We start from the raw sequence: 55,793 nt of genomic DNA, 5'->3' as shown, positions 1-55,793 counted from the left end.
ACATCGGGACGGTACGCAAGGGGAACGTCCTCAGCATCGCGTGCAAGGTCGACGCCGTTCCCGTGGACGGCAACCGCCGTTGGTACGCGCTGAATGGCGGCGGCAGCGTTCCGGCCCCGCTGGGTGAAGAACCTGGGCAAGACGCCGGAGTGGTGCGGCGGTCGCTGGTGGTACCAGGGCACGACCACGAAGAAGCCGTCGGTCAACCTGCGTCAGGGGCCGGGCAGTAGCACCAAGCTGGTCGGGAAGCTCGCGTACGGCAAGACGGTCGAGATCATCTGCAAGGTGAACGGCCAGGAGGTCGGCGGCAACCCGCGTTGGTACCAGCTCGAGGACGGCCGCTTCGTCGCCGCCCGCTACGTCAAGAACCTCGTGGGTGACATCCCGCCGTACTGCAACAAGTAGCGACACAAGCGATCGAAAGTCCCCTGGCGAGAATCTCGCCAGGGGACTTTCCCCTTTCGAGGCAACGCTTTCGAGCGAACGAGCATCTCTGTAGATGACACCGCTCACCACAGAAGTGAGCCTGGGGGACAGGGAGCTCGACATGTTCCAGAATCGTCGCGTACGCACCATCGCACTCGCCATCGCCACCGCCGTTGCCGTCCCGGCCGTCGGCCTCACCGCCGCGGGCGTCGCCCAGGCAGACAACGAGACCAAGGCCGCGCCGATCTACAAGGGGAAGGTGATCGCGAAGAAGCTCATGCTCCGCACCCACCCCACGACAGCGTCGGCGACCGAGGGCTTCTACACCAAGGGCGAGGTCGTCAACCTCAGCTGCAAGGTGAAGACGATCTCCGTCGACGGCAACCGTCTCTGGTACCGCCTCGCTTACCTGCAAGGCGGTTGGATCTCCGCCCGCTACGTGACGAACGTCGGCAAGGCGCCCCGGTGGTGTGACCCGGACGCGTACTTCGCCAAGGGCAGCACGACCAAGAAGCCCTCGGTCAACCTGCGCAGCGGCCCGACGAACAAGGCCAAGCTGGCCGGAAAGCTCAAGTACAGCACGAAGGTCCACGTCCTCTGCAAGCTGAACGGACCCAAGGTGGGCGGCAACCCACGTTGGTATCAGCTCACCGACGGTAAGTGGGTCTCGGCCCGTTACGTCAAGAACGTCGGCAAGGCACCGAGGTACTGGGACGAGCCCTGGCTCTGAAGTCCAGCATGAACCACCAGCGAAAGTCCCCGGCGAAATACCGCCGGGGACTTTCCCTTTCGGCCAACCTTTCCTGCCCAGGAGGCGTCTCCCTAAGAGAAGCGCTCACCAGAGGGGGTGAGCCGAGGTCCTGGGAGACCAAGAAATGTTGAAGAACCGTCGATTCCGCGTGGCCGCGCTCGCGATCGCCACCGCCATTGCCGTTCCCGCGGTGGGCTTTGTCGCTACGTCGGCGAACGCCGAGACGTCTGCCGTGAACGCCACGTACAAGGGGAAGACCATCGCGCAGGTGAATGTGCGATCGCACCCCACGACGGCGGCCAAGAAGATCGACAGCCTCAAGAAGAACACGACGTTCGAGATCCAGTGCAAGGTCACGGGACCGAACGTCGACGGCAACCGGCGTTGGTACCTGTTCGAGCGAAGTGGCAAGCCCGCTTACGGTTGGGTCGCCGCCCGCTACGTCAAGAACGTCGGCAAGGCGCCGCAGGAATGCAAGCTGGGCCTCCCCGACAGCAAGGTCGTCGCCAAGCCTTCGGTGATCCTGCGCACCGCGCCGAGCACCAAGGCGAAGAGCGCCGGCACTCTCAAGTACGGCGCCGAGTTCCACACGATCTGCAAGGTGAACGGCACCAAGGTCGGCGGAAACCCGCGCTGGTACCAGCTCTACGACGGCCGCTGGGTCCCCGCTCGTTACGCGAAGAACATCAACAGCATCGTGCCGGAGTTCTGCAAGTAGTCAGTCCCGTTCCGGGCAAAGTCCCTTGGCCAAAGAAATGGCCAAGGGACTTTCTCCTTTCCACCAACTTTTCCGGACGGGTCCGCATCTTTATGGGCAGAAGCGCTCACCGCGAGAGGTGAGCCGGGGGGACCAAGGAGTCCGAGAGATGTTCCAGCACCGTCGCGTCCGCGTCGCCGCACTCGCCATCGCCACCGCCGTCGCCGTTCCAGCCGTCAGCCTGATCGCCACCACCAGCGCCCAAGCCGGCGGCGGATACGAGGAGCATCCCTACAAGGGCAAGGTGATCGCCAAGACGCTCACCATCCGGTCGCACCCGACGACCTACGGGAAGCGCCTGGGTACGTACAAGAAGGGCGAGACCGTCAAGATCTCCTGCAAGGTCGAGGCGGTCCCGGTGGACGGCAACCGCATCTGGTACAGCACGCCGAAGGGTGATGTCGCGGCCCGCTACGTCACGAACATCGGCAAGGCGCCGCAGTGGTGCGGAGGACGCTGGTGGGACTGGGCCAAGGCGGTCGGGAAGCCGTCGGTCAACCTGCGCAAGGCACCGACCAGCAAGTCGAAGCTCGTCGGAAAGGTCAAATACGGCAAGCGAGTCTCCATCATCTGCAAGGTGAACGGCCCGAAGGTCGGCGGCAACCCGCGCTGGTACCAGCTCGAAGACGGCCGCTGGGTCGCCGCGCGATACGTCCAGACCGTTGGCGACTGGATTCCCCAGTACTGCAACAAGTAACCGGCACCACCCAGAGTTGCGGGCTCCTCGGTCGCTCCCGGGGAGCCCGCTTCGCCGTTGCAGCGAACGTCGGCGCGATCTAGCGCAGGCCGAGCACCGCGGCGTCGGTGAGGCCGCGCCAGATCACGCCGACTTCGGCGAATCCGCCAGCCCGCAAGAACTCCTGGTGCCGTTCGACCGAGGGCATCGACTCCGACGAGTGGCTGCCGGAGAAGACCTCGTCCCGCTCGGCCACCGCGTCCGCGAGCTCGGGGTGCTGCCGGAGCTCCGACCACCAGGCGTCCCACGACAGCACCCCGGAGTCGGCGTACAAAGCCTCGCGGCGGATCCGGCGCAGCTCGTCGACGCGCTCGCTCACCGTCGGCAGGCCCGGGTCGACCATGTGGTCGGCGTTGACGAACACGCCACCGGAACGGACGACGCCCGCGAGCTCTCCATACAAGGTCCCGATCCGTTCCTCCGGCAGCCAGTGCAATGCGGTCGCGGTCAGCACCGCGTCGACCTCACCACCGGGAACGGCCTCGCGCACGACCTCCTGCCAGCCCGGGATGCCGAGGTCGGCCGCCACGATCCGCACCCGCGAGTCACCGGAGAACGTGCGCTCCGCGATCCGCAGCAACGCCGGGTCGAGGTCGAGCGCCACGCTCGTCGCGTCCGGTAGCCGCTCGAGCAGCCGCCGGGTGATCGACCCGGTCCCGCAGGCGAGGTCCAACACGCGCGGTTTGGTCCCGCAGACCGCCTCCACCACGTCCAACATCGCGGCGAAGCGTTCCTCCCGATCGGGCAGATAGGCCGCTTGCTGCTCGTCCCAACCGCGCTGGATCTCGTCCCAGTCCGCCGACAAGTCGCCCTCCGTAAGAGTCAGGTCCACATTGATGATGGTTACACGCTAGCGTTGGCAATGTAAGGTGCACAAGTGGACTTTCTCCGTTACGCAGAGTGGGCCGCTGAGTTGATCAACGCGCCGCTCGAGGACGAGGATGACCTGCGGTCCCTGCTGACGAGCCGACCCTGGCTCGCCGAGCGGGTCTCGACCCGAGATGTCGTCGCGCTGCGCAAGCTCCAACGCGAGCTGCGCCCGGTGTTCGAGAGCGGGGTCGTCGCGCACGAGCGACCCGAAGAGGAACGCCAGATGGTGCAGCGGATGAACGAGCTGATGGTGCGACATCCCGTGTCGCCGTTCATTTCCGGCCACGACTCGACGACCTGGCATCTGCACGTCGCCGAACGCGAGTCGTCGGTCTCGGAGACGATCGCGGCCGAGGGCCTGATGGGGATGGCGATCGTGCTCTGCGACCTCGGCGCGGACCGGTTCGGGGTGTGTCAGGCGACACCGTGCACGAACGTTTTCGTTGACACGTCACCCAATCGTTCGCGGCGATACTGCTCCGAGCGCTGCTCGTCCCGGGCGAACGTCGCGGCGTTCCGCGCCCGCCGCCGGGCGGCCCGTGTGGAGGTCGGCGTAGGCGCCGGTTTGCGCGAGGCTGGACACTAGAGGTCTGCGTTCCTTCTGCTTGACCCATCCGACCGGAGTCTGTGTGAACGACGGCCCGCTTATCGTCCAGTCCGACAAGACCCTGTTGCTCGAGGTCGGCCACGCCGACGCCGACGACGCTCGCAAGGCCATCGCGCCGTTCGCCGAGCTCGAACGCGCGCCCGAGCACGTCCACACGTACCGCCTCACTCCACTCGGGCTCTGGAACGCGCGCGCCGCCGGCCACGACGCCGAGCAGGTCGTCGACACGCTGCTGAAGTACTCGCGCTACGCCGTTCCGCACGCGCTGCTCGTCGACGTGGCGGACACGATGGCGCGGTACGGACGACTGCGACTGGAGAACCATCCGCAGCATGGACTCGTGCTCGTCACGACCGACCGCCCGGTGCTCGAAGAGGTCGTGAAGAGCGCGAAGCTCAAGCCGCTCATCGGCGCGCGCGTCGACCCGGACACGGTCGCCGTGCATCCGTCGGAGCGCGGTCACGTCAAGCAGGTGCTGCTGAAGCTCGGCTGGCCGGCGGAGGACGCGGCCGGGTACGTCGACGGCGAGGCCCACCCGATCGCGCTGGACGAGGACGGCTGGACGCTGCGCCCGTACCAGAAGATGGCCGCGGAGTCGTTCTGGCACGGCGGCTCGGGCGTCGTCGTTCTGCCTTGTGGGGCAGGGAAAACGATCGTCGGCGCGGCCGCGATGGCGCACGCGCAGGCGACCACGTTGATCCTCGTCACGAACACCGTCGCTGCGCGGCAGTGGAAGGACGAGCTGATCAAGCGGACGTCGCTGACCGAGGACGAGATCGGCGAGTACTCCGGCGCCCGCAAGGAGATCCGGCCGGTCACGATCGCGACGTACCAGGTCATGACGACGAAGCGGAAGGGTGCGTACGCGCACCTCGAGCTGTTCGGCGCGCGCGACTGGGGACTCGTCCTGTACGACGAGGTGCACCTGCTGCCCGCGCCGATCTTCCGGATGACCGCCGACCTGCAGGCCCGGCGCCGGCTCGGGCTGACCGCGACGCTGGTGCGCGAGGACGGCCGCGAGGGTGACGTGTTCTCGCTGATCGGGCCGAAACGTTACGACGCGCCGTGGAAGGACATCGAGGCCCAGGGCTGGATCGCGCCGGCGGACTGCGTCGAGGTGCGGGTGACGCTGACGGACGCGGAGCGGTTCGCGTACGCGACGGCCGAGCCGGAGGAGCGGTACCGGCTCGCGGCGTCGACCGAAACGAAGGCCCGCGTGGTCGAACGGCTCGCTCGGCAGCACCGCGGCGAGCACACGTTGATCATCGGGCAGTACATCGACCAGCTCGACGACCTGGCCGAACGGCTGGACGTGCCGATCATCAAGGGCGAGACGACCGTTCGCGAACGGCAGCGGCTGTTCGAGGGCTTCCGCTCCGGCGAGATCGACCTGCTGGTCGTGTCGAAGGTCGCGAACTTCTCCGTCGACCTGCCCGAGGCGTCGGTGGCGATCCAGGTGTCCGGAACTTTCGGCTCGCGGCAGGAAGAAGCGCAGCGCCTCGGCCGGTTGTTGCGGCCGAAGCACGACGCGCGAGCGGCGCGCTTCTACTCCGTGGTGGCCCGCGACACGGTCGACCAGGACTTCGCGGCGCACCGGCAACGGTTCCTGGCCGAGCAGGGCTACGCGTACCGCATCGTCGACGCCGACGACGTGCTGACCGACGACCTGCCCACCTAGGCTCGAGCTTTCGTCCAGCGGTTGCTTCGACCGCCCGGCTCGCCCCCGCCCCTGGGCTTTATGTGGGGTGGACGCCAGGAAATGGGGGCACTGGCCGGGTAAGGCGACCACGACGCTTCGCCTGTGGGGGCCGACCCGCGGTCAGGCGGATCGGCCCCATGACCCGCCGGGACCTGAGAGGGATCAGGGCACGTGGAGTTCCGGCGGGAGCATTGGTCAGCCGAGCGCGTCCGCGAGGACGTCGGGCTGGCTGAGATACACCTCGTGGTCGTCCGCGGCCTCGACGATGATCGGCTCGGCGCCGACCTCGGCGGTCAGCCGTTCGGCGATCGCGACGTGCATCGGCGCCGCGTTCTTGCCGATCGCCACGGCGACCTTCCCGGCCGGCAGCGAGCCCGGTGCGAACTCGTGCCTGGTGATGATCCGCGCGTCGTCGCGGACCGCGGCCTCGGCGTTCACCATCTGGGCTTGGACTTCCGGGCTGGACAGGTCGGCCGCGCCACCGGACATCAGCTCGATCAACACGGCGAACGCCGCACGCCAGTCGCCGGGCTGCGCGGCCAGCTGCGCGTCGAGCGGCACCAGTATCGACGCGTGCAGGTCGGCCCCGTCGGGCAGCGCCGTGATCGCGGCCGGCTCCCACGCGATCGCGCGCTCGACGAGCTCGGGGTGACGGGCGGCCAGCTCGAGCGCGATCACGCCGCCGGAGCTGAAGCCGAGGACGGTCGCGGGTACGGCGTCCAACGACCGGAGCAGCTCGGCGGCGTCGGCCACGTGCTGGGCAACGCCGCCCTCCGGCCAGTCCGCCCGCGAGCTGGCGCCGGTGCCGCGGCGGTCGTACCAGATCACCCGGCGACCGCGCGCGGCGAACGCTTCCGCCTGCGGGGCGAGCATCGACGCGTCCTCGGCCGCGCCATGGATCAACAGCAGCGGCGTACCCGTGCCCGCCACGCGGTAGGAGAGCGTCATCGTCTCGCCTTTCGTTTAACTCTAACTATATTGAACATAGGCTAAGGTAGCTCAATGCCATCGCGTGCGCAAGAACGTCGCCCGTACGACGCCACCGGCCGCCGAGCCCAGGCCGAGGCGACCCGGGAGCGGATCCTCGCGACCGCGCGGGACCTGTTCGTCGAACGCGGCTACGCCGGCACCTCGGTCGCGGACATCGCCAAGGCCGCCGGCGTCTCCACTCCCACGGTGTTCGCCGGCTTCAAGTCGAAGGTCAACCTGCTCAAGCTCGCCGTCGAGACCAGCCTCGTCGGCGACGTCGAGTCGACACCGCTGCACGAGCGCACGGAGATGCGGGACGTGCACGCGGGCGCGACCGCGGAGGAGGTGCTCACCCGGCTCGCTGCGTTCATGGTCCTGCGCGGGCCGGCCGTCACGCCGATCTTCATGGTCATGTACGCCGCCGCGGACGCCGATCCGGCGATCGCCGAGCTCGCCGACACCCTCGACGGCCACCGGCTCGCGGGCGCCGAACAGCTGGCGGCGACCGTCGCCGACCGGCTCGGTGACGTGTCCGCGGCGCGGCGGAACGAGATCCGCGACACGATCTGGACCCTGAACTCGCCGCACCTCTATTACCTGCTGGTCCGCCAGCGCGGCTGGACGCCGGAGCGCTACGGCGACTGGATCCGGACCGCCTTCTTGGCCCTCATCGCTTAGTGATCGAATTACACCGTTGTTGTTACTAGTGTGTCGGTTGTTGCATCTGGTGCGTATGTGGTTAATGTGTCAAGATTTTGCACACTGGTCCGTAGCGGACAGTGGCGATCGCGCTACGAACGGCTCGGACCACCGCGAGATGTCGGGTTCTGGAGGTTCGTACCGTGGCCGTTCGATCCACCACCCGACCCCACCGACTGGGCTTCCGCCCCCGCCGGCGCCGGCGGGGGTGGATCGGGGTCGTGGCCCTCGGCGTCACGGCCGCGGTCGCGTCGATGATCGTCACCACCCCGTTCGGCTTCGCCGACCTCGAGCCGGGACTGTCCGAGCCGGACACCTCGGCGATCGGACCCAAGACTCGCGTCGTGGAGTACCGCGACCTTCGGCTGGTCGTTCCGGCCGAATGGCCCGTCCACGATCTCGACGCGCATCCGGACACCTGCGTACGGTTCGACAAGAACGCCGTCTACCTCGGGGCGCCCGGGGATGAGCAGGACTGCCCGGCTCGCGCGATCGGCCGCGCGGACACCGTTCTGGTGGCGCCCGTCAAGGACGCGCCCGGGCTCGCGGCCGCCGGCGCGCTGGCGAGGGTTGGCGAGACCCCCTCGGTGGCGAGCAAGGCCGACGAGAGCGACGAGAACGCCGCGAGTTTCATCCTCTCCGGCACCGCGTTGTCGGTGACCGCGACCTACGCCGACGACCCCACCCGCGTCGACGCGATCGTCAACAGCGCAAGGTACGACGGGCCGACTCGTTCCCTTCCTCGCAAGGACCTCCTCGACCGCGCGCAAGGCCTGGTTGACAGGGCGCTCACGGGGCCGGCGAGCACGTCCACGCGCTTCGGCGGGCAGGGCTTCGACACGTGTACGGCGCCGTCGAAGTCCGCGATGACGGCGTGGCTGAAGTCGTCGTACCGCGTGGTCGGCATCTACATCGGCGGGCTCAACCGCGCCTGCGGCGACGGCAACCTCGACGCCGACTGGGTCAGCTCAGTCACCAAGCAGGGTTGGCGATTGCTGCCGATCTACGTCGGCCGCCAAGCCCCGTGCGCGTTCCAGAAGGGCATGGGCGCGATCAACCCGGCGAAGGCCGCCAAGCAGGGCCGCGACGCCGCCAAGGACGCGGTGAAGAAGGCGCAGAAGTTCGGTCTGTACGCCGGCAGCACGCTCTACAACGACATGGAGGGGTACGACGACCGCAAGAAGTCCTGCAAGGGCGCGGTGCTGACGTTCCTCCGCGAATGGACCAAGCAGCTGCACGATCTCGGCTACCTGTCCGGCGTCTACTCCAGCGCGAGCTCCGGCATCAAGAACCTCGCCCAGCACTATGGCTCGCCCACGTTGGCGATTCCCGACGTGATCTGGACCGCGCGCTGGGACAACAAGAACACGATCTGGAACGAGCGGTACGTCTCCGACGACAAGTGGGCGGTGCACCAGCGCGTGAAGCAGTACCGCGGCCCGCACACCGAGAGCTGGGGCGGCAAGCGGATCAACATCGACAGCAACGTGGTCGACGCGACGCTGGGTTCGGTGATCTACCGCTACAACGTGGTCGCGTCGTCGACACTGCGGGCTCGGACCGGGCCGGGGACCTCCTACGACGACGTCCGGACGTTCGCGCCCGGCGCACCGCTGAAGGTGATGTGCCAGGCGTTCGGCGAGAAGGTCAAGAACGATCCGGTGTGGAACAAGCTCGCCGATGGCACGTACGTGAGCGATGCGTACGTCACGACCAAGAGCAAGACCGGCTTGACGCGGCCGATCCCGTTCTGCACCTATCCGTACCCGATCACCGGCGACGGGCTGCGCATGCGCGACGGGCCGTCGACGACGGGGAAGGCGCGCGGCGTGATCCCCTCGGGCGGGTTGGCGTTCGTGGTGTGCCAGCGCGCCGCGGAGAAGGTCCGCTCGACCGCGGTGTGGAACAAGCTCGACAACGGCACCTGGGTGTCCGACGCCTACGTGCTGAGCCCCGGGCGGCCCGGCTTCAACCCGAAGGTGCCACGCTGCCCCGCCTGGCTGTAGGCAGGTAAACCCTTACGACCGTGCCGGCGGTCTGTGTTACGTTGCTCGGCCCTTCCCGGCACTTCGGAGGTCTCGCCATGCCCACCTACGAGACGACGACTCCCCCCGATCCGGACCTCGCCGCCGAACGCACCCACCTCGCCGACTCCCGCGACGCCCTGCGCGCCATGCGGGAGCGCACCGAGGGGATGCGGGCGGACGGCGGCGACCCGGTCTCCACCGAGTTCCTCAGAGCCAACCTCTACTGGCGCGCGAAGGCGTTGGCCGACGACCCGACCATCGCGCTGTTCTTCGGCCGCCTCGACTACCTGGCCGGCCAGGGCCCGTACGGCATCGCCCAGCAGGAGCAGTACTACGTCGGCCGCCGCCACGTCTCCGACGCCGCGGGCGACCCGATGGTCGTCGACTGGCGCGCGAACGTGTCCCGCCCGTTCTACCGCGCGAGCAAGGCCGAGCCGCTGGGTGTGGAACTGCGCCGGCGGTTCGGGTTCCAGCACGGCGAGCTGACGGCGTACGAGGACGAGCGCCTCGGCGATGTCACCGACGACGCCGACCACGCGAGCGCGATCCTCGAGGCGGAGATCGAGCGGCCGCGCGTCGGGCCGATGCGCGACATCGTCGCGACGATCCAGCCCGAGCAGGACGACATCGTGCGCGCCGACCTGTCCGGGACGGTCGCCGTGCAGGGCGCGCCGGGCACCGGGAAGACGGCGGTCGGACTGCACCGCGCGGCGTTCCTGCTGTACGCGCACCGCGACCAGCTCAGCCGGCAGGGCGTGCTCGTGGTCGGGCCGAACGACTCGTTCCTCCGCTACATCGGCGACGTGCTGCCGGCGCTCGGGGAGATCGACGCGAGGCAGACGACGGTCGCTGAGCTCGTCGGCAAGGGTCGGATCCGCGGTGTCGACGCCGCCGATATCGCCACGCTCAAGGGGGATGCGCGGCTCGCCGAGGTCCTGCGCCGGGCGGTGTGGTCGCACGTGGACACCCCGCGCGAGGGCCTGATCGTGCCGCGGGGGGCGCGGCGGTTCCGCGTTCCGACATACGAGGTCGCGGAGAGCGTCGAGGGGATCCGTTCGCGCGGCGTGCGCTACGGCGCGGGGCGGAACATGCTGCCGCAGTCGCTCGCGCACCGGGTGCTGCTGCGGATGGAGGCGGACGGGGACTCGCCGGACGACCGGGTGCAGGACGCGGTGGCGAAGAGCCGCCCGGTGAAGACGTACGTCGACGCGCTCTGGCCGGCGGTGGACCCGGCGCGGCTGCTGTTCCGGCTGTTCTCCGAGCCGGAGTTCCTGGCCTCGCACGCGGAGGGGATTCTGACCGCGGAGGAGCAGGCGCTGCTGGTGTGGGCGAAGGCGCCGAAGACCCCGGGCGCGGCGCGTTGGTCGGTGGCCGACGCGGTGCTGCTCGACGAGATCGGCGACGTGGTCGACCGGACGCCGAGCCTCGGGCACGTCGTCCTGGACGAGGCGCAGGACCTGTCGCCGATGCAGCTGCGCGCGGTGGGGCGGCGCTGCACGACCGGGTCGGCGACCGTCCTCGGCGACCTCGCGCAGGGCACGACGCCGTGGGCCGTGCGGGACTGGCCGACGGCGCTGACGCACCTGGGGAAGCCGGACGCGCACCTGGAGGAGCTGACGCGCGGGTTCCGCGTGCCGGCAGACGTGATCGAGTTCGCCGCCCGGCTGCTGCCCTCGATCGCTCCGACGCTCGCGCCGCCCTCGTCGGTCCGGCGGACGCGGGGTGACCTGGTCATCCGTGAGCTGCCCCGGCTCGGGCCGTCGATCATCGGGGACATCCGCGAGGTGGTCGAGCGGCCGGGCTCGGTGGGGCTGATCGTCGCGGACGCGCGGATCCGTACGGTGCGCAAGCTGCTCGACGACGCGGCTCTGTCGTACGCGGTGCTGGGGGACGAGGACGACGTGGAGGCCCACCTCGACGTGGTGCCGGCGTCGTTGGCGAAGGGTCTGGAGTTCGACCACGTGCTGGTCCTGGAGCCTGCCGAGATCGTGGCCGCCGAGCCGGACGAGACCACGGGCCTCCGCCGCCTGTATGTGTGCCTGACGAGAGCGGTCACGTCACTGACCGTCCTGCACGCCGAGCCCTTGCCCTCCCAGCTCTCCGCCTGATTCGCCCGTCGGCGAGACTGAGCGGCATGGGGTCGTTGCATCAGCGGGTGGCACGCTCGGCGTTGGCGGATGCGTACGGCGGGTTGGAGCAGGTCGTCACGTCGTTGACCGAGGCCGACTTCGCCCGCGCGAGTCGCTGCACCGGGTGGACGGTGGCGGACGTCTTGTTCCACGTTCTCCTCGACGCACAGCGCGCGCTGGTCGCGTTCGGGACGCCGGCGCGGACCGCGCCGGATCTCGATTACGTCAGCTACTGGCGGAACTGGATGCAGCCGGAGAACGCGTCGTTCGCCGCGGCTCATGCGAGGTTCGTCCGGATCAGCTCCGCCGCGTACGTCGACCCGACCATCCTCGCCCGGCACTGGCAGGGCACCGCGAGCGCCGTCCTGCAGCTCGCGAACGGCACGCCCGGCACGGACCGGATCAGCACCCAGGGCCACGTTCTCACCGTCTCCGACCTGCTCGGAACACTCGCGGTCGAGGTGACGATCCACCATCTCGACCTCCTCCTCGAGCTGCCGGGTCGTGCCCTCCCCCGGCCGTCCGCGACCGAGCTGACCGTGCGGACCCTCGACGAGCTCCTCGGCGAGAACGTCACCAAGCCCCCGTGGAACGACGCCACCTGGATCCTCAAGGCCACCGGCCGCGAGCCCCTCACCACCACCGAACGCAAGGTCCTCGGCGCGCACGCCAATCGAATCCCCCTCCTGGGTTGACGTTTCGTGGACGCGGGGGGAGATCGGACCAGCCGGCTGGTCGCTCGCTTCGGCAGGCACTATGCCGCGTACATCCGTGCCGCGGTCATCGTGCCGACCTGCGCGATCGGTCTGCTGCGCTCGCCCGACGCCGAGCTCGCGCTGGTCACGAGCGCGCTCGTCGGGTGGAGCGCGTTCTACGCCTGGTACCTCCTCCGCCGCGAGGGCACTGTGGCCGTCGCGGTCGACGTCGCGGTGCTCGCGCTGTTGTGCGCCTCGGTCCCCTGGATCGACGCGGTCGAGGAGTCCAACGTCGGCTGGATCCGGTTGCTGGTGACGTTCTCCTGCATCGCCTACCAGTGGCACCTCAGCCCGCTGGCCGGGCTCGGCGCGGTCCTCGTCACGGCGGGACCACTGACCACCGCGGTCGTCCTCGCCGACGCCGACGGGTCCGTGGTCGCCTCGGTGCTGTGGATCGTCGCCGCGGCCGCGTTCTCCCGCGTCGTCTGGCAGCTCATCCAGCGCGGCGCCCACACCGCCGACCGGCTCGCCACGCGGACCGAACGGGCCCGCGAGGCACAGCAGGTCGCGGCGACCGTACGGCTCCGTGAGCAGGAACTGGCGAACGCCCTGCACGACACCTCCGCCACCACGCTGCTCATGGTCGGCAGCGGGCAGGTCGCCCGCGATGCACCGTGGCTCGTTCCTCGTGCCAGGCGCGACCTCGAGCTGCTCGTCGACTTCGGCGACCGCGTTCCGCCGGACGCCGAGCTGGTCGCGTTGCTCCGGGTCGAGCTCAGCGCGGTCCCGTTCGACCGGATCGACGTACGGCTCCCGAGCACTGTCGCGCTCCCGTTCCGCGTGGCGCGAACGCTGGCCGACGCGGCGCGTGAGGCGCTCAACAACGTCGTCCTGCATGCCCATGCGGGCAAGGTCGAGGTCGCGCTCACCGACGACGGCGACCTCGTCCGGATCGCCATCTCCGACGACGGCGTGGGTTTCGACGTCGCCACGAGTCGGTCGCACGGACGAGGGCTGCGGCACTGCGTACGCGGCCGGATGGCCGACCTCGGCGGCGTCGCAACGATCTCCTCGAGCCCAGCCGGGACCACCGTCGTCCTGGAGTGGCGCCGTGGTGTCTGACGGGGACGCGGTCGAGCAGTCGACCCGCACCGAGCTGCTCCTCCGGCTCCGGGTCGGCGTGCTCGTCGTGGCGGGCGGCGCGCTGTTCGTCTCCGGCCTGACGAACCTGACCCGGGCCTGGGACAGCTACGACCTTCCTGGCGTGCAGCTCGCGGCGTTCGCCGTCCTCGTGGCCGTGCTCGCCAGGGAGGCGTACCTGCTGGTGCGTCGTCGCGGGTGGCTTCTTGCGCACCAGCTCCTGGCCGTCGCGGCTGTGCTCGCGGCGAGCGTGATCTCGTACGCCACGCTGCCGACCGGCCACGTGGCGACGTCCGGCGACTGGGTGTACGGCGTGGCGAACTGGGTCGGACTCGCGGTGTTGATCGGCGGGCGACTCCGCCTGCAGCTCGCGTTCCTGGCCGTGCACGGGCTGCTGGGCGTGACCCATCTCCTGCTCACGACCGAGGGCACGGACTCGACCTGGCTGCGGTTCGCCACCGGCTCGCTCGGCGTGCTCGGCTACCCGTTGTGCATCGCGCTGCCGGCGGCCGCGTTCCGCCGGATCGCCACGACGGTGGCGACCAACCGGCGCGAGCTCGAACGGCTGCGGATCGACGAGGCAGCCGCGGCCGAGACCCACCTGCACCGGCAGACCAGGTTCGCCCACCTGACCGACAGCGCGATGCCGCTCCTCGAAGGTCTGGCGAGCGGCGCTCTGGATCCCCAGGACGCGCACGTACGGCGGGACTGCGCGATCGAGGCGGCCCGGATGCGGCGGCTGTTCGCGGAGGTAGACGCCGTTCCGCACCCGCTGCTGCACGAGCTCCGGCACTGCGTCGAGGTTGCCGACCGCAAGGGCGTTCTGGTCGACTTCGAGGCGCGCGGCACCTGGCGGGAGCTCGGTCCGGACGTACGACGCGACCTCACCGACGGCCCGCTGATCGCGCTCGCGACCGCTCGATCGTGGGCCCGCCTCACGGTCGTCGGAGAGCCCGCGCTGGTCTCGGTCAGCGTGGTCGCGGACTGCGGCCCGATCGACGTCCCGGCTCCGGCGACGAACGTCCAGCTGTCCGAGGTTCGCCATGACGAGGTCGTCTGGGTGGAGGTGCGATGGCAGCTCGAACCGTCACCGCGGTGATCGTGGACGACCACGCCGCGATCGCGGCGGGCGTTCGCTACTGGTTCGAACGCGCGGATCCGCCGATCGCGCTGATCGACGCCGAGGACCGGCTGGTCGACGTGTGGACGGGTGCGGGCGCGACCGCGGACGTCGTGATCTTCGACCTCGAGCTCCGGCCCGACCATCGCGAGTTCGGCGGGCTGCGCCGGCTCGTCGAGAGCGGCCGCCGGGTCGTCGTGTACTCCCAGCACGCCGACACCGCGACCGCGATCGCCTGCATCGACCTCGGTGCGTTGGCCTATCTCACCAAGCGCGAGGGCAAGGAGCACCTGGTGCCGGCTGTTCGTGCCGCGGCCGAAGGCAAGCCGTACACCGCGCCCTCGCTCGGCGGTGCCCTGGCCACCAACCGGGCACCGGATCGGCCGCGGTTGTCGCCGCGCGAGATCGAGGTGCTGCGGGCCTGGTTCGCGTCGTCGTCGAAGGTGCTCGTGGCGACCAAGCTCGCGATCAGCGTGAAGACCGTGGACACCTACATCGAGCGCGTTCGGGTGAAGTACGCGAACGTCGGACGCTCCGCTCGTACCAAGAGCGAGCTCGTCGCGCGAGCTCTCGCGGACGGCGTGATCACGCTCGCGGAGCTCGACGCGGCCACTCGGCTGTAGGGGATTCGCCTGACACCAGGGCGGTGCGGACGCTCCTAGCTTGGGCGCGCAGGTGTCGAGTCATCCAGCCGAGGGGGTTTGTCCGTCATGCACGCACGATCACGTCCCACCCGATCCTGGTTCCTGCTCCTGGCCTTGGGCCTGGTGCTCACGTTCGCCCTCCAGACCGTCGGTGCGGCGCCGGCCCAGGCCGCCACGCGCGCCGGCATCGTCGCGACCGCCAACGCCGAGGTGGGCGCGTCACAGGCGAACGGGCGATGCGAGAAGTACGGTCCATGCCAGTCCAGTGCCTGGTGCGCCTACTTCACCACCTGGATCTGGAAGACAGCCGGCGTCAGTCCGTACCCGACGACACCCACCGCGCGGGCGACCGGGTTGTGGGCACAGAGCCGCGGCCTGTGGAAGGCCCGGCCGTCCGGCTCTAAGGGCGATCCGCAGCCCGGCGACATCATCCAGTGGGGTACGCCCGCGCAGGTGCAAGGCGGGCACGTCGGCATCGTCACCGCCGTCCACTCCAACGGCACGATCACCACCGTCGAGGGCAACGTGGGCGACGCCGTTGTCCGGCGGACGATCAATCCGATCACCGACACCCAGGGCAACGACAACCTGCACGTGGCGGGCTACATCACCCCGCCCAACGTGGGGCCGGCCAACCTGGCGGCGGAGAGCAGCAACGGCGACCGGTACGACGAACTGTTCGGCATCGACCCGAGCGGCGTGATGTGGAGCTATCCCGGACTCGCGGCCGGTGGCTTCGGAAGCAGGGACCGCGTGGGTCCGGGCTGGGGAGACTACTCCCGCATCGGGGTCGGCGACTCGAACGGTGACGGCTACGCCGATCTGTGGGCGATCGGGCCGAACGGGTCCATCCACTACTGGCACAACAACGCGGCCGGTGGCTTCAACTCGCTGGTCGAGGAGGGCAACGGCTGGGGCGCCATCGACTACTTCTCGCTCGTCGACGTCAACGGCGACAACAAGGTCGACATCCTGGGCCGGGACGGCACCACGATGTGGTACTACCCGGGGCTCGGCCGGGCGAAGTTCGGGAGTCGGGACGAAGTCGGGCCGGGCTGGACGACGTACCCCCGCCACTTCGGTGGTGACGCGGACGGCGACGGAGACGGCGACATCTGGGCGACCGACACCGGTGGCGGTCTGTGGTTCTGGAAGGGGACCGGACAAGGGACGTTCGCCTCGAAGATCGACGCGGGCGGCGGCTGGACCGGCTTCAACCGGATCGGCGTCCTCGACGCCAACGGCGACAGCCGCGCGGACATCCTCGCGGTCCGGCTGTCGGACTACACGCTGTGGCAGTACAACGGGCTCGGCAACGGCAAGTTCGCCAAGGCCGAGCCGGCGGGGGTCGGCTGGAAGGGCTACGGCATCGCCACGTTCTAGCCTCGATCTTTCGTCCGGCGGTGGGTTCGACCGGTCCACCCGCGCCCTGGGGCAAATGATCATGTTTACATGATCATTTGCCCCTTTACGTGGGGTGGACGCCAGGTAGAGCGGCCACTGGCCGGGTAAGGCGACCACGACACGCTTCACCTACGGGGCCTGGTCGGGCCCCAGCTCCCTTACTTGGTTGCGTAGTCCTTCAGCTCGATGTCGGTCGCGAACTTGTCGGTCAGCTTCAGCATCGCCTTCAGCAGGAAGCCCGAGCGGAAGGTGAGGTTGCGCAGCCACATCTTCCAGCGGGTGGGTGGTGCCAGGAAGGCGCCGGCGCTGGCCTGCTTGGCGATCTTGGAGTAGCGCACCATCTGCTCCTCGTACCCGGCGAACGCGCGGACGTGGTCGCCGCCGGCTTCGGCGAGCTCGCCGGCGAGGACGTACGCGCCGACGATCGCGAGGCCGGTGCCGAAGCCGCCGAGGGTGTTGCCGTACGCCGCGTCGCCGAGCAGGACGATGCGCCCCTTCGCGTAGTGCTCCATGTCGACGCGGGCGAGCGCGTCGAGGTAGAAGTCGTCGGACGCGGGGACCTTCGCGAGCAGCTCGGGAATCCGCCAGCCGGTGTTGTCGCGGTACGCGTCGAGCAGGATCTTCTTCATCTGGTCGCTGTCGTACCGGTCGTACTCGAGCTCCTCGGACTTGAAGACGAAGAACGCCTCGGCTTTCGGGCCTCCGACCGCGACCATCCGGCCCGGCTCGTTGTACATGAGCGCCTTGCCACCGGAACCGAGCTGGGCGATCGCGTAGTAGTGGTCGAGGTGCTTGACGTAGTCGTGCTCGGGCCCGAACGCGAGCCGGCGCACGTTGGAGTGGATGCCGTCGGCGCCGACCACGAGGTCGAAGGTGCGGGGCGCGCCGCGCTGGAAGGTGACGTGCACGCCGTTCGCGGTCTCGGTCAGCGAGGTGATCGAGTCGCCGAACACGTACTCGCACTGGTCCTTGGTCTTCTCGTACAACAGCTGGCCGAGGTCGCCGCGCCGGATCTCGATGTCGCCGCCGGTGAACTCGCCCGGGATGACGGTGAGGGGCTTCTCGTTCGCGTCGATCACGGTCTGGTCGTGGCCGCCGGTCTGCAGGCTGAGGACGTCGTCGAGGATGCCCATCCGCTCGAGGACCTTGTGGTGGGTCGCACCCTTGAAGTCGACCGCCTGACCACCGGAGCGCGGGCCGGACGACCGTTCGACGACGGTCACGGTGCAGCCGTAGCGGGCCAGCCAGAGAGCGAGGGCGGGGCCGGCGATGCTCGCGCCGGAGATGAGGACTGTGGTGTTCTTCATGTCCCGTAGCGTCGCGGCCGGCGCTGACGGCTCGGTGACGGTTGGCTGACAGCTACCGGGTCGAACCGTCCACGACCGTCAGCGCGCGCTCCTTGTCGAGCTCGGCGCCGCGCGCGTACGCCACGGCGAAGGCGCCCGCGCCGATGAGCCCGCGGGCCTCTTCGGTGACCCGCGCGACCTGCGGATCTCCCGCCACCGCGGTGCCGCGCAGGGCGACGGCGACGCCGAGCAGCAGCGCGGCCCGATCGCCCTCGCCGGCCGCGACGACCTCCCCGGCCAGGCCCTCGGTCGCGTCGGCCACGTCCGCGGCGAACGGTGACGTCCGCGCCGCCGCGACCGCCTCGGCGTGCCGGCCGAGTGCGGTGAACACCTGCGCTCGCATCGAGGCGAACCGGAAGCTGCCCGCCTCGACCGCGGCCGACGCCTCGGCCAGCCGCTCTCGGACGGCCTCCGGGTCGTCGCGGCAGCGCGCCACGTTCGCGAGCCCGAGCGGCACGGCTGGCGGGATGCCGGACCCGGCCTTCACGGAGAACTCGGCGGCGCGTGCGAAGTCTTCGGTCGCCGCGTCGAGCTCGCCCTGCCGCAGGAACGCGTTGCCGCGATGACAGAGCAGGTCGGCGCACTCCTCCAGCGCTCCGAGCTCCTCGAACGCCCGCAGCGCGGTCGCCCAGTAACCGTGCGCGCGCTGCCACTCGCCCCGCCAGCCGGCCGCCTGGGCGAGGAAGTCCAGTGCCTGGGCGCTGCCCCAGCGTTCGCCGAGGCTCTGGAACGTCGCGGCCACCTCGACCAGCTCGCGTTCGCCCGCGGCGGGTCGGCCGTCGAGCAGCTGGAACAGCGCCGTGCTGAGCCGGCCGAGCGCGGCGTTCCAGGGGTCGGAGCCCAGCAGGGCCGGCGTCTCCGCGTCGTCCTCGTCGGGCGGGCCCGCGGTCATGCCCCAGATCGCCGCGCCGAACGGGTGCTCGAGTGGTCGGTCGAAGCTCCGCATGATCGCCTTGGCTCGCTCCCAGTGCTCGGGCGCGGCGGTGGGAATCGCGTGCACGACGCAGGCGACGTACTCCTCGTCGAGGTCTTCGGGCTCGTGCTCGAGCAGGGTGGCGGCCGCGGCGCCGGCCTGGCTTCGCCGTCCGGACAGCCAGAGGTAGGCGGCCAGCGCGGCGACCATCCGGTAGCCGGTCTCGGTCTCTTGGTCGTGGGTCGCGGCGTACCGGAGTGCGGTCATCAGGTTGTCGTGCTCGGCCGTCAACGTGGCCAGCCAGTCGAGCTGCTCTGCGCGCCGCAGGTACGGATCCGCTTGCTGGGCGAGCGAAAGGTAGTAGCGGGCGTGGGCCCGGCGGACCTCTTCGGTGAGCCGTTCGGCGCAGAAGAGCCGGATCGTCTCGAGCATCTCGTAGCGGGATCCGTCGCTCCGGACGATCGACTTGTCGACGAGGTCGGCGAGCAACACGTCGGCGTCGGGGACGTCGCAGACCGCCTCGACCGCGGCGAGGCTCGCGCCGCCGGCGAAGACGGCGAACCGGCTGGCGAGCTGGCGCTGCTCGTTGGTCAGCAGGTCCCAACTCCACTCGATCACGGCGGTGAGCGTCTGGTGGCGGGCAGCGGCCGTCCGGTCCCCGCGGGACAGCAGCCGGAACCGTCCGTGCTCGTCCAGCCTCGTTGCGAGCTCGTGGACGTCGAACTCGCGGAGCCGCGCGGCCGCGAGCTCGATCGCGAGCGGCAACCCGTCGAGTGCGGCGCAGAGCTGGGCGACCTCGGCATGGTGCTGACCGGGCGCGTACCCGGGACGTACGGCGGCCGCCCGGTCCTCGAACAGCCGCACCGCGTTGTCGGCGGCCAGCGGCTCGAGCGGGAGCAGGGTCTCGCCGGTCAGCCCGAGTGGCTCGCGGCTGGTCGCGATGACATGCAGGTCTGGGCATTCGTCGAGCAGCGTGCGGACGATTCCGGCTGCAGCGGCGATGACCTGCTCGCAGTTGTCGAGCACGAGCAGCAGGTTGTCGTCGAGGGCGGCGGCGAGCCTTCGTACCGGCTCGACGCCGGCCGGTTGGAAGCCCGCCTCGCGGAGGCCGAGCGCGGCGAGAACGGTGGCGGCCAGCTGGTCCTCGTCGTCGTCGTGCAGGGGCGCGAGGTCGGCGAAGCAGACCTCGCGACCATCTCGTCGTGCCACCTCGATCGCGAGCCGGGTCTTCCCGGTGCCGCCCGGCCCGACGAGCGTGACCAGGCGGGGCAGGTCGGCCAGCCGTTCGAGCTCGGCGTCTCGGCCGACAAAGGTGGTGAGCTGTGCGGGCAGGGCGCGCCTTGTGGGCTTGGCGGCCCCTTCGGCGCGGAGGATCGCGAGGTGGATCGCGGCCAGCTCGGGCGAGGGGTCGACGCCGAGCTCGTCGGCGAGGAGGCGGCGGGCGGCTTCGTACTCCTCGAGCGCCTCGGCCTGGCGGCCGGCTTGCTGGAGCGCGCGCATCAGCTGGCCGCGCAGCCGTTCGCGCAACGGGTGCTCGTCGACGAGGCGGCGCAGCTCGGCGACGTTGGTGCCCTCGGGGAGGGCGAGCTCGGCCTCGACGAGGTCCTCTCTGGCGGCGAGCCGAGCTTCTTCGAGCCTGGTCGCCTGGGCCTCCGCGTTCGGCAGGTCGGCGAGCGGCTGCCCGCGCCAGAGGTCGAGCGCCTCGTGCAGCGTGGTGACGGCCTTGGCGTGCGCGCCGGCGGCGAGCAGGCGGTGGCCCTCGCGGACCAGGCGTTCGAACCGGTGCACGTCGACGTCGTCGGGGTCGACCGCGAGCCGGTAGCCGCTGCCGTGGAACTCGACGAGGCCGTCGGGGAGATCGCGCCGGAGCCTCGAGACCTGAGCCTGCAGGGCGTTCGTGGCGCCCGCGGGCGGGTCGTCGCCGTACTGGCCGGCGATGAGCTGGTCGATGCTGACGACACGGCCGGCGTCGAGCAGCAGCAGGACGAGAAGGGCACGCGGACGTGGCCCGCTCACCGCGACCTCGTCGCCGGTGGCGGACCGGAGCTGGAGTGGTCCGAGTACGCCGAACTGCATGGGCTGGATTCTGCCTCGCCTTACCGACAACGGAAAATGGGAGGGTGACGGAGTTGTGGACAACCCTGTTCTCGCGGTGGACGCGCCTGCTTCCCGGCGCCGACGACGTCGGGCGCGACCTGTTGGAACGGTACGGGGAGGCGCATCGGCGCTACCACGACACCGAGCATCTGGCGGAGGTTCTGGTCGCGATCGACGTTCTCCACAGGCACGCGTCGGACCCGGATGCGGTAAGGATCGCGGCATGGTTCCATGACGCCGTCTACGACCCGCAACGCAAGGACAACGAGGAGGAATCGGCACACCTTGCGGAGTCGGTCCTTCCCGGGGCCGGCGTCGCGGAGTCACGGATATCGCGTGTTGCCGCGCTCGTTCGTTTGACAACTACACATGACCCAGCGGCCTCGGATGTGGACGGGGCGGTGCTGAGTGACGCCGACCTCGCGGTGCTGGCGTCCGAGCCGGAGCGGTACGCGCGGTATGCGTCTGACGTACGTGCGGAGTACGCGTTCGTGCCGGAGGACGCGTTCCGGCACGGGCGGCTGAACGTGCTGGAGGACCTGCTGTCCCACGGCGCGCTGTTCCGGACCCCGACCGGGCATGCGCTGTGGGAGGAACGGGCGCGCCGGAACCTGACCACCGAGGTGGCCCTGCTCCGGATGGCGTGACCTGTCTCAGGCTCGGCGGGAGCGCTTGCGCCGGCGGAGGCCGGAGTGGTGCAGGTGGGCGACGAGCTCACGGCTCGACGCCGGCACAGCGCCGGCGGCGACGATGTCGTCGTAGCGTTCCTGCGGCACGTCGTAGTGGTCCCGGTCGAAGCCCCGCTCCGGGATCCCCAGCCCCCGCGCGAACGCGTGCAGCTCCTCGTACGACGTGTCCGACACGAGGTGCGACCACAGCCGGCCGTGGGCCGACCACGCTGGCGGGTCGACGTACACGGTCACCGCGGCACGTCCGCGGCGCGCGCGACTTCCTCGTCGACGAGCTTGCGCCAGGCGCGGACGTACTTCGCGTCGACGTACGCCTTCCACGAGCTGTCCGGGCGGACCGAGCTGCCCACGTGGAAGGACCGGATCCCGGCCTGTGCGAGCCAGGGGACGTGCTCGGCGCGCAAGCCGCCGCCGGCGAGGACCAGGCCGCCGTCGCCAAGCCGGCCGCGGCGGACGAGCTCGTCGAGGCCGGTGTCGACGCCGCGGACCGAGCCCGCGGTGAGGACCGCGTCGAGGCCGGGCAGGTCGCGGACGACGTTCCAGGCGAGGTCGGACTCGAGCGCGTGGTCGATCGCGCGGTGGAACGTCCACGGGAGTTGCACACCGATGGCATGGTGGATTCCGTCCAGCAAGCTGGAGGTGGCGACGATGTCGACCTCGGTCGACAGGCTGAGGAAGCCGAGCACGAACCCGTCCGCACCGGCGTCGGCGTACTGCTTCGCGAGCGCGGCCAGGCGGCCGAGCTCGGGCGGCGAGGTGGTGAAGCCGTCGGCGAGCCGGAGCATGACCCGCATCGGCAGCCCGCAGCGGCGACGGATCGCGGCGACGGTCTTCGGGTCGGGCGCGAGCCCGTCCTGGTCCATCGCGTCGCACACCTCGAGCCGGTCCGCGCCGCCCTCCTCGGCGGCCGCGGCGTCGGCCGGGCCGAGCGCGATGATCTCGAGCAGGGCCCGGCTGTCCGGGATAGGCTCCGGATTCGCTGACGAGCCCGACGCGGTCATGGCTCCAAGAGTGCCAGGATCGACCCCGTGACGTCCGACGACCCGCTCCTCGCGGCCCGCGCGCTGGTGCTGCACGACCTCACCAGCTACAGCTTCGCCGACCCGCGCGCCGTGTCGATCCTCGAAGACGCCGTGGCCGAACGCCGCTGGTGGGTGCAGGAATGGCCCGAGGGCGCGGCCTACGTGGCCGGCCAGGTCGCCCAGGACGTCCAGGACGCGCTCCTCGACACGATCGGCCGGTGGCCACTGTGCAAGGCCTGCGACCTGGTCGAGCCGCACGAGCTGCGGATCAACCCCGAGCTCGGCCCGGACCCACAGTGGGTGTGCGAACGTTCCGGCATGGCCGTCTCGCCGCTGGGCAAGCTGTGATCGAGCAGTACGAGCTCCCTGGCGACCAGGTCTTCCCCGAAGGCATCGCGGTCGGCGAGGACGGGCGGACGTTCTACGTCTCCGGCGCGAGGAACGGCGCGATCTACCGCGGCCACGTCGACCAGCACCGCCTCGAGGTCTGGCAGGAGCCAGGCGTCGACGGCCGCGACCGGGCCGTCGGCATGACCGTCGACGCACACGGGCGGCTGCTGGTCTGCGGCTGGACGAGCGGGTGCCTGTACGCGTTCGACACCCGCACCGGCGACGCCTGCGGAACCCGCCACGTGCCGGCGAGCGAGGCCGGGCTGAACGACGTCACCGTGCACGACGAGTACGCCTACGTCACCGACTCCGGTGAGCCGCTGATCTGGCGGTTCGCGGTCGGCGACGAGCTCGGCGAGCCGGAGCGCTGGCTGGACCTCGGCGAGCACGGCGCGAGCACGAAGCCGTTCACCGACTTCCTCAACGGCATCGTCGCCACCCCCGACGGCCGGGCGCTGATCGTCGCCGCCCAGGGCGCCGGTGTGCTCTGGCGGGTCGACCTCGCCACGAAGCAGGCTGCCCGGATCCCGCTGGACACCGCGGTCAACGGCGACGGCCTCGCCTACGTGAACGGCACGCTCTACGTTTGTGACAACACCGACGAGCCCGACGGTTCGGTCCGCTACTGGCTCACCGCGGTCGATCCCGACGCCGCCCGCCTGCTGGGCCGCTGGGAGCGCCCGCACGACGACTCGCCGACCACGCTCGCGTCGGTGGAGGGCCGGCTGCTACTGGTCCACTCCCAGTTCGGCGCCGACCGGCTCGGCCGCGCCGGGGCACCGTTCACGGTCGGCGTTCTCGAGGCGCCGCTGTAGCTGGTCGCGGTACCGTGATCAGGTGGAACGGCCGCTCGTCGACCGCGGAACGCTCGTCTGGCTGGAGCAGGCGCGCGAGTTCCTGCGTGCCGAGGCGGACTCCGGCCCGGTGCTGCTCGAGCAGGCCGCGGCGATCGCGTGCATGTCGCCGTTCCACTTCCACCGGCTGTTCGCCCGCGCGTACGGGGAGACGCCGCACACGTTCGTCACCCGGCACCGGATCGACCGCGCCAAGGCGCTGCTCGCCGCGACCGACCTGACCGTGCTGGAGATCTGCCTGCAGGTCGGCTACTCCAGCGTCGGAACGTTCTCCCGCCGGTTCGCCGAGCTCGTCGGCCGCACCCCGTCCGACTTCCGGCGCAGCATCCGCCCGGTCCTGATCGCCGTGCCGCGCAACGCGAAGCTCTGGACGCCGCGGTTCGTCCCGCTCTGCTTCACCAACGGCTGGGCGCGCGAGGCCGCGTAAACGCAAGATCGGAGAGGCACGCGCCGCCCGCGAGGGCATAGCCTGCGACGCATGATTCAACGTCTCACGCACACCAGCGTCTACGTGCTCGACCAGGACTCGGCGTACGACTTCTACGTCAACAAGCTCGGGTTCGAGGTCCGCACCGACGCCAGCTACGGCGAGGGCATGCGCTGGCTCACGGTCGGGCCGAAAGGCCAACCCGACCTGGAGATCTCGCTCATGCACATCGCGCCGGGCGGCCCGTGGAACGAGGAGCAGGCGACGCTCGTCCGCCAGCTCGTCACGTCCGGCGCGTTCGGGGTCGGCGTTCTCGAGACCGACGACGTCGACAAGGAGTACGAGGAGTTGAAGGCGCGCGGTGTGGAGTTCACCCGGGCGCCGCAGGAGCAGTTCTACGGCAAGGAAGCCCTGCTCCGCGACGACTCGGGCAACTGGTTCAGCTTGACGCAGCGGACGACGAGCTGAGCACCTCGCCGTCGGGCGCGCAGCGCGCGAGCGAAGGCGCCAAGCGCTGTTGGAGATCGCGGGCGACGTCCTCGGCGCCGCGCAGCGTGCGCAGCACGTTTCGCCCTGCCAGCTTGGCGATGTCGTCGTCCGACCAGCCGCGGTCGACCAGCGCGGCCAGCAGCCGCGGGTATCCGGACACGTCCTCCATGCCGACGGGGAACGAGTCCGTGCCGTCGTAGTCGCCGCCGAGCCCGACGTGGTCGATGCCCGCGACCTCGCGTACGTGCTCGACGTGCGCCACCACGTCGGCGATCGTCGCGGCAGGCTTGGGATTCTGCGCCTGCCACTTCTCCGTGAACGCGAAGTACGCCGACAGGTCGTGCGGATCCAAACCCTCCTCGCGGGCGGCAGCCTGGGCGGCCAACATCCAGGCGCCGCAAGCGGGTGCCACGAACTCCGGAACGAACGTCACCATGCACACGCCCCCGTTCGCCGGCAGCGAGGCGAGCACGTCGTCCGGCACGTTGCGCGGGATGTCGACCACCGCGCGGGCGGACGAGTGCGAGAAGATCACCGGCGCCTCGGTCGCCCGCAACCCGTCGCGCATCGTGTCGGCCGACACATGCGAGAGGTCCACGAGCATGCCGAGCCGGTTCATCTCCCGCACGACCTCGACACCGAACGGCGACAGCCCGCCGCGCCGCGGCTCGTCGGTCGCCGAGTCCGCCCAGTCGTTGTTGTCGTTGTGCGTCAGCGTCATGTAGCGCGCACCGAGGGAGTACATCGTCCGGAGCGTCGCCATCGAGTTGTTGATCGAGTGGCCGCCCTCCATGCCCATCAGCGAGGCGATGCGGCCCGACGCGAAGACCCGCTCGACCTCCTCCGCGGTCGTCGCCAACCCGAACGTGTCGGCGTACCTGCGCACCATCGCGTGCACGCAGTCGATCTGCTCCAGCGTCGCCGACACCGCGTCGTAACCGGCCAGCCGGCTCGGCACGTATACGGACCAGAACTGCCCGCCGACACCGCCGGCCCGCAGGCGCGCGATGTCGGTGTTCAGCTCCGGTCGCGGCTGCGCGATGTCGACCGCGTCGAAGTCGTAGAAGGCCTGCTTGCGCGCCATCCACGGCAGGTCGTTGTGCCCGTCGATCAGCGGAGTGGTCTGGAGGGTCGCGGCCACGCGGGCCGAGGAGTCAGCGTTCTGCACTCGTCCATCCTGCTGGATGAACGGTCAGCTCGACGACGCCGTCGGAAGTGGCCACGGCGACCCGGCTGCCGGATCGCTCGAGAACGGTGCCGGGCGAGGCGTCGGTCGCGACGCCGCTCACGCGTACGTCGTCGGCCAGAAAATCCCCGTCTGGCAGCCGCACCCGCGCGGTCGGGTCGAGCAGGTTGAGCGCAACGGCCTTGCGCTGAACGACATTCGCGGGTTCGGCGAACGACAGCCAGCGCTCCTCGTCGGTGAACCGGCCCGCGTACGTCGCCCCCGCCTCGTCCTGCGGCGTCCCCTGCTCGCCCGCCAACGCCCGCGCGGCGCCCTCGGCGAGGACCTCCGACACCATCTCGTACCAGGCGCGCAGCACGTCCTCGGTCGTGACGCCGTCCCGCCACGGGCGGGTGCGCTGCGCGAGGATCTCGCCGGCGTCGAACTCCGGGGCGATCCGATGCGCGGTCGCCCCGAGCAGCCGTTCGCCTTCGTAGATGGTGCGTTGCGGATTCGGTCCGCGGCCGAGCGGGAGTGGCGAGGGGTGGACGTTCAGGGCGCCGAGCTTCGGGACGCGCGTGACCTCCACCGGAATTCGCAGCGGGAACGTCACGGAGACGACCAGATCAGGGGCGAGTTCCTCGATCGCCGGCGCGGCGACCGTCCGGAGCTTGCTGGTCGCGAGGATCTCCTGCGTCGCCGGGACCTGGTCGCGGAGCGTCGGCCCGGACCCGTACCGATCGCCGACGCTCTCCGGCGTGACGAGCAGGACGAGCTCGTGCCCGGCGCTTCGCGCCCAGTCGTGGACGAGCCCGTAGGCGGACGCGAAGGCGTTGAACGTCACTACACGCACGGCCCCCACAGTACGGTGCGGGCAGATTCCTTCGACACCGCTGCGAACCTCCCGCCCGGCTCGCGGGTAGTTACAGGCGTCAGTACGGCGAGGGGAGACCGATGCGAAGACGTGAACGAGACGCCGAGTACGCGGAGTTCTTCTCCGCGCGCGGCGCCGCCTTACGCCGAACGGCGTACGGGCTGTGCGGCGACTGGGGAGCGGCCGAGGAGCTGACGCAGGCGGCGTTCGTCAAGCTCTACGCCCATTGGGGCCGCGTTCAGATGGAGTCGGCGGAGGCGTACACGCGCCGCATCCTGCTGAACCTGTTCCTCAACGGGCGCCGCAAGTGGGGCCGCGAGACCAGCACGGCGGAACCGTTCTCCCGCGAGAGCACGCAGATCGCGGCCGACGACCGCCTGGATCTCTCGACAGCGTTGGCGAAACTGCCTACCCGGCAGCGCGCGATCGTGGTGCTGCGGTTCCTGGACGACCTGCCGGTGGCGGAGGTCGCCCGGCTGATGGACATCGCCGAGGGAACGGTGAAGAGCCAAACCGCCCGCGCCCTCGCCTCACTGCGTTCGCTCCTCGAGCCGGTGCCGAACCAAGAAGGACTGAGCCATGGATGAGATGAGAGTGAAGGACGAATTGCGCTCGTACGTCGTGCGCGACGAGCCCCCGATGGGCATCACGGCGCCAGGTCTGGTGGCACGCGGTCGCAGTGCTCGGGGCCGGCGCAACCTGGCGCTTGCCGCTGCCGGGGTCGCCGCGACGGTCGGCCTCGCGACCGTGGGGCTGCCCCTCCTGACCCAGGGGCGCGTGTCGATCGATCCTGCCGGGTTGATCAAGACGCAGAACGTCACCTCGCTGGACGAGCAGATGGACGAGCTGATCCGTTCCAACGTCCCGCACGGCGACGAGTTCGAGCTGCTGCGGATCAAGGCGTACCGATGGGACAAGCGCGAGGCACTGGCGGAGGATCGCCAGGACGAGGCGACCCGTTGGACGGCCACCTACCTGTACAACGCCGACTCGAGGTCCGAGGCCCAGCTCCGGGTGGAGCTGAAGTACGTCCCGTCCAAGCAGTGGCCGGAGAGGTCGGCGAACGCGCGCCCGGACGAACCCGACATCCCGCCGCCGACCATGGCGATCCTCAGCATGCAGGAGAACTACTCGATGGATGCGCGGGCCGTTCCCGAGCCGGGGCCACCGGCCGAGCCCGGCTACATCGTCGAGGTAGGAGTCGCCAACGGCACTCCCAGCTTGGACCCACCGCCCGACCGCTTCACCTGGGCGGACCAGGTGAAGGCGTCGACCGATCCCCAGCTCGTCTTCGATCGACCGGCGACCTGGCCGCCCGACGTCGTGGCGCCGTAGGGCTCGTCCCGAAAGGGCAGAGCTTGTCCGCCGAACGGGCGGCCTCCGTGTGGAGGCCGCCCGTTCGGTGTCTGGTCGGTGCATCCTGCTGCGGTGACCGACCAGACTCCGCCTCCGCCTCCCCCGCCGCAGTACGCCGCCTACCAGCAGCCCGTGCCGCCGCAGCAGCCGCCGCCGTTCCAGAACGGCGTGGGGCTCGGCGCGCTGATCCTCGGCATCATCGCCCTGCTGCTGTGCTGGATCCCGGTCGTCGGCTATGTCTCCGTCGTCCTCGGCGCCATCGGCGTGGTGCTCGCGATCGTGGGATTCGTCAACGTACGCAAGGGATCGGCCAACAACCCCGTCATCGCCATCATCGGCGGCATCCTCAGCGTGATCGCGATCATCGTGCCGTGGGTCGTGCTCGCGGTCGTCATGAACGTGGTCGAAGGCAAGCTCGGCGACGTGACCAAGTACACCGAGTGCGTCGAGAAGGCGGACACTCCCGAGAAGCTCGCGGCCTGCCAGCCCGAGTAGCCACCGACCCGCACCCGCCGGTCCGCGGCGGGGCCAATGATCATGTTGACATGATCATTGGCCCCTTTACGTGGGGTGGACGCCAGGTAGAGGGGCCACTGGCCGTGTGAGGCGACCACGGCCGCAGCGGGTCAGGAACAGGCCGGGCGATCGACGGTGCTTTCTGCAGCCCCGAACGGGTGACCTTCGCGGGCTCGACGATGCCAGCCGCGACGCGCGGGCAACAGGCCACGTCGCCACCGGTCGTCAGGCGGCTCCCAAGGTGACATCAGCGAGGCCGGGGGCGCCAAGGTGGAGAGGGGTCTCGGTCGCGCGGGCCAGGCGCGCCAGCATGTCGAGAGTCGGCAAGCTTCCGCCTCCCTCGATCCGGGCGATCGACGACTGCGTGGTGCCCATCCGGCGAGCCAGCTCGGTCTGGGTCAAACCTGCCCGCGACCGCAGCGCGTACACCAACTCGGCAAGTTCACCAGCCAACGTCGCGTTGGCGTACGCCGCGGAATAGGCGTCCTGATCCTCCGGCGGATACTTGGCCCGAAGCTCGTCGTGCGTCAGACGTGCCATCATCGCCTCCTCTGATCACGGCTCATCGCTCGCCGCGCCCTGTCGACTTCGTTCCGCTCGTTCTGCCGCTGCTTCCGCAAGGTTGTCAACGTCACCACCCGCCGCGTTGGGTCGACGTCGTAGGCGATGCGGCGAGCCACGATGGGATATTGCGTTGCCAGGCAAGGCGAGAGGGGCGGTCCCGAACGAATCGGGACCGCCCCTCCGCGGTAGTGCTAGAGAGAAGAAACAGACAAGGACTAGAAGTCCATGCCGCCGCCGTCGGGGGCGCCCGCGGGGGCCTTCTCCTTCTCGGGCTTGTCCGCGACCACAGCCTCCGTGGTCAGGAACAGGCCGGCGATCGACGCCGCGTTCTGCAGCGCCGAACGGGTGACCTTCGCGGGCTCGACGATGCCAGCCGCGACGAGGTCGACGTACTCGCCGGTCGCGGCGTTGAGGCCGTGACCCGCGGGCAGCTGCCGCACCTTCTCCGCCACGACGCCACCCTCGAGGCCAGCGTTGATCGCGATCTGCTTCAGCGGAGCCTCGATCGCGACCTTCACGATGTTGGCACCAGTCGCCTCGTCACCCTCGAGCTCGAGCTTCTCGAAAGCCGCGAGACCCGCGAGCAGCAGAGCCACGCCGCCACCGGCGACGATGCCCTCCTCGACGGCCGCCTTCGCGTTGCGAACGGCGTCCTCGATGCGGTGCTTGCGCTCCTTCAGCTCGACCTCGGTCGCAGCGCCGACCTTGATCACCGCAACACCGCCGGCGAGCTTCGCCAGACGCTCCTGCAGCTTCTCCCGGTCATAGTCGGAGTCGCTCTTCTCGATCTCGGCACGGATCTGCGCGACCCGACCAGCGATCTGCTCCTGGTCACCGGCGCCCTCGACGATGGTGGTCTCGTCCTTGGTCACCGTGATCTTGCGCGCCCGGCCGAGCAGGTCGAGCGAGGAGTTCTCGAGCTTGAGACCGAGCTCCTCGGAGATGACCTGTCCACCAGTGAGAACGGCGATGTCGGTCAGCATGGCCTTGCGGCGGTCGCCGAAGCCGGGGGCCTTGACGGCCACGGACTTGAACGTGCCACGGACCTTGTTGACGACGAGCGTGGCCAGAGCCTCGCCCTCGACGTCCTCGGCGATGATCAGCAGCGGCTTGCCGCCCTGCATGACCTTCTCCAGGACCGGAAGCAGGTCCTTCACCGCGGTGATCTTGGAGTTGACGATGAGGATGTAAGGCTCGTCGAGGACGGCCTCCATGCGCTCGGCGTCGGTCCAGAAGTAGCCGGACAGGTAGCCCTTGTCGAAGCGCATGCCCTCGGTGAGCTCGAGCTCGAGTCCGAAGGTGTTGCTCTCCTCGACGGTGATGACGCCTTCCTTGCCCACCTTGTCCATCGCGTCGGCGATGATCTCGCCCACGCTGGTGTCGGCCGCGGAGATCGACGCGGTGGACGCGATCTGCTCCTTGGTCTCGACGTCCTTGGACAGGTTCTGCAGCTGCTCGGCGACAGCCTCGACGGCCTTCTCGATGCCGCGCTTCAGCGCGATCGGGTTGGCGCCGGCGGCGACGTTGCGCAGACCCTCGCGAACGAGTGCCTGGGCGAGCACGGTGGCGGTGGTCGTACCGTCACCCGCGACGTCGTCGGTCTTCTTGGCTACCTCTTTGACGAGCTCGGCCCCGATCTTCTCCCACGGGTCTTCGAGCTCGATCTCCTTCGCGATGGAGACGCCGTCGTTCGTGATCGTCGGCGCACCCCACTTCTTCTCGAGGACGACGTTGCGGCCCTTGGGGCCGAGCGTCACCTTGACGGCGTCAGCGAGGGTGTTCATACCCCGCTCGAGGCCGCGCCGGGCTTCCTCGTTGAACGAGATGATCTTGGGCATGTAGCTGGATCCTCCCCCAGTCGGGTGGATGTCGTGTGGCGGCTCGACGCCCGCGACGGACGGCCCGGCTCACCGCCGAAACCTCGCCGAACCAACCCTCTGCTGTTATCACTCGCGACCTTCGAGTGCTAACAGTTGTTTAGCACTCGACTGGGGAGAGTGCAAGCTCGACCAGGCTTGCGCGCTCGTGAACGGTGCGCCAGCGGCCCGCCAGCGAAATGCAGCAGAGTAAGGGGGCGAACGGACAATCCGGACAGAACAGGACGACACCTCACGATGTGGCGAACGATCCACCTGCTCACGGCCGGCGCCCTGGTCGCGGCGCTCGCACCCGCCGCCCTCGCTCCGCAGCCCGCCGAAGCCGTGCCCGGCCTCACCCCGCTGCCCCGGCTGGAGTCGGTCACGCCGGCAGGCAAGCAGTACGGCGCGCTCCAGGAGATCGGAACGGGACGGAAGTTCCTCCCCCGCGGCGCCAACTACGTACGGCTCACCGAGACACCCACGGCGCACCACTCGACGTTCGAACCCGGCCGCTACACCAACGCCGAAGCCGAACAGACGCTCGCGCGGCTGCACCAGGACGGCTACAACGCCGTCCGCGTCTTCATCGACCATGGCAACGTCACCGACGCCGACACGCACAAGAAGCCGCACGGCATCGGCCGCGGCATGACCGACACCACTCCGTACTACGGCCCGTACCTCGACAACGTCGCGAGCTTCGTCAAGCTCGCGACCAAGTACCAGATCAGGGTCATGTTCTCCCTCGACCTGTTCCCGCAGAGCAGGTACTACTACGACCTCGTCGGCAACGTGGACCGCAAGGCGGTCAACATGGACGGTCGCAACCTCAACTACCTGCACCCGACCTACGTGCTCGCGAAGTCCACGTACCTGAAGAACTTCACGGCAGGGTTGAAGGAACGCGTCGGCGCCGACCTGATGTCGACCGTCCTCGCAATCCAGTCCGACAACGAGGCGTACGTCGTCGGCGACAAGGCGCCGTACAACAAGCTGTCCGGGAAGGTGACGCCACTCAATGGCGTCACCTACGACATGGCCGACCCGACGCAGCGCCAGCAGTCGGCGGACGCGGCGTTCGTCGAGTACGCGAACCGGATGGTCGACGCCGTCCACGCGATCGACCCTGCCGCCCTGGTGACGATGGGCGTCTTCACGTTCGGCGCGGTGCACAAGCCCGGGCCGCGCGGGATGCCCTTCTACTGCACGACGGCGCCCTGCCCGGCGGGCGACTACCGCTACCCAGCAAGGCCGCGCTCACTGACGGCGTGGTCGCGACTGTCCTTCCTGGACGTCCACATCTATCCGGCCAACAAGCCCGGCATCAACGATCCATACACGCTGGCACGCAACCTCGAGACGATCGAGTGGAGCACCGTGAAGGGCACCGTGATCATCGGGGAGTTCGGCGCGGACAAGGCGTTCTACCAGAACAACCTCACGGTCGCGGCCGCTCGCATGCGGGAGCTGCAGGTCGGCAGTTGCCTGCGCGGCTTCTCGGGTTGGCTGTTCTGGACGTCGAACGTGGGCGACAGCGAGACACTGCGAACGCTCTACAGCCTGTACGAGGGCAACGAGACGATCAACGCTCAGCTCAAGCCGACCGCGCGCCCCGATCCCTGTAAGCACACCGCGAGCTGAAGCCCACAAGAAGAAACGACAAGGCCCGAGTGGTTCGCACCACTCGGGCCTTGCTCTTGGGTTCGACGCCGTTACGTCGCGACCGCAGTCAGACAGGCTTCACGTCGTGCGCTTCGAGACCCTTCGGTCCCTCCACGACCTCGAACTCGACGGTTTGTCCGTCGGCGAGAGACTTGTAGCCATCCATCTGGATCTTCGAGTAGTGAACGAACACATCGTTGCCGCCATCGACCGCGATGAAGCCGTACCCCTTCTCGGCGTTGAACCACTTGACGGTGCCTTGCGTCATGACCTCTCCCTCAAGGCCCAGCGGGGTTCTAGCCCGCCCGGCGCGGGCCAGAAGGTCGTACTCGCGCCCGTCCCCGAGGGGAAGCGTTGCGAATTTCTCCGCACGACATGACAACCCACCGTGTGGGCGGCTATGCGTACGGTCATGCCGACCAGGGCTGACATTAGCCCACAGATGCCGCCGTGGGGAGACGTCGGAACTGGCCTAATTCGCCCGAGACCTACTTATTCTGCGGGGAAAACGGCCATCGTCGCCGTCCGAAATCGGACAGTTCCAGAGCGTGATGGCGATGATTCAGGAAACGCTTTCCGATCACCGCGGCAATTCACTCGGAAAAGGAAACTCAGCCACCCGCGACCGCGGGGATCACCGAGACCTGCGCACCGTCCGGAGTGGGCGTCGACAAGCCGGACGTGAACCGCACGTCCTCCTCACCCACGTACACATTGACGAACCTGCGCAGCTTTCCCGCGTCGTCGAGCACTCTTGCCCGGATGCCGGGATACGCGCCCTCCAACGACTCGAGCACGTCCGCGAGCGTCGCGCCGTCGGCGGTCACCTCGGACGCGCCGCCGGTGTACGTGCGCAGGATCGTCGGGATGCGTACCTTCACGCTCATGCCAGCCCCGCTTCCGTGAATGCCTCGTACGTCGGCTTGATCGTCGCCTTCGGACCCACCCGGCCCGCGACCGCGTCGAGCGTCTTGAGCCCGTCACCGGAGTTGATCACGACAGTCTCGAGCGATGGGTCGAGCTGCCCGGTCTCGATCAGCTTCTGCAGCGTCGCGATCGTCACGCCGCCCGCCGTCTCACCGAAGATGCCTTCGGTACGAGCGAGCAGCGCGATGCCGTCCACGACCTGCTCGTCGGTCACGTCCTCGACCGTGCCGCCCGTACGACGGCAAACGTCGAGCACGTACGGACCGTCCGCCGGGTTGCCGATCGCGAGCGATTTCGCCAACGTGGCTGGGCGAACGGGCGCCACCACGTCATGCCCTTCCTTGAACGCGGTGGCCACGGGAGCGCAGCCGGTCGCCTGCGCGCCGTAGATCTTGACCGGCTTGTCCTCGACCAGGCCGAGGTCGATCAGCTCGCGGATGCCCTTGTCGATCTTCACGAGTTGGGCGCCGGACGCGACCGGGACGACGATCTGGTCGGGCAGCCGCCAGCCGAGCTGTTCGGCGATCTCGTACGCGAGCGTCTTCGAGCCCTCGGCGTAGTAGGGACGGACGTTCACGTTCACGAACGCCCAACCCTCCTCTTCGCCGGCGATCTCGCTCGCGAGCCGGTTGACGTCGTCGTAGGTGCCCTCGACCGCGACCAGCGTGCCGCCGTACACGGCAGTGGTGATGATCTTCTGCTGCTCGAGGTCCTGCGGAACGAGCACCACGCTGCGGATGCCGGCCCGCGCGGCCGCGGCGGCGACGGCGTTCGCGAGGTTGCCGGTCGACGGGCACGCGAGCACCTGGAACCCGAGCTCGCGCGCGGCGGTCAGCGCGACGGCGACGACGCGGTCCTTGAACGAGTGCGTGGGGTTGCCGGAGTCGTCCTTCACCCAGAGCGTGGAAAGACCCAGCTCGGCCGCGAGGTTGCCCGCGCGGACGAGCCGGGTCAGTCCTGGTTCGGTGTTCGGGAACGACGCCACGTCGGCGGGCACGGGCAGCAGCGCCGCGTACCGCCAGATGTTGCGTGGTCCCGCCTCGATCTGCTCGCGGGTGATGGCGGGGTACTCGTACGCCACCTCCAGCGGGCCGAAGCACTCCAGGCACGCGTAGTGGGCGCCCAGCGGGATCGTGCTGCCACACTCGCGACATCGAAGCTCGGTCGCGTTGCCGAACGCACCCTCGCGCGGCGTGTGCTCGGCGGGCGTCGTGGCGGTGCCGTGGGTGGTCAGTGTCGAGGTCATCTCAGAGGCCTTCCCTCTCATCTTTCCCACGCCGCTGGTGCGGGCGGGCCGGATTTGGCACCGTGTCCGCCGCGGGCCTCGAAGACGAGACATACACGTCGGCGGCTGGCCGGTTGCCGGGGCTTCACTGGGCCGGTCCCTCTGCCCCTCTGGATGAGTTGCTCGGTATTCAGTTGTTATCGAGAGACTAACGGAGCCTGGTCAGCGCGCGAGCAACTTGCTCATCATTCGAGACGACTGTCCGCTATTCGGGCAGAACGACCCAGCGGCGGTCTGGTCGACGATCGGGTGCAGCCCGCCGCCCTCCTCGTTGAGGATCCAGGCGTTCGCGCCGACGGCGATCTGACGCTTGCCGTCCGGCGTGCTGAACACCGCGCTCTGGTAACCGAAGACCTGGCCGTTGTGACCCCAGACCAGCCCGCCGGGCACGCACGGCGCCGGCATCGCATACAGGCCGAGCCCGTACCCGAACTTGCCGTCGTCCATCATCTTCGCGAGCAGCGACTTCGGGAGCAGCTTGCCGGTGAACAGCCCGCGCAGGAACGCGGTCTCGTCGGCGACCGTCGAGACCACCGCGCCGGCGGACCAGGCCCAGCTCATGTTGTAGTCGGTGTAGTCGAGCGTGGCCTTGCCGGTCTCGTCCTGGAGGTAGCCGCGCAGGTGCCGGCCGTGGATGAACGTGCTGGCGCGCGGGAACGATGTGTCCTTCAGGCGAAGCGGGCGGAAGATGCGGCGCTCCAGCTCCCTCTCGACGCGGTTGCCGGTGACCCGTTCGACGACCATGCCGGCCAGAACGTAGTTGGTGTTGGAGTACTCCCACTTCGTGCCGGGCGTGGCGCGCGGGGCGGGGTTCGTCAATGCGATCTTGACGAGCTCGCGCGGCGTGAAGTGGCGGTACCGGTTGGCGTCGATGGATCGCGGCGGCTGGAAGACGTACGTGTCGGTGTGGAACCCGCTCGTCTGCTGCAGCAGGTGCCGCACGGTGATGCGCTCGTCCAGGCCGACGCCCGGGAGCAGCTTCGCGACCCGGGCGTCAAGAGAGACTTGACGCTCCGCCACGAGCTGGAGAACGACGGTCGAGACCATCGGCTTGGTGACGCTGCCGATCCGGAACCGGTCGCCCGCCTTGGCCTTGCGGCCCGTACGTACGTCAGCGACGCCCGCTGCCGAGATCTCGACGTCGCGGCCCACTCGGTCCACGGCGACCGCGCCGGGGAAGCCGGCGGCGACGACTTTCTCCAACGCTGGCGCGGTCTTCGCGGCAGCGGGTGTCGCGTACGTCGCCGCACCGACGACACCGAGAGTGAGGACGAGGAGCAGGATGCGGGCATGCCGCAGCCAGGCATACATAGGGAATCGCCTTTCCTAGTGGGAAGTTGCTGTCAGCTACGCCGGCTGTAGAAGAACAGTGAGCCAGCGAAACACACTCCGCCGATGAGACCGAGCCAGGTCCACGGCTCGCCGTCCTCGCCACGGACGACCTCGATGAAGAAGCCGCCGACGATGACGAGCGCGAGCACGTTCGTCGTGAAGCTGGACGCCCGGAGTTGAAGCAGCCGGCGCCGTTCGTCGCCGCCGTCCTCACCGAGCATCGCGATCGGCTCGGCACGCCGGAACACGACGAGAATGGCGGCGTAACCGACCATGATCACGAGCATCACGATGCCGACCTCGAGGTCGTCGCGGACCAGGCCCACCACCACGAACATGGCGATGCCCAGCACGACGGCGACCACTGGAACGACCCAGCGGCGGGTGGTACTAGTCGTTTTCGTCGACATGGAAGACCTCCTCGACGCTCGTCCCGAAGAAGCGCGCCAGCTTGATCGCCAGCGGCAACGACGGGCTGTAGCGCCCGGTCTCGATCGCGTTCACGGTCTGGCGGGAGACGTCGAGGACAGTGGCCAGGTCGCCTTGGGACAGGTCCTTGGCGAGCCTGAGTGCCTTGACGTCGTTCCGCACGCTGTCAAGCTTGCTTTACAGGCTCTACCCTGTCAAGTCCGCTTTACACCCGCGCTCACGATCTGGTCGCGACGAAACAGGCGTTCGGCCGCGGCGGTGGCTCGACGAGCGTTGCCCTGATCCGGAAACCCGTTGCTTGGAGCAGGTCGGCGAGGTGGTCGGCCGGCAGTCGGTGCGACTCGTAGCTGACCGGGTGGCCGCCGTACGCCTGCGTGAGCTGGCGACGTTCGTTGTCGCCGGTGTGCGTCCAGAGCATGAGGTGGCCGCCGGGCGCGAGAGCGCGGTGCAGCTCGGCGTACACCCGCGGCAGGTGCTCGGGCGGGGTGTGGTGGGTGCTGAAGTGCGCGAGGATGCCGCCGAGCTCGCCGTCGGCGACGTCGAGCGCGGTCATGGTGCCGACCTCGAACCGGAGCTGGGGATACGCGGCGCGCGCGAGCTCGACCATGTTCGGCGAGAGGTCGATGCCGTACGCGTCCAGGCCGAGCTCGCGCAGGTACGCGGTGATCTTGCCCGGGCCGCAGCCGAGGTCCGCGACCTTGCCGTGGGCGAGCTCGGCGAACGCCTGGAACATCGCGCGCATGAGCGGATCCTGCTCACTCGGCCCCTTGACCTGCTCGTCATAGGCAGCGGCAACGGTGTCGTAGGACTCGCGTACGGCGTCGATGTACTCGCTCACCGCGCGAGCCTACGGCCGCCTTCCGACAGCTCTCGTCACGTCCGATCCGTGGTCGAGGCGGATGGTCTGGTCGGCGTTCTCGATCGTGCTCGGCCGGTGGGCGATGATGAGCTTGGTGTGCCCGGCCAGGTGGTGGGTCATCGCGTTGTGGAGCGCCGCTTCGGTCAGAGCGTCCAGGTGGGCAGTGGCTTCGTCCAGGATCACGATGTCCGGGTTGGACAGGAAGATGCGGGCGAGGCTGAGGCGTTGACGTTCTCCGCCGGACAGCCGGAACCCGCGGTCGCCGACCGTGGTGTCGAGTCCCCGCGGCGGGGATTCGATCAAGGTGCCGAGCTGAGCGTGGCGCAGGGCTTCCATGATCTGGTCGTCGGTCGCTTCGGGCTGGGCGATCGTGAGGTTGTCACGGAGGCTGGCGTGGAGAACGAACACGTCCTGAGTCACCATGCCGACTGCTCGGTGCCGCGCAGCCGACGACAGGTCGGCGAGATCGAGCTCGTCGATCATCACCCGACCTCGGGTCGGCTGATGCACACCGACGGCGAGGAGCGCAGTGGTGGTCTTTCCCGCGCCACTGGGTCCTACCAGTGCTGTCGTACTCCCGGGGACGAGAGAGAAGGTCAGGTCGGCAACCGCCCAGTCGGGCTCGCCAGCGCTGGTGGTCTCCGCGGCGAGGTCAGGCAGGGTTGCCGATCCCGGCGCTGGATGCCGGAACCACACGTGCTCGAAGGTGAGTTTTCGCGCCGCCGCGACGAGCTTCCGGGATCCCACCCGTTGGTGGACCGGCAGGTCCAACACCGCGAAGATTCTCTCCAACTCGATGATGCCACCGCTGAGACCAAGCCCCTGGATGCCCATCAGGACGAGGGGGTCGTAGATCAACTTCACCAGGGCGGCCATCGCGACGACGTGTCCGACGGATGCTCCCTGCAACGCCCCGGCGGCGTAGGCACCGGCGACGCCGAGGGCAGCGAGTGCGGAGGTACAGAACTGAGACCCGTAGAAGCTGCCGTTGCGTGCCACCAGGGCCGTCCGGATCCTGGCCGCGTGGGCGGCGAATGCGGTGGTCTCGGCATGGTGTGTATGGAGCAGGTGGCGGGTCACCGCGCCTTCCACGTTGAGTCGTTCGGTGAGGAAGTGCTCTGCCTCGCTGGTGGCAGCGGTCTGCTCACGCCCGGCCGCGAACAGGCGCTTGTTGAACGCTCGGAGCGGGATGACGAACATGGGCAGCACTGCCAGCACGACCGCGACCGCGGCCAGGTTGATTCTGGCCAGGGTGATGACGGCCAACACCAACAACACTCCCTGCCCGATCAAGGTGCCGAAGATCGACTGGATCAGGTTCTGCGCCGCGGTAGGGCTGCGCGTCAGGCGGGAAACCACGGCACCGGCCTTGGACTGTGCATGGAAGGCATAGGGCAGGGCCGTGACCTGCTCGAACATCGCCAGCCGAAGGGCCTCGGTGGTCCTGACGCCGATCTCGGCGCCAATCGCGTTCGCGACAGAACCCGCGCCGGCGGCAAGGAGGCCGAGCGCCAGCGCGACACCAATCCACCTGATCGCCACCGTCGTGGCACCGACAGCCAACCCCTCGTCGACAGCCCGCTGGAACGCCAACGGAACGGCGACGCCCAGCAGGGCCGCAACGAGCAGCAACGCGATGAACAAGGCAAGCCTCGACCGCTGTGGTGCCAGGAACGGGCGCAGGCGAAGCAGGAACGACAGATCCATCAGGGGGCCTCCGTTGCTTGGTCACAACAGCGAGGCCCGACGGGGTCAGGGTGAGGGGAGGCTCTCGGGCGACGCCGTCACTCGATGGGACATGGACGTCACCCCCTTCCTCGCTCACCTGACGCCCAGACGGTAGCAACGCCCCCGAGGCCCGACAAGAGCTTTCTGCGGCACTCGCGGGTCGATCACGTGTTGCCGCCAGGTGTCGCCTTACGCGGCCAGTGGCCCTTTACCTGGCGTCCACCCCACGTCATGGGACCAATGATCATGCAAAACATGATCGTTGGCCCAAGGCGGGCGGGGGCCGGTCCAACCAACCGCCGGACGAAAGATCGAGCCTAGGGGAACTGCGTCCAGTGGCCCTCGGAGACGACGTCCACGGTGCTGCCAGTCACCGCGATGGCGGTCTCGTCGTCGATCGCGTACGCCGGGCCGGGGATGGTGGCGGCCCATCGTTCGGCGTCGGCCAGGGTGTTCTCCGGCATGCCCTCGCAGTCCAGGTGCGGGAAGATCGAGAAGTCGACGACCCCCAGCGCGCTGTCGTCACCACCGGTGGGCGGCTTCCAGCCGACGAAGTCCGCCCCGATGCGCGGGGTCATCACCATGCTCCCCGCGCTCAGCCCCACCCAGATCGTCTCGCTCAGCGACGGCAGGAGATTCGCCAACCCGGACTCCCGTATCCAGTGGCACAGATACAGCGCATCCCCACCCGCCACCAGCAGGACGTCTGCCTCGCGGACCTTCGGGACCCACTTGGACTCGTCGATGCTGGGCAGGGCGGTCAGCTCGAGCACGCCCACGGACTTCCAGCCCAGCTCGACCATGGGACAGCCGGGCTCGCCTCCGCTGAGGAAACGCCACGCGCGCTCGCCCGGCCCGAGACTCGGGTGCCCGTACATCCCGGTGGGGATGCAGAGGGCGTCGCAGTCGGCGATCGGCTTGCCCAGCAGGCCGATCAGCGCGTTCTGGATGGTCGCGTTCCTGACGCCAGCGGACGTGAGAAGAAGCTTCATAGTGCCCTCCAAGTGGTCGGCCACGCCCTGGTTCAGAAGGCGAACGAGTTGTGCGGCTCGGGATCGGTGCGGAACATCCTTGCCAGCTTGCCGACCGCGTCGTCGGTGACGGGGCGGATGCGTCCGGCGTAGGCGAAGTCGTGGGCGGACCCGCCGCCGAGGAACAGCGTGCTGAGCGCCTGGATGTCGAGGGCGAGGTCGGCCTGGCCGTCGGTACGTTCGACGTCCGCGCCGGACTCGTCGGCGACGAGGTGCCAGGTGCCGACGTTCGCCGGACACATCGGGTCGTCCTCGATCGTGAACGTCAGCTCGCCCGGCGTCTCGTACGCCCTGCCCTCCAGCGCCCGCGGGACGTCGAGGATGCGCGCCCACAGGTTGTCGGACTGCCGGGTGACGCGGAGGGCGCGCGGGTTGGCGAGCAGCCAGCGCAGCGGTTCGTCGCGCGGGCGGCTGTGGGCGACGACGAGCTGGGTGAGGTCGAAGTCGAGCAGCAGCGACCACAGGGCTCGGTAGGCGGTCGGGTTGGTGGCCTCGAACGCCTCGACGACGAGCGTGCCGGCGCGTTCGGCCGTCGGCGACCAGGGCAGCCGGTAGTGGGCGATGCCGTCGACGGCGCCTTGCTGGTCGCGGTGGATCAGGTAGCGGAGCGGACCGTCTGTGCCCGACGCCGTGTCGGTGAGTCCGTCCCAGCGGTCCGGGCGCGGGGTGAGCTCGCCGATCCGTTCGGCACGTACGGCCGCGTGCACGGCCGGCCAGGCGACTCTGGCGGCGGCCGCGTCCGCGAGCTCGAGGGAGCCGCGGTCGTCGGCGGCCGGCCGCAGCTGCGCCTCGCCGCGCCGGATCTCCCACCGGGCGCGCATCGTTGCCGGCGAGTAGCCGAACCGGCCGTAGATGCTGCCCTCGCTCGCGCTGAGGGTGGCGAGCGGCTCGCCGCGATCGAGCGCCTCGTCGAACATCGCCTGCATCAGCTTGCGCAGCAGGCCGCGGCGGCGGTACGTCGCGATGACGCCGGTGGCGGTGACGCCTCCCATCGGGAGCTGGCGGTGGCCCGGCACCGTGATGTCGAACGACAACATGGCCGAGCCGCCGACGACCTTCCCGTCGACGATCGCGGCGACCGGATGGAAGCCGTCGTCGGCCAGATCGGTGTCGGCCCACTGCTCGAGCTGCTCGGCCGGCGCCGGCACCCGCGGAGGCGGCCATGGCTCAGGCCCGCCGTGCCACGCCGCGGGAGCGGGCTCCCACATCGGCAACCCGTTGGCGTACGGCAGCGCCCGGTAGTAGTCGGCCATCTCCGCGCGCGTGGGCCTCCGGACTTCGGTCGTCACCGGTCGAGCCTACGGTGGGGACCGCTCCGGTCTCAGGGCCACGCCCTGGTCGGCGATACGATCCCGCACGATGCGCGGAGCGATCATGCTCAGTCTGCCGGGCCGCACGCTGGGGTTGGTCGGGCGCTTCTGGGTGCCCTTGGTGTTCTGGTTCACGGCCGGCTACCTCGCACACGACCTCGTGCTCCGCGGCGCGGCGATGTTGGCGCTCAAGAACAAGTGGCTCGGGTTCGCCGGGCTGTCGATCAGTGTGTTGATCATGCTCGCCAGCACGATCATGATGCTGCACGCCGTACGGCCGGGGCTCACGCCGTTCGGTGGGGTACGGCGACAACCGCAGCCCGTCCAGGACCAGCCGCGGGTCGACAGGTCGCCGCCGATCGTCGACGCGATCGCCGAGACAATCCTGCCGTTCCTCGTCTTCTACGGCGCCTGGGGACTGTTCGTCGACGAGGTCCGCACCTGGGGCACGCACGCGATCAACCAGAGCCTCGGCGAAGGGCTGAACGCGGTCGACATCACCGAGAACGCGACCGGCATCCCACTCGCGATCGCGGTCGGCTCGTGGCTGATCCGCGCCGGGCTGGAGACGCTCTACAACCGCCGCGGTGGGCGCGTGCTCGGGCTCAGCACCGCTGTTCGAGGCGAACTGGATGTTCTTCGCCGTCATCTCCGTCTCCGCGATCGTCGGCAACGCGTCCAACTGGATCGCGCAGCGCCAGGTCTGGGAGACCATCCGCGAATCGCTCGCGTTGCTTCCCGCCCTCGACCTCGGCTGGCTCGCGAACATCTGGGCCGCGCTCCAGCCGTACCTCCCCACCGTCAAGGACGGCTTGCTGCAACCGCTGTTGTGGCTCACGATCGCCGCGGTCGTGTTCGGCGAGAAGATGGACCGCGACGCGGACGTGATCGCCAACAGCAGGTTCCAGTCGGTGGGTCACGCGTTCGAACGACTGCCGCGCCCGGTGCAGCGCGTCACCGAACTGTTCAGCCGCGAGGTCCGCGAGAAGTGGACGCCGCTGGCGAACGGCGTGCGCTTCGTGCTCACCGCCGGACCGATCTTCTACCTCACGTATTGCCTGTGCTACATGGTGATCGACGCCGGCACCTCGTGGCTCGAGGTGCTCGCGATCCGCGTCATTGGGCCGCATCCGTTCGACTGGTGGTGGCCCTGGCTGACGCCGCTGGGCTTCGTTCAGCAAGGACTGCACGAAGTTCTGCGGATCGCCTTGCTGGCCGCGGCGTTCGAGCTCGGGCTGGAACGCGCGTGGCGCCGGAGACGTCGCCTCAGCGGTGGAACTCCACCTGCCGCTTCTCCCCCACGACCGACAGCACCGCTCGCAGCTTCCCCGCCTCCTCGGTAGGGACGAGGTACGTCGTCAGCACGGGCACCGTCCTTCCCGCCAGAATGGGCGTACGCCCCTCGTCCCCCTCGACCATGCAGCCCGTCGCCGCGCCGGTCGCGGCGAGCCCGAACGAGGTCTTCCAGACGTCGTCATCCTCGTTCCACACCTGGAACGTGCAGTACTCGATCTTCTTGCCCGCGGCGGCGTTCGTCGGGGTCACCTCGACGGTGACGAACACCAACGACGTGCCGGCCGGCAGCCTCGCGCCCTTCTCCGCCGGACCGGGCCGGATCGACACGAGCCGCCACCGGCTGCCCGCGAACTCCACCGGAGTGTCGCCGCGAGCGACGATCGGCGGACGCTGGTCGCGGTCGCCGATCTCCTGCGCGGAGAACACGTACTCCAACGCGATCGTCAACGGCACCAGCACGATCACCGCAAGCAGGTACAGCAAACGTTTACCGGACGGCAGCCGGACCATCACTCACCCAGCCCCGTCTTCGGCAGCGTCAAACTAGGTGACGCGTCATCCAAAAGTCGTTGTGCCGCGGCCGCGGAGAGTCGCAGGTCGACGATGGCCTCCGGACCGAGGCGCGAGTCCGTTCCCTTGGCCACTTGGAGAACCGAGCCCTCGAGCGCGTCCGGAGGGATCTCGAACAGGATCACCCCGCGCCGCGGGATCCCCGGCTCGGTGGAGCCGTCCTCCGTCAACAGGTCGAGGCCGAGTCGCCGCGTCGGATGGTAGATCCGGCCGTCCGGTGTGGTCAGACGCGTGTTGCTGTACGACGTCGCCTTCCAGTCACCGATCAGCGTCGCGGCGATGACGACCCAAATTCCCTTGGTGGCAAAGGGTTCTGTCCTCAGCGCCGACGACGACACGACCCGCTTCGCCGTGTGCACACGCTCGACGCGGAGCTTGAAGCCACGGGTGTCGATGAGGTCGCCGATCCGCCCGGACGTCGCGATGTTGCCCAGCTGCTGCTCGTACGTCGGCGCCGTCCGCGTGACGAACAGCACGGCGACGAGCAGCAGCAACCCCAACGCGACCGAGCCGATCCGCCTCATCCGGCACCTCGCGCGACGGGCAGGTGGACCAGCGCGAGCTCGGGATCGTCCAGCGCCGTACGCCAGGTTCGCTGCCGGGAGAAGAAGCCGGGCTCGTACTCCTGCCGGTAGATCACCACGTCGAGCTGGGACGGAAACGGCTGGCTCGCGGGAAGTTCGTACACGGCGAGAACGCGTTCGGGCAACCCGGGCTGCAGGCTCACCGGCGAGCGGTCGCTGGCGAGGACCACGCCGCTCCGTTGGTCATGGGACTTCGAAGAGTCGCCGTCCATCACGTACCCGTTGGAGAGGCGAAGCCGCAGCGACTCCTGGATGTCCGCGCCAAACTGCAAGCTCTCCTTGACAGTGAGCCGAAGGTCCATCTCCAGAACGAGAAACGACCCTTCCTTGGCGTACGACGGGTTGCTTGTCGGATCCTTGGTCTCGGTCCACGCCCGCAGCACGCGGAACTCGAACCGCCCGTTCGCCACCGGCTCGCCCGGCTCGGCTCGCGGCAACGACTGGGCCTGCGCCGCACGGAATCCGCCCGTCAACCCGATCGCGACGACCAGCGCCACCAGCTCGAGCAAGATCACCAGCGCGACCAGGATCCGCACGCGTCGCAGCCCCGGAGCGGCCGGCGCGCGGCCAGCCGGCGGGGGGATCGGGGTGGTTACCTGCGCCACGACGCCGGATCCTACGCGAGCAACTCGGGGAAACGTCGACAGTGACGGTGCGGGTTCGGCATCATCGAGTGATGGATGCGGGCCCCGATGTCGGCCGGATTAACGAACCCAACGTAAGGGCTTAGGCTCGTGCGCATGGCACGTGGCGACCACGCTGACGACGTCTCCCCGGTGACCGGTGAGACCGAGGTCATCCTTGCCTCCAACCGCGGTCCGGTCACGTTCCGCATCGACGACGACGGCGCGCTGCGCGGACGCCTCGGTGGAGGCGGTGGCCTCGTGTCCGCACTGTCCGCCGTGCCCGCGCAGGCGAACGCGCTGTGGGTCTGCGCCGCGCTGTCCGAGGCCGACCGGCTCGCCGCGCGGTCCGCGCCCGACGGCCGCCTGGACCTGGCCGGGCACAGCACCGGCGCCGTCCCGATCCGGATGCTCGACATCGAGCCGGTGACGTTCCTCCGGGCGTACAACGGCATCGCGAACTCGGTCCTGTGGTTCGTGCACCACATGCTGTACGACACCGCGGGGATCCCGATCTTCGACGGCCGGTTCCGCCGCGAGTGGTCGTCGTACGTCGACTACAACGCGTCGTTCGCCGAGGCCGTCGCCGAGGAGGCCGGCCCGAACGCCCGCGTGATCGTGCAGGACTATCACCTGAGCCTCGCGCCGCAGCTGATCCGCGAACGCCGCCCCGACCTCGCGATCGCCCACTTCAGCCACACGCCGTGGGCGCCGCCGGACTACTTCCGGGTGCTGCCCGACGATGTCGCGGTCGCCGTGCTCGAGGGACTGCTCGCGGCCGACCACGTCGGCTTCCTGACCGCGCGCTGGGCGCAGGCTTTCCTCGCGTGCTGCGAGACGGTACTGGGCGCGAAGGTCGATCTCGCGCAGGGCACGGTCGAGTACGCCGGTCGGCGCACCGAGCTCGGCGTGCACCCGTTGGGCATCGACAGCGACGCGTTCCGCGCTCGCGCCGACCAGCCCGACGTGCACGCGCGGATGGCGGCGTTGCGTACGCAGGTCGGCGGGCGACGGCTGATCCTGCGCGTGGACCGTACGGAGCTGTCGAAGAACATCGTGCGGGGTCTGCTGGCGTACCGGGACCTGCTGCGGCGGCACCCGGAGTGGCAGGGGCGCGTGATGCACCTGGCGTTCGCGTACCCGTCGCGGCACGACCTGCCGGAGTACCGCGAGTACACCGCGTCGGTGCAACGGGTGGCGAAGGAGATCGTCGACGAGTTCGGGTCGCCGGACTGGGATCCGCTGATCCTCGCGGTGGACGACGACATCGCGCGGTCGCTGGCGGCGTACCGGATGGCGGACGTCGTCGTGGTGAACCCGGTGCGCGACGGGATGAACCTCGTCGCGAAGGAGGTGCCGGTCGTCTCCGACCACGGCTGCGCGCTGGTGTTGTCGCGCGAGGCCGGTGCGGTCGCTGAGCTGGCGGACGCGGCGCTGGTGATCAACCCGTTCGACATCGAGGGCACCGCGGACGCCCTGCACACGGCGCTGGTGATGACCGACGAGGAACGCCGCAAGCGCTCCAACCGGCTCGCGAGCGCGGCCTCCGCGCATCCGCCGTCGATGTGGCTGGCCGAGCAGCTCGAGGCTCTGGCCGACCTGCCGAACGACTAGCAGTTCGCTGGCGCGGCAACGAGGTCGGCGCGGACCGAGCTGATCTGGACGCCGACGACGGACGCGTTGTCGTTCTCGTTCGACTCCCTGAGCAGCCGGTCGGGGTCGGCCTCGGTCTCCAGGCAGTACGTACCCTCGGCGAGGTCGTCGGGCAGCGGCAGCTCCTGCCCGGCGAGGCTCGGGCGGTAGACGTCGGACCAGCCGACCGAGATGCCCTGCACGGTGTCGCGGGTGCACTGGCGGTAGCGCTGCGGATGGGTCGGGTCGACCGGGGCGCGGCGGCTGTCGCGGAGGCAGAAGCTGACCTTGTCGTTCTCGACGACCGGCCGCTCCTCACCGGGCGCGTGCAGCGTGTAGCGGGCCATCGCGTCGAAGTGCCAGTGCTTGTGGGCCGGGTGGTCGAGCATGCAGCCGGCGCGGAGCTGGTACGTCTCGCCGTCGGTGCGTACGTCGTACACGCCGTTGCCGTTCGCGTCCCCGTACACGACCTGCGACGCGTGCCGCTGGCCCACCTTGCAGGGGCCGCGGTTGTCGGGACGGACGACGAGCGGGCCGGCGCCGACGTTCGCGAGGATCCCGGCGAACCGCAGCTCCAGGCCGCCGTCGTCGGTGCGCTGGAGCGAGAGGCGCTCGGCGGGCAGGCTGCGCAGGTTGGGCAGCAGGTCGGTGGCCGGCTCCGGAGTAGTGGACGGGGACTCCGGAGCCGGGTCCGTGGGACCGGCCTCTGCCGGCACTCCGCCGTCCGTCGCCTTGGCTGCTTCCTCGCTGCAGCCCGCGGCGAGCAGAGCGACCAGGACGACGAGCACGCGGATCACTTTCGGAGCATGAACGAGAACGCCGAAAACCGACCGAAGGTCGTTCGCTGGGGTGCCGGCGGATGGGCACCGATGCCGCTTTACCTGGCAAGTGGGCGCTCTACGCGGCGTCCATCCCACGTAGAGCGGCAAATGATCATGTAAACATGATCATTGGGCCCAGGGCGTGTCTCTCAAAGAGTGTCGGCTGAGCGCGCGTAGCGCGCGAGCGCGCGGCGCCCCGCGCCCGGCTGGGCGTGGTGCAGGAGGAACCCATATTGGTTATATGGGTGACGAGCTGGACCGCGTCCAGGCGGGATGTGGGGTGTCGCGCGCCCGGCGATCTTTGAGAGACACGCCCTAGCCCCAGCGGCTGGCGAGGGTCTCCAGGAACGCGACGACGCGGGCGGGACCGTCGAGGACCAGGTCGGCCCGGTCGGAGAGGGCTCGGACCTCGTCCGAGGCGGAGCAGATCAGCAGGCCTGGCATCCCGCTCTCGCGGAGGGAGTCGACGGCGTCGTACGCGGGGAGGTCGCCCAGGTCGTCGCCGGCGAAGGTGACCACCTCGGCGCCGACCTCGAGCACGAGGGCGCCGAGGGTCGCGCCCTTGTCCATGTCGGGCGGCCGCAGCTCGACGACCATGCGGCCCGGCTGGACTGCGAGGCCGTGCGAACGGGCGAGCGTCGTCAGCGGCTCGGTGAGCAGCTCCTGGGCGTCCGCCGGCGAGGGAGTGTTGCGGAAGTGCACGGCGACCGAGTGGCCCTTGTCCTCCACGGCCGTGCCGGCAGGTGCGACCAGGTCGTTCAGCAGGCCGGGGAGCGCCTGCCTGGCGGCGGCGACGCCGGGGAACGGGGGCGGCGAGGCGATCTCGCCCGAGGAGGCGGACCACCGTTCCAGCCCGTAGTGACCGGCGACCAGGAGCCTGGCGAGGGCTGGCTCGTCGGCGAACCGGCCCAGCTGCAGGACCTGGGCGACCGATCGGCCGGTGACGATCGCGAGTGCGCCGACGTGCGGCGCGAGCCGTGCCAGGGCGGGGATGGCGCCGGGATGGGCCGCGGCGCGGGCGGGGTCGTCGATGATCGGGGAGAGCACGCCGTCGAAGTCGAAGGCGAGCAGGGCGCGCGAAGGGTTCGCCAGCAGGGCCGCGAGGCCGGCCTGACCGGCCGGGGTCCGCGGCTGCGGAAGCTCCAGGGGAGCCGTCACACCTCGATGCCGAGCCGGCGGGCGGCTCGGGTGCGCTGCCGGACCGAGCGCAGCCGGCGCAACCGCTTGACCAGCAGCGGGTCGTGCGCGAGGGCGTCGTGGCGGTCGATGAGGGCGTTCAGGACCTGGTAATAGCGCGTCGCCGACATCCCGAACTTGTCGCGGATGGCCTGTTCCTTGGCGCCGGCGTACTTCCACCAGAGCCGCTCGAAGCTGAGGATGTCCTGGTCACGCTCGGACAGGTCCTCGGCGGGACGAACGGAATGGATCGAGGTCACGACGTTGGCCGCAGTCATCGATTCGCCATCCTCCTTCTCTGACCCACCCTCCGTTGCCGGGAGGTCGCGACCATCGTAGGGGGCGAATCCCATCGATGTCATTCGCCCTCGCCATCTGCTCACAAGCGGTCACTGTCCGGTACTGACCAAGCTTCCGCCATTCCCTGGTCAGCACCCCCACCGTACGGGCACGCTCCGACTGTGACGCACGAACCCACCGGATCGAGCGCGATCGAAGCGGTCGCCACCTCGCTCCAACGGATCGCGGAGCTGGACCGTTCCGGCCCCCTGCTGCGCTCGGTGATCGAGACGAACCCGAGCGCCGAGCGGCTCGCCTCGGACCGCGACGCCGAGCGGGCTCGAGGGTACGTACGGGGACCGCTCCACGGCGTACCGGTCCTGGTCAAGGACAACGTGGACACCGCCGACCTGCCCACCACGGCCGGGTCGTACGCGCTCACCGGCGACCTGCCCGCCGCGGACGCGCCGCTCGTGGCGCGGCTCCGCGAGGCCGGGGCGATCGTGCTCGGCAAGGCGAACCTGTCGGAGTGGGCGAACTTCCGTTCGACGCACTCCTCGTCCGGTTGGAGCGCGCTCGGCGGCCTGTGCGTGAACCCGCACGCGCTCGACCGTTCCGCCGGCGGCTCGTCGTCGGGGTCCGGCGTGGCCGTGGCCGCCGGCATCGCGCCGATGGCGGTCGGGACCGAGACCGACGGGTCGATCGCCTGCCCCGCGGCGCTGAACGGCGTGGTCGGGCTGAAGCCGACTGTCGGGCTCATTCCTCGTACGGGCGTCGTGCCGATCTCGCACAGCCAGGACACTCCGGGGCCGATGACGCGTTCGGTGTTCGACGCCGCGTTGATGCTTGGGGTGTTGGCCGGGACGTCGGCTTCCGATCCCGCGACGCTCGTCCCTGGCCGGGTTGCCTTGTCGGACTACACGGCGTTCTGCTCCGGCTCGGGCGACGTGGCTGGGCTGCGGATCGGGCTGCCGCGCAAGAAGCTGTGGGGCTACAGCCCGCAGGCGGACGCCGCCGCCGAGGCCGCCGTGCGGTTGCTCGCCGCGCAGGGCGTTTCCGTCGTGGACGACGCGGACCTGTCGTCGCTGGAGGAGCTGTACGAGGTCGACCACGAACTCACCGTGCTGCGCTCGGAGTTCAAGGCCGGCATCGCCGCGTACCTCGCGACCCGCGGCCCGGACGGCCCGAAGTCGCTGGCGGACCTGGTCGCGTTCAACCGGGACCACGCGGACAAGGAGCTCGTGCACTTCGGCCAGGAGGCTTTCGAGCAGTCGCTGGACGCGCCCGACCTCTCCGACCCGGCCTACCTGCACGCGCTCGCCGAGTGCCGGCGGCTCGGCCGTACCGACGGCATCGACGCGGCGCTGCGTACATTCGGGGTCGACGCGCTGGTCATGCCGTCGTACCCGCCCGCCTGGAAGATCGACCTGGTGAACGGCGACCACGTCAACGGCAGCTGCACCAAACCCGCCGCGGTCGCCGGCTACCCGATCCTCACCGTTCCGTCGGGCATGGTCGACGGCCTGCCCGTCGGCGTCGCCTTCGTAGGCACAGCCTGGTCGGAGGGCACGCTGCTCCGGCTGGGGTACGCGGTGGAACAGCTCCTGAACCTCGGCGACCAACTCCGCCCCGCCTACCGCCCACCCCAAGCCGGCTAGCCCGACCTCCCTCGCCCGCCCCTGCGCCGTGATCATGAACGTGATCATGAAGGCAAACCCTGCGTATACGACCAGTTCGGCTTCATGATCACGTTCATGATCACCGGTCGCACGCGTTCGTGTTCATTTTTCGCTCGCGTTCAGATATTCTGAACGGAGTCGAAAACTGAACGGAGGTGCGATGGACCCCACGTTGACCGAGCTTCGCGGGCAGCTCGACCAGCTCGGCATCGCCCTCGTCGAGCATCGCGACGCGCCTGAGCAGGCGACAGTGCGCCTCGTTCGCGGGCGGTCCGAGCAGACGTACGCCCTCCTCGCCGGGTCAACGATCCGCCTTACCGAGGCGTCGTCTGCTCACGCAGACCATCCGCTGCTGGTCTTCACCACAACCGTTTCACCCCGAACCGCTGACAGCTTCCGTCGCGCCAAGATCCATTACCTCGATCTGGCCGGCAACGCGTGGCTGCAGTTCGGCGATGTCTTCATCGATGTACGCGGACGGTCGAGCGGCTCTGGAGCGAGTACTCGTGGTTCAGGGAACCTCTTCAGCCGGGGAGGCGCTCAGGTCCTTTTCGCCCTACTGGCCTGGCCGCAGCTCTGGCAGGGACCACAGAGAGAGCTCGCAAGGACGGCTGGAGTGTCGGTCGGGCAAGCCAACCTCACATTGCGCTTGCTCACGGACGCCGGCTACGACAAGGATCGCGCCGCGCGTGGACCAGCGGACCTTCTCGACCTCTGGGCAGCGGCGTTCCCGACCGGGCTGGCGAAGCGCATCGCACTAGCGGAGTACGAGGGTGACCTCTCCCGACTGACAAGGGTCGAGGACGAAGACCCCGTACTCGTGAACACAGCCGGTCTCGACAGCGCTGTCTTCGCGAGCGGTGAGAGCGCTGCCAGAGAGATGATCCGCCCTGCGACGTTGACGCTCTACGTTCCGGAACTCGATCCGCACCTGGCGATCAAGAACCGCTGGCGCGTAGGCGACCACGCGAACGTCTTCATCCGCCGAAAGTTCTGGAACGCTCCCGACGAAGGCGACAGTCCCCTTACTGGCCTGCGCCAAGCGCCCTGGCCACTGGTGTACGCGGACCTGGCGAGCAGCGAGGACGCACGGGTCCGCAACGCGGCCCGAGAGTGGAGGGCCAGGTTTGCTTGAGCTGGTAGAAGCGCCCAGCGGCTTGGTGGACCCCATCGCCCGCGTCGTCGGCGCGGTGCTCGACGCCACCGACGAGATCTCTCCAGTCGACATCATGATCGTCGGAGCGCGATGCCGGGACATCCTCCATGCGCTCGGACACCACTTCGCCACGACAGCGACGCATGACCTCGATCTGGCGCTCGCCCTGGCGTCGTGGGATGCCTACCGTGACCTCGTCGCGTCGATGCAGCGGGTCGGTAACACCGGCATCCGCTACCGCATCGCGGGCATCGAGGTCGACCTGTTGCCCTTTGGTCAGGTCGAGAACCCGAAGGGGTCGTCGAGCCGCCAGCTCGCGAGGAGCCCATGAGCGTCTGGGCTTTCGAGGAGATCTTTGCCCGATCGTTCCCGCTCACGCTCTCACCGTCGATCGAGGTACGCCTCCCGACCGTCGCCGGCTTCGCCGCGGCGAAGCTTGCCGCCTGGCTCGACCGATCCGAATGGAGAGAGGTCAAAGACGCCGCGGACCTGGCTTTGCTCCTGCACTGGTACGCCGAGTCGGGTCACGTTCAGGACCAGCTCTACGAGACCGAGGACGGCAACGCGATCCTTCTTGCCGAAGGGACCGACGTGCCGCTCGCGGCCGCTCGACAGCTGGGCGTCGACATCGCGACCGTCATCGGCGGCAGACGGCAACGGGAACTGCTGGCGCGATGGCCTGGCGACCTCGACCTGCTGGTTCGCGAGCTGACGCTGCGCGAGGTCGCGGGCTGGCCAAGGGCCACGGACCGGCGCCGGGCGCTCGTCGACGCACTCACCCGCGGCCTGCGAACCGAGCCTGCGCCGTGATCATGAACGTGATCATGAAGGCAAACCCTGCGTATATGACCAGTTCGGCTTCATGATCACGTTCATGATCACCGGTCGCGCGCGGGCGGACCAGGTCGGCTAGCGGTATGAGGTGAGGGCGGCGGCAAGGCGGTCGACGAACGGGCGGCCGAACGTCGAGGTGCCGTCGACGGCGATGACGGCCAGGTAGGCGAAGAGGCGCCAGAGTTCGCGGCGCTCCGGGAAGTCCGGGTCGATCCCGCGGCGTTCGCGGTAGCCGTCGAAGACCGCCTCCGGCACCGGTTCGAAGTAGTCGAGCAGCGCCAGGTCGACCTCGGGATGGCCGAAGTACGGGCAAGGGTCGATCACATACGCCGAGCTCGCGGTGGTGAGGAAGTTGTTCTGCTGCGCGTCGCCGTGCAGCAGTGCCGGGCGCGGTTCGGGGCCGCACAGAAGCGGCTGCCGGCCCACCAGCCGTTCGACAGCCCGAGCCAGCGAGGGCGGCAGAGTGCCGGCGTCGACCGCTGCGCGCAGGTTCGGCAACAGTCGGCGCTCGGCGTAGAAGTCAACCCACACCGCGGACGGCACCAGAACGTTGGACTGCGGCAACGGGCCGAAGAAGCCGTCGAACGCCGCCAGCCCGAACGTGACATCCGCCACGTCGTGCAAGCCCGCGAGCGCCAACCCGATCGACCGCCAATGCGCCACAGATCGCGCCGCCCGAGGCACCTCCGGGACCGCCTCGAGCACCAGCAGAGCGCCGTCGTCGAGCGGGATCAAACCCCCACCGACCGGCAAAGGCGTCGCCACCGACGAACGAGACCGGATCAGCGAGAGTCCGCGCAGCTCAGCCGCAACCTGAGCAGCCACCCCCAGCTTGGCGAACAAGGAGAACGGACGCCCCAGAAACACCCCGGCAGGATGCGACGCACGGTCGTCCAGATCCACGAACCCGGTCCGAGTCCACGACCGGCCAGTAGCCCGTTCCACAGCCTGAACAACGCCTGGCAAAAGCAACGGATGCGTCATCGGCGGGTTTGCGTGCATCTGTTCGAAGTTCCCATGGCCACAGCATGAACGGTCACAGGCCGGTACCGGTCGATCACAATTCGGCGCCGGTTCGTCGTCGTGACTGCCGGGTAGCGTGGCAGGGGACACCAGGGCACAGGGAAGCAGAACTCGGGGGCAGAAAGGGGCGCCGATGTCGCGGCGGATCCGCTGGGGAGTCGTCGCTACCGGCAACATCGCCGGCGTCTTCACAAGAGAGCTCGGCCTCCTGCCCGACCACGAGGTCGTGGCGGTCGGGTCGCGCAGCAAGCGCCGCGCCGAGAGGTTCGCGCTGCACTGGAACGTGCCGAACGCGTACGGCAGCTACCAGGAGGTCGTGGACGACCCGGACGTCGACGTCGTGTACGTCGCCACGCCGCACTCCGACCACCTCGAGACCACGCGGTACGCGCTCGAGCGGAGCAAACCCGTCCTCTGCGAGAAGGCCTTCACGGTCAACGCCAAAGAGGCCAAGGAGCTCATCGACCTCGCGCGCAGCAACAACACGTTCCTCATGGAAGCCATGTGGATGCGTTGCAACCCGCTCCATCTCAGGCTCAAGGACCTGGTCAACAGCGGCGACCTCGGCGAGCCCAGGCAGGTGAAGGCCGAGCTCGGGTTCGTCGCCGAGTACGACCCCAAGGGCCGGCTCTTCGCCCCCGACCTCGCCGGTGGCGCACTGCTCGACGTCGGCGTCTACCCGATCGCGTTCGCCCACCACCTGCTGGGCGCACCACAAACCGTCCACGCCACCGCGGCGAAAGCGCCGACCGGCGTCGACGCGAGCGTCGGCGTGCTGCTCGGGTACGAGAGCGGCGCCGTCGCCACCTGCGTCGGCAGCCTCGACGCCACCCTGCCCGGCCAGGCGACGTTCGCCGGCACGGAGGGCTGGGTCGAGCTGGACCGCAGCTTCCACGACACCAACCGGTTCGTCGTGCACCGGCCGGGTAAGGACCCGGAGCCGGTCACGGTCGAGCTGCTGGGGGTCGGCTACACGTACGAGGCACTCGAGGTTGCTCGGTGTCTCGCTGCAGGACTCGTCGAGAGCCCGCTCGTCACCCACGCGGACACGCTCGCGGTGATGGAGGTTCTCGACACCGTCCGGGACCAGATCGGTGTCCGGTACCCGAACGACGAGGACGTGCGATGACGCCTGGAGTCGCGCCCGACAAGCCCAAACGCCGGCCCGCCATGAAGAGCGCCTTCGTCGTCGTGGCCAACCGCCTCCCCGTGGACCAGACGACCGACCCCGACGGGACCGTACGGTGGCGCCGCAGCCCCGGCGGCCTCGTCACCGCGCTCGAGCCGGTCATGCGGGCCAACAAGGGCGCGTGGATCGGCTGGTCCGGCAGCTCCGACGACGGCGACGAGCGGCAGGAGCCGTTCGACGAGGCCGGCATGCACCTGATTCCGATGCAGCTGACCAGCGACGACGTCGAGGAGTACTACGAGGGCTTCTCCAATGGGACGCTCTGGCCGCTCTACCACGACGTGATCGCCCAGCCGGTCTTCCACCGCGAGTGGTGGGACGCCTACACGAAGGTGAACGAACGGTTCGCCCGCGCCGCCGCGGAGGTCGCCGACGAGGGCGCGGTCGTGTGGGTGCACGACTACCAGCTGCAGCTCGTTCCGGAGATGCTGCGCGCGCTGCGGCCGGATCTGCGGATCGGGTTCTTCCTGCACATCCCGTTCCCGCCGAACGAGCTGTTCGCCCGGCTGCCCTGGCGGCGGCAGATCCTGCGCGGGCTGCTCGGCGCCGACCTGGTCGGCTTCCAGCGGCCGGGTGCCGCGGCGAACTTCCTGCGACTGACCCGCCGGATGCTCGGCCACCAGACCCAGGCGGACCGCGCGATCCTCGCCGACGGGCGGATCGTGCGCGCCGGCGCGTTCCCGATCTCGATCGACATGGCCGAGCTCGAGGAGATCGCGCGCCGGCCGGAGACCGAAGCCCGCGCGCAGGAGATCCGCGACGAGATCGGCAACCCGGACAAGGTGTTCCTCGGCATCGACCGGCTCGACTACACCAAGGGCATCGGCGAACGGATCAAGGCGTTCTTCGAGCTGCTGAACGAGGGCGAGCTGAGTCCGGAGGAGGCGACGTTCCTCCAGGTCGCGACGCCGAGCCGGGAGCGCGTCGAGGAGTACAAGGCACTGCGGAACGACGTCGAGCTGCTCGTCGGCCGCGTCAACGGCGCGCACGGCCGCATCGGGCGGCCGGCGATGACGTACCTGCACAACTCCTTCGTCCGCACCGAGCTCGCGGCGCTCTACCGCGCGGCCGACGTGATGGTCGTGACGCCCTTGCGGGACGGGATGAACCTGGTCGCGAAGGAGTTCATCGCCT

Annotated in this window: 59 protein-coding genes and 1 riboswitch (2 of these 60 running past the window's edge); of the genes, 32 read left to right on the top strand and 27 right to left on the bottom strand. The window is 69.4% G+C overall.

Annotation, left to right across the window (positions count from 1 at the left end; genetic code table 11):
* The 5 genes from JOD67_RS39970 to JOD67_RS09430 all read left to right on the top strand — a co-directional run.
* A protein-coding gene (locus tag JOD67_RS39970; RefSeq protein WP_239556678.1) for a hypothetical protein crosses the window boundary here: on the top strand, window positions 1–230 show its 3' portion. 181 nt of this gene lie to the left of the window's left edge; 230 of the gene's 411 nt are visible here — the last part of the coding sequence; its start codon lies beyond the left edge, outside the window; the stop codon is at window positions 228–230.
* The gene (locus JOD67_RS09445; RefSeq protein ID WP_307782731.1) at window positions 124–405 is read left to right on the top strand and encodes an SH3 domain-containing protein; all 282 of its coding nucleotides are present in this window, start codon (window positions 124–126) and stop codon (window positions 403–405) included. Before JOD67_RS39970 ends, JOD67_RS09445 begins: the two co-directional genes overlap by 107 nt.
* A 142-nt stretch (window positions 406–547) precedes the next feature.
* Window positions 548–1,156: an SH3 domain-containing protein gene (locus tag JOD67_RS09440; protein WP_205117054.1), complete on the top strand. Its 609-nt coding sequence runs from the start codon at window positions 548–550 to the stop codon at window positions 1,154–1,156.
* Window positions 1,157–1,301: 145 nt separating this feature from the next.
* On the top strand, window positions 1,302–1,895 hold the full coding sequence (locus JOD67_RS09435; protein ID WP_205117053.1) for an SH3 domain-containing protein: 594 nt from the start codon (window positions 1,302–1,304) through the stop codon (window positions 1,893–1,895).
* A gap of 148 nt (window positions 1,896–2,043) precedes the next feature.
* Entirely contained in the window at window positions 2,044–2,631 is a 588-nt protein-coding gene (locus JOD67_RS09430; protein ID WP_205117052.1) for an SH3 domain-containing protein, read from the top strand.
* Window positions 2,632–2,710: 79 nt separating this feature from the next.
* On the opposite strand, the gene JOD67_RS09425 is transcribed toward JOD67_RS09430, so the two are convergent.
* The gene (locus JOD67_RS09425; RefSeq protein WP_205117051.1) at window positions 2,711–3,502 is read right to left on the bottom strand and encodes a class I SAM-dependent methyltransferase; all 792 of its coding nucleotides are present in this window, start codon (window positions 3,500–3,502) and stop codon (window positions 2,711–2,713) included.
* 45 nt (window positions 3,503–3,547) lie between these two features.
* Here JOD67_RS09425 and JOD67_RS09420 point away from each other — a divergent pair, with 45 nt between their 5' ends.
* Together JOD67_RS09420 and JOD67_RS09415 are read left to right on the top strand one after the other, a co-directional pair.
* Window positions 3,548–4,126, top strand: coding sequence for a CGNR zinc finger domain-containing protein (locus tag JOD67_RS09420; RefSeq protein WP_205117050.1), 579 nt, complete (start codon window positions 3,548–3,550; stop codon window positions 4,124–4,126).
* A gap of 43 nt (window positions 4,127–4,169) precedes the next feature.
* A complete protein-coding gene (locus JOD67_RS09415; RefSeq protein WP_205117049.1) occupies window positions 4,170–5,825 on the top strand; it encodes a DNA repair helicase XPB in 1,656 nt (551 codons plus the stop codon).
* A 216-nt stretch (window positions 5,826–6,041) separates the two neighbouring features.
* Here the strand turns inward: JOD67_RS09415 and JOD67_RS09410 are convergent, their stop codons facing one another.
* Window positions 6,042–6,794 (bottom strand): alpha/beta fold hydrolase, encoded by a 753-nt coding sequence (locus JOD67_RS09410; RefSeq protein WP_205117048.1) that lies wholly within the window; start codon window positions 6,792–6,794, stop codon window positions 6,042–6,044.
* A 54-nt stretch (window positions 6,795–6,848) separates the two neighbouring features.
* Here JOD67_RS09410 and JOD67_RS09405 point away from each other — a divergent pair, with 54 nt between their 5' ends.
* From JOD67_RS09405 to JOD67_RS09370, 8 genes are all read left to right on the top strand, one after another.
* Window positions 6,849–7,493 carry a TetR/AcrR family transcriptional regulator gene (locus tag JOD67_RS09405; protein ID WP_205117047.1) on the top strand — a complete coding sequence of 215 codons (645 nt, stop codon included), beginning with the start codon at window positions 6,849–6,851 and terminating at the stop codon, window positions 7,491–7,493.
* A 242-nt stretch (window positions 7,494–7,735) separates the two neighbouring features.
* The gene (locus JOD67_RS41800) at window positions 7,736–9,520 is read left to right on the top strand and encodes a glycoside hydrolase domain-containing protein (protein WP_205117046.1); all 1,785 of its coding nucleotides are present in this window, start codon (window positions 7,736–7,738) and stop codon (window positions 9,518–9,520) included.
* 77 nt (window positions 9,521–9,597) lie between these two features.
* On the top strand, window positions 9,598–11,649 hold the full coding sequence (locus JOD67_RS09395; RefSeq protein WP_205117045.1) for a HelD family protein: 2,052 nt from the start codon (window positions 9,598–9,600) through the stop codon (window positions 11,647–11,649).
* A gap of 26 nt (window positions 11,650–11,675) precedes the next feature.
* Window positions 11,676–12,365 carry a maleylpyruvate isomerase N-terminal domain-containing protein gene (locus JOD67_RS09390; RefSeq protein WP_205117044.1) on the top strand — a complete coding sequence of 230 codons (690 nt, stop codon included), beginning with the start codon at window positions 11,676–11,678 and terminating at the stop codon, window positions 12,363–12,365.
* Between the two features lie 6 nt (window positions 12,366–12,371).
* Window positions 12,372–13,487: a sensor histidine kinase gene (locus JOD67_RS41795; RefSeq protein WP_205117043.1), complete on the top strand. Its 1,116-nt coding sequence runs from the start codon at window positions 12,372–12,374 to the stop codon at window positions 13,485–13,487.
* The gene (locus JOD67_RS09380; RefSeq protein WP_205117042.1) at window positions 13,480–14,604 is read left to right on the top strand and encodes a hypothetical protein; all 1,125 of its coding nucleotides are present in this window, start codon (window positions 13,480–13,482) and stop codon (window positions 14,602–14,604) included. Before JOD67_RS41795 ends, JOD67_RS09380 begins: the two co-directional genes overlap by 8 nt.
* Complete coding sequence (locus tag JOD67_RS09375; RefSeq protein ID WP_205117041.1) at window positions 14,577–15,248, top strand: response regulator; 672 nt, start codon at window positions 14,577–14,579, stop codon at window positions 15,246–15,248. Before JOD67_RS09380 ends, JOD67_RS09375 begins: the two co-directional genes overlap by 28 nt.
* A gap of 87 nt (window positions 15,249–15,335) precedes the next feature.
* Entirely contained in the window at window positions 15,336–16,652 is a 1,317-nt protein-coding gene (locus JOD67_RS09370; protein ID WP_205117040.1) for an FG-GAP-like repeat-containing protein, read from the top strand.
* A 179-nt stretch (window positions 16,653–16,831) separates the two neighbouring features.
* Here the strand turns inward: JOD67_RS09370 and JOD67_RS09365 are convergent, their stop codons facing one another.
* Both JOD67_RS09365 and JOD67_RS09360 read right to left on the bottom strand, forming a co-directional pair.
* The gene (locus JOD67_RS09365; protein WP_205117039.1) at window positions 16,832–17,980 is read right to left on the bottom strand and encodes an FAD-dependent monooxygenase; all 1,149 of its coding nucleotides are present in this window, start codon (window positions 17,978–17,980) and stop codon (window positions 16,832–16,834) included.
* Between the two features lie 52 nt (window positions 17,981–18,032).
* Entirely contained in the window at window positions 18,033–21,008 is a 2,976-nt protein-coding gene (locus JOD67_RS09360; RefSeq protein WP_205117038.1) for an AfsR/SARP family transcriptional regulator, read from the bottom strand.
* A 44-nt stretch (window positions 21,009–21,052) separates the two neighbouring features.
* Here JOD67_RS09360 and JOD67_RS09355 point away from each other — a divergent pair, with 44 nt between their 5' ends.
* Window positions 21,053–21,676, top strand: a complete 624-nt coding sequence (locus tag JOD67_RS09355) for an HD domain-containing protein (protein WP_307782328.1) — start codon at window positions 21,053–21,055, stop codon at window positions 21,674–21,676.
* A 6-nt stretch (window positions 21,677–21,682) separates the two neighbouring features.
* Here JOD67_RS09355 and JOD67_RS09350 read toward each other — a convergent pair whose 3' ends face one another.
* Together JOD67_RS09350 and JOD67_RS09345 are read right to left on the bottom strand one after the other, a co-directional pair.
* Window positions 21,683–21,952 carry a DUF4031 domain-containing protein gene (locus JOD67_RS09350; protein ID WP_205117037.1) on the bottom strand — a complete coding sequence of 90 codons (270 nt, stop codon included), beginning with the start codon at window positions 21,950–21,952 and terminating at the stop codon, window positions 21,683–21,685.
* Window positions 21,949–22,719 carry a copper homeostasis protein CutC gene (locus JOD67_RS09345; protein ID WP_205117036.1) on the bottom strand — a complete coding sequence of 257 codons (771 nt, stop codon included), beginning with the start codon at window positions 22,717–22,719 and terminating at the stop codon, window positions 21,949–21,951. Before JOD67_RS09345 ends, JOD67_RS09350 begins: the two co-directional genes overlap by 4 nt.
* A 27-nt stretch (window positions 22,720–22,746) precedes the next feature.
* Between JOD67_RS09345 and JOD67_RS09340 the strand changes: the two genes are divergently transcribed.
* The 4 genes from JOD67_RS09340 to JOD67_RS09325 are packed head-to-tail and all read left to right on the top strand — an operon-like array spanning window position 22,747 to window position 24,879.
* Window positions 22,747–23,088, top strand: a complete 342-nt coding sequence (locus JOD67_RS09340; RefSeq protein WP_205117035.1) for a DUF8819 family protein — start codon at window positions 22,747–22,749, stop codon at window positions 23,086–23,088.
* Window positions 23,085–23,945, top strand: a complete 861-nt coding sequence (locus JOD67_RS09335) for an SMP-30/gluconolactonase/LRE family protein (protein ID WP_205117034.1) — start codon at window positions 23,085–23,087, stop codon at window positions 23,943–23,945. The genes JOD67_RS09340 and JOD67_RS09335 overlap by 4 nt, the downstream gene beginning before the upstream one ends.
* A 22-nt stretch (window positions 23,946–23,967) precedes the next feature.
* Entirely contained in the window at window positions 23,968–24,411 is a 444-nt protein-coding gene (locus tag JOD67_RS09330) for a helix-turn-helix transcriptional regulator (protein WP_205117033.1), read from the top strand.
* A 51-nt stretch (window positions 24,412–24,462) separates the two neighbouring features.
* Window positions 24,463–24,879, top strand: a complete 417-nt coding sequence (locus tag JOD67_RS09325; protein ID WP_205117032.1) for a VOC family protein — start codon at window positions 24,463–24,465, stop codon at window positions 24,877–24,879.
* Here the strand turns inward: JOD67_RS09325 and JOD67_RS09320 are convergent.
* Window positions 24,851–26,068: a dipeptidase gene (locus JOD67_RS09320; protein ID WP_307782327.1), complete on the bottom strand. Its 1,218-nt coding sequence runs from the start codon at window positions 26,066–26,068 to the stop codon at window positions 24,851–24,853. The two genes, JOD67_RS09325 and JOD67_RS09320, sit on opposite strands and share 29 nt — an antisense overlap.
* Window positions 26,055–26,918 carry a methionyl-tRNA formyltransferase gene (locus JOD67_RS09315; protein WP_205117031.1) on the bottom strand — a complete coding sequence of 288 codons (864 nt, stop codon included), beginning with the start codon at window positions 26,916–26,918 and terminating at the stop codon, window positions 26,055–26,057. Before JOD67_RS09315 ends, JOD67_RS09320 begins: the two co-directional genes overlap by 14 nt.
* Before the next feature lie 101 nt (window positions 26,919–27,019).
* Here JOD67_RS09315 and JOD67_RS09310 point away from each other — a divergent pair, with 101 nt between their 5' ends.
* From JOD67_RS09310 to JOD67_RS09300, 3 genes are all read left to right on the top strand, one after another.
* Complete coding sequence (locus JOD67_RS09310) at window positions 27,020–27,526, top strand: SigE family RNA polymerase sigma factor (protein ID WP_205117030.1); 507 nt, start codon at window positions 27,020–27,022, stop codon at window positions 27,524–27,526.
* Complete coding sequence (locus JOD67_RS09305) at window positions 27,519–28,274, top strand: hypothetical protein (RefSeq protein ID WP_205117029.1); 756 nt, start codon at window positions 27,519–27,521, stop codon at window positions 28,272–28,274. The genes JOD67_RS09310 and JOD67_RS09305 overlap by 8 nt, the downstream gene beginning before the upstream one ends.
* A gap of 93 nt (window positions 28,275–28,367) precedes the next feature.
* Window positions 28,368–28,790 (top strand): hypothetical protein, encoded by a 423-nt coding sequence (locus tag JOD67_RS09300; RefSeq protein WP_205117028.1) that lies wholly within the window; start codon window positions 28,368–28,370, stop codon window positions 28,788–28,790.
* A 246-nt stretch (window positions 28,791–29,036) separates the two neighbouring features.
* Here the strand turns inward: JOD67_RS09300 and JOD67_RS09295 are convergent, their stop codons facing one another.
* Window positions 29,037–29,351 (bottom strand): helix-turn-helix domain-containing protein, encoded by a 315-nt coding sequence (locus JOD67_RS09295; protein ID WP_239553782.1) that lies wholly within the window; start codon window positions 29,349–29,351, stop codon window positions 29,037–29,039.
* A gap of 239 nt (window positions 29,352–29,590) precedes the next feature.
* Window positions 29,591–31,213 (bottom strand): chaperonin GroEL, encoded by a 1,623-nt coding sequence (groL, locus tag JOD67_RS09290; protein ID WP_205117026.1) that lies wholly within the window; start codon window positions 31,211–31,213, stop codon window positions 29,591–29,593.
* Between the two features lie 276 nt (window positions 31,214–31,489).
* Between groL and JOD67_RS09285 the strand changes: the two genes are divergently transcribed.
* Window positions 31,490–32,875, top strand: coding sequence for a cellulase family glycosylhydrolase (locus tag JOD67_RS09285; protein WP_205117025.1), 1,386 nt, complete (start codon window positions 31,490–31,492; stop codon window positions 32,873–32,875).
* 88 nt (window positions 32,876–32,963) lie between these two features.
* Here the strand turns inward: JOD67_RS09285 and JOD67_RS09280 are convergent, their stop codons facing one another.
* The 10 genes from JOD67_RS09280 to JOD67_RS09235 all read right to left on the bottom strand — a co-directional run bounded on the left by JOD67_RS09280 (window position 32,964) and on the right by JOD67_RS09235 (window position 41,776).
* Window positions 32,964–33,164, bottom strand: coding sequence for a cold-shock protein (locus JOD67_RS09280; protein WP_205117024.1), 201 nt, complete (start codon window positions 33,162–33,164; stop codon window positions 32,964–32,966).
* Between the two features lie 343 nt (window positions 33,165–33,507).
* Complete coding sequence (locus JOD67_RS09275) at window positions 33,508–33,783, bottom strand: MoaD/ThiS family protein (RefSeq protein WP_205117023.1); 276 nt, start codon at window positions 33,781–33,783, stop codon at window positions 33,508–33,510.
* The gene (gene thrC, locus JOD67_RS09270) at window positions 33,780–35,069 is read right to left on the bottom strand and encodes a threonine synthase (RefSeq protein ID WP_205117022.1); all 1,290 of its coding nucleotides are present in this window, start codon (window positions 35,067–35,069) and stop codon (window positions 33,780–33,782) included. The genes JOD67_RS09275 and thrC overlap by 4 nt, the downstream gene beginning before the upstream one ends.
* Before the next feature lie 14 nt (window positions 35,070–35,083).
* Window positions 35,084–35,229: riboswitch (SAM riboswitch) on the bottom strand.
* A 41-nt stretch (window positions 35,230–35,270) separates the two neighbouring features.
* Window positions 35,271–36,419 carry a serine hydrolase domain-containing protein gene (locus tag JOD67_RS09265; protein ID WP_205117021.1) on the bottom strand — a complete coding sequence of 383 codons (1,149 nt, stop codon included), beginning with the start codon at window positions 36,417–36,419 and terminating at the stop codon, window positions 35,271–35,273.
* Between the two features lie 32 nt (window positions 36,420–36,451).
* Window positions 36,452–36,850 (bottom strand): DUF2178 domain-containing protein, encoded by a 399-nt coding sequence (locus tag JOD67_RS09260; protein ID WP_205117020.1) that lies wholly within the window; start codon window positions 36,848–36,850, stop codon window positions 36,452–36,454.
* Entirely contained in the window at window positions 36,831–37,031 is a 201-nt protein-coding gene (locus JOD67_RS09255; RefSeq protein WP_205117019.1) for a helix-turn-helix transcriptional regulator, read from the bottom strand. Before JOD67_RS09255 ends, JOD67_RS09260 begins: the two co-directional genes overlap by 20 nt.
* A 55-nt stretch (window positions 37,032–37,086) precedes the next feature.
* Window positions 37,087–37,707 (bottom strand): class I SAM-dependent DNA methyltransferase, encoded by a 621-nt coding sequence (locus tag JOD67_RS09250; RefSeq protein ID WP_205117018.1) that lies wholly within the window; start codon window positions 37,705–37,707, stop codon window positions 37,087–37,089.
* A 9-nt stretch (window positions 37,708–37,716) separates the two neighbouring features.
* Complete coding sequence (locus tag JOD67_RS09245; RefSeq protein WP_205117017.1) at window positions 37,717–39,435, bottom strand: ABC transporter ATP-binding protein; 1,719 nt, start codon at window positions 39,433–39,435, stop codon at window positions 37,717–37,719.
* A 338-nt stretch (window positions 39,436–39,773) separates the two neighbouring features.
* Complete coding sequence (locus JOD67_RS09240; protein WP_205117016.1) at window positions 39,774–40,448, bottom strand: Type 1 glutamine amidotransferase-like domain-containing protein; 675 nt, start codon at window positions 40,446–40,448, stop codon at window positions 39,774–39,776.
* A gap of 32 nt (window positions 40,449–40,480) precedes the next feature.
* Window positions 40,481–41,776 carry a GNAT family N-acetyltransferase gene (locus tag JOD67_RS09235; RefSeq protein ID WP_205117015.1) on the bottom strand — a complete coding sequence of 432 codons (1,296 nt, stop codon included), beginning with the start codon at window positions 41,774–41,776 and terminating at the stop codon, window positions 40,481–40,483.
* Between the two features lie 608 nt (window positions 41,777–42,384).
* Between JOD67_RS09235 and JOD67_RS09230 the strand changes: the two genes are divergently transcribed.
* Window positions 42,385–43,140 carry a hypothetical protein gene (locus JOD67_RS09230; RefSeq protein ID WP_205117014.1) on the top strand — a complete coding sequence of 252 codons (756 nt, stop codon included), beginning with the start codon at window positions 42,385–42,387 and terminating at the stop codon, window positions 43,138–43,140.
* Here the strand turns inward: JOD67_RS09230 and JOD67_RS09225 are convergent.
* Genes JOD67_RS09225 through JOD67_RS09215 form a run of 3 tightly spaced genes read right to left on the bottom strand, consistent with a single transcriptional unit; the run spans window position 43,064 to window position 44,852 of the window.
* Complete coding sequence (locus JOD67_RS09225; RefSeq protein ID WP_205117013.1) at window positions 43,064–43,576, bottom strand: hypothetical protein; 513 nt, start codon at window positions 43,574–43,576, stop codon at window positions 43,064–43,066. The two genes, JOD67_RS09230 and JOD67_RS09225, sit on opposite strands and share 77 nt — an antisense overlap.
* A gap of 26 nt (window positions 43,577–43,602) precedes the next feature.
* Window positions 43,603–44,187: a DUF4352 domain-containing protein gene (locus tag JOD67_RS09220; RefSeq protein WP_205117012.1), complete on the bottom strand. Its 585-nt coding sequence runs from the start codon at window positions 44,185–44,187 to the stop codon at window positions 43,603–43,605.
* Window positions 44,184–44,852, bottom strand: coding sequence for a hypothetical protein (locus JOD67_RS09215; RefSeq protein ID WP_205117011.1), 669 nt, complete (start codon window positions 44,850–44,852; stop codon window positions 44,184–44,186). The genes JOD67_RS09220 and JOD67_RS09215 overlap by 4 nt, the downstream gene beginning before the upstream one ends.
* Before the next feature lie 135 nt (window positions 44,853–44,987).
* On the opposite strand from JOD67_RS09215, the gene JOD67_RS09210 reads away from it, so the two are divergent.
* A complete protein-coding gene (locus JOD67_RS09210; protein ID WP_205117010.1) occupies window positions 44,988–46,484 on the top strand; it encodes an alpha,alpha-trehalose-phosphate synthase (UDP-forming) in 1,497 nt (498 codons plus the stop codon).
* Here the strand turns inward: JOD67_RS09210 and JOD67_RS41790 are convergent.
* From JOD67_RS41790 to JOD67_RS09195, 3 genes are all read right to left on the bottom strand, one after another.
* On the bottom strand, window positions 46,481–47,299 hold the full coding sequence (locus tag JOD67_RS41790) for a lysyl oxidase family protein (protein ID WP_205117009.1): 819 nt from the start codon (window positions 47,297–47,299) through the stop codon (window positions 46,481–46,483). The two genes, JOD67_RS09210 and JOD67_RS41790, sit on opposite strands and share 4 nt — an antisense overlap.
* A 339-nt stretch (window positions 47,300–47,638) precedes the next feature.
* Window positions 47,639–48,481, bottom strand: coding sequence for a trehalose-phosphatase (gene otsB / locus JOD67_RS09200; protein ID WP_205117008.1), 843 nt, complete (start codon window positions 48,479–48,481; stop codon window positions 47,639–47,641).
* Window positions 48,478–48,777 carry a DUF3263 domain-containing protein gene (locus JOD67_RS09195; RefSeq protein ID WP_205117007.1) on the bottom strand — a complete coding sequence of 100 codons (300 nt, stop codon included), beginning with the start codon at window positions 48,775–48,777 and terminating at the stop codon, window positions 48,478–48,480. The genes otsB and JOD67_RS09195 overlap by 4 nt, the downstream gene beginning before the upstream one ends.
* 183 nt (window positions 48,778–48,960) lie before the next feature.
* On the opposite strand from JOD67_RS09195, the gene JOD67_RS09190 reads away from it, so the two are divergent.
* The 4 genes from JOD67_RS09190 (at window position 48,961) to JOD67_RS09175 (ending at window position 52,423) form a co-directional block, all read left to right on the top strand.
* Window positions 48,961–50,436 (top strand): amidase, encoded by a 1,476-nt coding sequence (locus tag JOD67_RS09190; protein ID WP_307782326.1) that lies wholly within the window; start codon window positions 48,961–48,963, stop codon window positions 50,434–50,436.
* Window positions 50,437–50,617: 181 nt separating this feature from the next.
* Window positions 50,618–51,592, top strand: coding sequence for a type IV toxin-antitoxin system AbiEi family antitoxin (locus JOD67_RS09185; protein WP_205117006.1), 975 nt, complete (start codon window positions 50,618–50,620; stop codon window positions 51,590–51,592).
* 22 nt (window positions 51,593–51,614) lie between these two features.
* A complete protein-coding gene (locus tag JOD67_RS09180) occupies window positions 51,615–51,944 on the top strand; it encodes a hypothetical protein (protein ID WP_205117005.1) in 330 nt (109 codons plus the stop codon).
* The gene (locus JOD67_RS09175) at window positions 51,941–52,423 is read left to right on the top strand and encodes a hypothetical protein (RefSeq protein WP_205117004.1); all 483 of its coding nucleotides are present in this window, start codon (window positions 51,941–51,943) and stop codon (window positions 52,421–52,423) included. Before JOD67_RS09180 ends, JOD67_RS09175 begins: the two co-directional genes overlap by 4 nt.
* Window positions 52,424–52,522: 99 nt before the next feature.
* On the opposite strand, the gene JOD67_RS09170 is transcribed toward JOD67_RS09175, so the two are convergent.
* A complete protein-coding gene (locus JOD67_RS09170) occupies window positions 52,523–53,350 on the bottom strand; it encodes a fructosamine kinase family protein (protein WP_205117003.1) in 828 nt (275 codons plus the stop codon).
* Between the two features lie 253 nt (window positions 53,351–53,603).
* On the opposite strand from JOD67_RS09170, the gene JOD67_RS09165 reads away from it, so the two are divergent.
* Together JOD67_RS09165 and JOD67_RS09160 are read left to right on the top strand one after the other, a co-directional pair.
* A complete protein-coding gene (locus JOD67_RS09165; protein ID WP_205117002.1) occupies window positions 53,604–54,599 on the top strand; it encodes a Gfo/Idh/MocA family protein in 996 nt (331 codons plus the stop codon).
* On the top strand, window positions 54,596–55,793 hold the 5' portion of the coding sequence (locus JOD67_RS09160) for an alpha,alpha-trehalose-phosphate synthase (UDP-forming) (protein ID WP_205117001.1). Its footprint extends 251 nt past the window's final position; the window shows 1,198 of its 1,449 coding nt (coding positions 1–1,198); it begins with the start codon at window positions 54,596–54,598; the stop codon falls past the right edge of the window. Before JOD67_RS09165 ends, JOD67_RS09160 begins: the two co-directional genes overlap by 4 nt.

The sequence above is a fragment of the Tenggerimyces flavus genome (assembly GCF_016907715.1).
Taxonomy (GTDB): Bacteria; Actinomycetota; Actinomycetes; order Propionibacteriales; family Actinopolymorphaceae; genus Tenggerimyces; species Tenggerimyces flavus.
The sequence above is the reverse complement of the archived record's forward strand: the minus strand, read 5'-3'. Positions and strand labels throughout refer to the sequence as shown.

Excerpts from the sequence above, each read along its gene's own strand:
- JOD67_RS09440 (WP_205117054.1), top strand. The coding sequence starts at position 548 with ATGTTCCAGAATCGTCGCGTACGCACCATCGCACTCGCCATCGCCACC.
- JOD67_RS09435 (WP_205117053.1), top strand. The coding sequence starts at position 1,302 with ATGTTGAAGAACCGTCGATTCCGCGTGGCCGCGCTCGCGATCGCCACC.
- JOD67_RS09430 (WP_205117052.1), top strand. The coding sequence starts at position 2,044 with ATGTTCCAGCACCGTCGCGTCCGCGTCGCCGCACTCGCCATCGCCACC.
- JOD67_RS09410 (WP_205117048.1), bottom strand. The coding sequence starts at position 6,794 with ATGACGCTCTCCTACCGCGTGGCGGGCACGGGTACGCCGCTGCTGTTG.
- JOD67_RS09405 (WP_205117047.1), top strand. The coding sequence starts at position 6,849 with ATGCCATCGCGTGCGCAAGAACGTCGCCCGTACGACGCCACCGGCCGC.
- JOD67_RS09395 (WP_205117045.1), top strand. The coding sequence starts at position 9,598 with ATGCCCACCTACGAGACGACGACTCCCCCCGATCCGGACCTCGCCGCC.
- JOD67_RS09390 (WP_205117044.1), top strand. The coding sequence starts at position 11,676 with ATGGGGTCGTTGCATCAGCGGGTGGCACGCTCGGCGTTGGCGGATGCG.
- JOD67_RS09375 (WP_205117041.1), top strand. The coding sequence starts at position 14,577 with ATGGCAGCTCGAACCGTCACCGCGGTGATCGTGGACGACCACGCCGCG.
- JOD67_RS09370 (WP_205117040.1), top strand. The coding sequence starts at position 15,336 with ATGCACGCACGATCACGTCCCACCCGATCCTGGTTCCTGCTCCTGGCC.
- JOD67_RS09365 (WP_205117039.1), bottom strand. The coding sequence starts at position 17,980 with ATGAAGAACACCACAGTCCTCATCTCCGGCGCGAGCATCGCCGGCCCC.
- JOD67_RS09360 (WP_205117038.1), bottom strand. The coding sequence starts at position 21,008 with ATGCAGTTCGGCGTACTCGGACCACTCCAGCTCCGGTCCGCCACCGGC.
- JOD67_RS09345 (WP_205117036.1), bottom strand. The coding sequence starts at position 22,719 with ATGACCGCGTCGGGCTCGTCAGCGAATCCGGAGCCTATCCCGGACAGC.
- JOD67_RS09325 (WP_205117032.1), top strand. The coding sequence starts at position 24,463 with ATGATTCAACGTCTCACGCACACCAGCGTCTACGTGCTCGACCAGGAC.
- JOD67_RS09310 (WP_205117030.1), top strand. The coding sequence starts at position 27,020 with ATGCGAAGACGTGAACGAGACGCCGAGTACGCGGAGTTCTTCTCCGCG.
- JOD67_RS09305 (WP_205117029.1), top strand. The coding sequence starts at position 27,519 with ATGGATGAGATGAGAGTGAAGGACGAATTGCGCTCGTACGTCGTGCGC.
- JOD67_RS09295 (WP_239553782.1), bottom strand. The coding sequence starts at position 29,351 with ATGGCACGTCTGACGCACGACGAGCTTCGGGCCAAGTATCCGCCGGAG.
- groL (WP_205117026.1), bottom strand. The coding sequence starts at position 31,213 with ATGCCCAAGATCATCTCGTTCAACGAGGAAGCCCGGCGCGGCCTCGAG.
- JOD67_RS09285 (WP_205117025.1), top strand. The coding sequence starts at position 31,490 with ATGTGGCGAACGATCCACCTGCTCACGGCCGGCGCCCTGGTCGCGGCG.
- JOD67_RS09280 (WP_205117024.1), bottom strand. The coding sequence starts at position 33,164 with ATGACGCAAGGCACCGTCAAGTGGTTCAACGCCGAGAAGGGGTACGGC.
- JOD67_RS09275 (WP_205117023.1), bottom strand. The coding sequence starts at position 33,783 with ATGAGCGTGAAGGTACGCATCCCGACGATCCTGCGCACGTACACCGGC.
- thrC (WP_205117022.1), bottom strand. The coding sequence starts at position 35,069 with ATGACCTCGACACTGACCACCCACGGCACCGCCACGACGCCCGCCGAG.
- JOD67_RS09265 (WP_205117021.1), bottom strand. The coding sequence starts at position 36,419 with ATGTATGCCTGGCTGCGGCATGCCCGCATCCTGCTCCTCGTCCTCACT.
- JOD67_RS09260 (WP_205117020.1), bottom strand. The coding sequence starts at position 36,850 with ATGTCGACGAAAACGACTAGTACCACCCGCCGCTGGGTCGTTCCAGTG.
- JOD67_RS09245 (WP_205117017.1), bottom strand. The coding sequence starts at position 39,435 with ATGGATCTGTCGTTCCTGCTTCGCCTGCGCCCGTTCCTGGCACCACAG.
- JOD67_RS09240 (WP_205117016.1), bottom strand. The coding sequence starts at position 40,448 with ATGAAGCTTCTTCTCACGTCCGCTGGCGTCAGGAACGCGACCATCCAG.
- JOD67_RS09220 (WP_205117012.1), bottom strand. The coding sequence starts at position 44,187 with ATGAGGCGGATCGGCTCGGTCGCGTTGGGGTTGCTGCTGCTCGTCGCC.
- JOD67_RS09210 (WP_205117010.1), top strand. The coding sequence starts at position 44,988 with ATGGCACGTGGCGACCACGCTGACGACGTCTCCCCGGTGACCGGTGAG.
- JOD67_RS09195 (WP_205117007.1), bottom strand. The coding sequence starts at position 48,777 with ATGACTGCGGCCAACGTCGTGACCTCGATCCATTCCGTTCGTCCCGCC.
- JOD67_RS09185 (WP_205117006.1), top strand. The coding sequence starts at position 50,618 with ATGGACCCCACGTTGACCGAGCTTCGCGGGCAGCTCGACCAGCTCGGC.
- JOD67_RS09175 (WP_205117004.1), top strand. The coding sequence starts at position 51,941 with ATGAGCGTCTGGGCTTTCGAGGAGATCTTTGCCCGATCGTTCCCGCTC.
- JOD67_RS09165 (WP_205117002.1), top strand. The coding sequence starts at position 53,604 with ATGTCGCGGCGGATCCGCTGGGGAGTCGTCGCTACCGGCAACATCGCC.